Annotated in this window: 16 protein-coding genes and 4 pseudogenes; 8 read left to right on the top strand and 12 right to left on the bottom strand. The window is 64.0% G+C overall.

What is annotated here, in order from left to right; translation table 11 throughout:
• Positions 1 to 299: 299 nt before the first annotated feature.
• The 6 genes and pseudogenes from RJ03_RS30790 to RJ03_RS30765 form a co-directional block, all read right to left on the bottom strand.
• The gene (locus RJ03_RS30790) at positions 300 to 1,385 is read right to left on the bottom strand and encodes a hypothetical protein (RefSeq protein ID WP_036509335.1); all 1,086 of its coding nucleotides are present in this window, start codon (positions 1,383 to 1,385) and stop codon (positions 300 to 302) included.
• A 254-nt stretch (positions 1,386 to 1,639) separates the two neighbouring features.
• Positions 1,640 to 2,202, bottom strand: a pseudogene (gene yczE, locus RJ03_RS30785) (membrane protein YczE); the annotation flags it as partial.
• A gap of 1,349 nt (positions 2,203 to 3,551) precedes the next feature.
• Positions 3,552 to 4,862 (bottom strand): ATP-grasp domain-containing protein, encoded by a 1,311-nt coding sequence (locus RJ03_RS30780; protein ID WP_218001034.1) that lies wholly within the window; start codon positions 4,860 to 4,862, stop codon positions 3,552 to 3,554.
• Between the two features lie 25 nt (positions 4,863 to 4,887).
• Positions 4,888 to 6,348: an MFS transporter gene (locus RJ03_RS30775; RefSeq protein WP_157163549.1), complete on the bottom strand. Its 1,461-nt coding sequence runs from the start codon at positions 6,346 to 6,348 to the stop codon at positions 4,888 to 4,890.
• Between the two features lie 44 nt (positions 6,349 to 6,392).
• Positions 6,393 to 8,165, bottom strand: a complete 1,773-nt coding sequence (locus RJ03_RS38195) for a HalD/BesD family halogenase (RefSeq protein ID WP_218001033.1) — start codon at positions 8,163 to 8,165, stop codon at positions 6,393 to 6,395.
• Between the two features lie 501 nt (positions 8,166 to 8,666).
• Complete coding sequence (locus RJ03_RS30765) at positions 8,667 to 8,888, bottom strand: hypothetical protein (RefSeq protein WP_036509332.1); 222 nt, start codon at positions 8,886 to 8,888, stop codon at positions 8,667 to 8,669.
• 842 nt (positions 8,889 to 9,730) lie between these two features.
• On the opposite strand from RJ03_RS30765, the gene RJ03_RS30755 reads away from it, so the two are divergent.
• Positions 9,731 to 10,228: an SDR family NAD(P)-dependent oxidoreductase gene (locus RJ03_RS30755; RefSeq protein ID WP_245552438.1), complete on the top strand. Its 498-nt coding sequence runs from the start codon at positions 9,731 to 9,733 to the stop codon at positions 10,226 to 10,228.
• A 464-nt stretch (positions 10,229 to 10,692) separates the two neighbouring features.
• On the opposite strand, the gene RJ03_RS30750 is transcribed toward RJ03_RS30755, so the two are convergent.
• A complete protein-coding gene (locus RJ03_RS30750; RefSeq protein WP_036509327.1) occupies positions 10,693 to 11,610 on the bottom strand; it encodes an IS3 family transposase in 918 nt (305 codons plus the stop codon).
• Positions 11,610 to 11,933 carry a transposase gene (locus RJ03_RS30745; RefSeq protein ID WP_036509337.1) on the bottom strand — a complete coding sequence of 108 codons (324 nt, stop codon included), beginning with the start codon at positions 11,931 to 11,933 and terminating at the stop codon, positions 11,610 to 11,612. The genes RJ03_RS30750 and RJ03_RS30745 overlap by 1 nt, the downstream gene beginning before the upstream one ends.
• A gap of 1,246 nt (positions 11,934 to 13,179) precedes the next feature.
• On the opposite strand from RJ03_RS30745, the pseudogene RJ03_RS30735 reads away from it, so the two are divergent.
• Positions 13,180 to 14,147: pseudogene (locus RJ03_RS30735) on the top strand (IS481 family transposase).
• A gap of 117 nt (positions 14,148 to 14,264) precedes the next feature.
• Here the strand turns inward: RJ03_RS30735 and RJ03_RS37545 are convergent.
• Together RJ03_RS37545 and RJ03_RS39225 are read right to left on the bottom strand one after the other, a co-directional pair.
• On the bottom strand, positions 14,265 to 14,861 hold the full coding sequence (locus RJ03_RS37545) for a hypothetical protein (RefSeq protein WP_157163545.1): 597 nt from the start codon (positions 14,859 to 14,861) through the stop codon (positions 14,265 to 14,267).
• 1,152 nt (positions 14,862 to 16,013) lie between these two features.
• Positions 16,014 to 16,097 (bottom strand): annotated as a pseudogene (locus tag RJ03_RS39225) (hypothetical protein); the annotation flags it as partial.
• A gap of 858 nt (positions 16,098 to 16,955) precedes the next feature.
• Here RJ03_RS39225 and RJ03_RS30720 point away from each other — a divergent pair.
• Complete coding sequence (locus RJ03_RS30720) at positions 16,956 to 22,511, top strand: nucleotidyl transferase AbiEii/AbiGii toxin family protein (protein WP_036509317.1); 5,556 nt, start codon at positions 16,956 to 16,958, stop codon at positions 22,509 to 22,511.
• 15 nt (positions 22,512 to 22,526) lie between these two features.
• Here the strand turns inward: RJ03_RS30720 and RJ03_RS30715 are convergent, their stop codons facing one another.
• On the bottom strand, positions 22,527 to 23,402 hold the full coding sequence (locus RJ03_RS30715; protein ID WP_157163544.1) for a hypothetical protein: 876 nt from the start codon (positions 23,400 to 23,402) through the stop codon (positions 22,527 to 22,529).
• Positions 23,403 to 23,888: 486 nt separating this feature from the next.
• Here RJ03_RS30715 and RJ03_RS30705 point away from each other — a divergent pair, with 486 nt between their 5' ends.
• Complete coding sequence (locus RJ03_RS30705; RefSeq protein WP_036509311.1) at positions 23,889 to 24,455, top strand: TetR/AcrR family transcriptional regulator; 567 nt, start codon at positions 23,889 to 23,891, stop codon at positions 24,453 to 24,455.
• A 40-nt stretch (positions 24,456 to 24,495) separates the two neighbouring features.
• Positions 24,496 to 25,248 carry a cupin domain-containing protein gene (locus RJ03_RS30700; protein ID WP_036509309.1) on the top strand — a complete coding sequence of 251 codons (753 nt, stop codon included), beginning with the start codon at positions 24,496 to 24,498 and terminating at the stop codon, positions 25,246 to 25,248.
• Between the two features lie 137 nt (positions 25,249 to 25,385).
• Here RJ03_RS30700 and RJ03_RS39130 read toward each other — a convergent pair.
• Positions 25,386 to 25,871, bottom strand: a pseudogene (locus RJ03_RS39130) (DUF4158 domain-containing protein); the annotation flags it as partial.
• 1,695 nt (positions 25,872 to 27,566) lie between these two features.
• Between RJ03_RS39130 and RJ03_RS35370 the strand changes: the two are divergent.
• The 3 genes from RJ03_RS35370 (at position 27,567) to RJ03_RS30680 (ending at position 44,328) form a co-directional block, all read left to right on the top strand.
• Positions 27,567 to 28,061, top strand: coding sequence for a hypothetical protein (locus RJ03_RS35370; protein WP_157163543.1), 495 nt, complete (start codon positions 27,567 to 27,569; stop codon positions 28,059 to 28,061).
• A 605-nt stretch (positions 28,062 to 28,666) separates the two neighbouring features.
• Positions 28,667 to 29,035 (top strand): hypothetical protein, encoded by a 369-nt coding sequence (locus RJ03_RS37535; RefSeq protein WP_157163542.1) that lies wholly within the window; start codon positions 28,667 to 28,669, stop codon positions 29,033 to 29,035.
• Positions 29,032 to 44,328: a WXG100-like domain-containing protein gene (locus RJ03_RS30680; RefSeq protein WP_157163541.1), complete on the top strand. Its 15,297-nt coding sequence runs from the start codon at positions 29,032 to 29,034 to the stop codon at positions 44,326 to 44,328. Before RJ03_RS37535 ends, RJ03_RS30680 begins: the two co-directional genes overlap by 4 nt.
• Positions 44,329 to 46,806: the final 2,478 nt, after the last annotated feature.

The raw sequence follows: 46,806 nt of genomic DNA, 5'->3' as shown, positions 1-46,806 counted from the left end.
AAACTCGCTGTCCGCTACCTGGCCACGGTCCAGTCGCGGCGATCAACCAGTGGCTGCGGCACGAATGAGGGCGGGCCACACGCCCGCCCTCACCACTTCGATACAAGCCCTAGGCGCACCGGTCCGTACCCGTACGGGTGGCCGCTGCGGCTGCTCATCGCCGCGGAGGGCATCGCCCCGGTGCAGTGAGTTCCTGGGATCGCTGCGCGCAGCCTGTTTCGGCGTGCGAGCTGTGCTCGTCCGTGGGTGCAGGCCGGCAGGTTGCTTTCACGCTGAAATTGCGGACAGTGGCGGTTCGATCAGGCGAGCTTGTGAGGTAGGAATTCGGTGCGGAGTCGACTGATCAATTCGGGGTAGTCGCGGCCGTATGTGGCGATGCCGGAGCGCACGGCTTCGAGCGCGGCCTTGATCGCGGGGAGGTCGTCGCTGACGGCGAACATGTAGGTTCTGGCGGCCTCGTACTGCGGTACGAAATCTGTTGCCCCGGCGATGCCGGGAGCGATCGTGAGTGGAATCGCCGGGTCGGTTTCCAGCCTGCGGTTGGTCAGCGAGAGGTTGGCGAACTCCGCCGGTGGCGTGGTGGCGCGATCCATGGCGTCGAGTGCGGCGCGGAAGTCGGCGATGTTGCTGAGACCGGCTTTGTCGAAGGCTCGCCGGGCGCACCAGCGCGCGAGTGCGCGCAGGTGTTCGTCGGGAAGTACGTCGATGCCGTCGATGAGGTCGCGGTCCAGGTCGGCGATGATTGATGCTGGTGAGGACAGCAGGAGGTCGTCGGCGATGCGCCCGCTCGGTGGGCGCCCGCCCCAGTGCCCCCGTGACGCGAAGACCGCCTGCGCTGCGGGGCTGTCGATGGAGACCTTGGTCAGCGTGCCGTCGGGGCCGGGGGCGTAGAAGTGTTCGTAGTCGACCTCGGGAAGAGTCTTGGCAGCGGGAGTGTAAGCGTTGTCGGTCTTGCGGATTCCCACGACCGAGCCCGGTGTCTCGGTCGTAGTAGTGAGCTGCACGAGATACTGCTCGACCGGCTCGGTGCTGGTGCCGTCGAAGTCGGTGTCGCGGCCGCGAGCGTGCACGCGGATGCGGTAGCGACCGGGCGAGATCGGCGTGAACTCGCCTGCGACACGACCGTCGATGCCGGCGACCAGCAGTTCGGTGGCGGTGTCGATCACCGCTTCCTCCACGGTCTCCCACTCGGCCGAGTCCGGCTCCCCTGTGGTGGTTTCGATGGTGAGGGTGGCGGGTCCGTGGGCGATGCCGGTCAGCACGGTGAGGAAGCCGGGACCGGTCCAGTCCAGAGTGCCCTCGGCGGTGACATCGCTGGTGTCGGTGTCGCTGCCGGTGAGCAGGAATTGGTGGTCGCTGACGTCGACGGTCCCGGTCTCGCTCATTCAGTCACTCCCTTGCTGGTCAGGATCCCTTGACGTAGAAGGTATCGCCGTTGAGTACGCGGTTTTTCACATAGAACCACCACGTTCTCCAGGCGCAGTGGCTGTCGTATCAGACGGCAGGGAGTCGTCACCATGACAGCGAGGGGCGGACCGAATGCGAAGGGATCTCGGGCTGCCCGGCACGCAGCCGGAACCTCTGCCGCCTCATCGACGACAGGCGTCGGCTTCGCGAACCCCGGCAGGAATCGGTTCACCACAGGGATCATCACATGGATCAGCGGACCGATCCCGAAGGCGTACACCAAGGTTCCTATGCCGGCGCTGCCGCCGAGAATGAAACCCCGTCAGCAACACTGTCATCTCGATCGCCGTACGCACCACCCCCCACCGGTCGACCGGTGCGTCGAACCAGTCCAGTCATCAGGCCATCCCGCGGGCCCGGACCCATCCCTGCGCCGATGTACAACACACTCGCCACCGCATTCAGCACGACCGCCGCAGCCATGGCGCCGATCCGCACCGCGGGCGCGTCCCACGACGGCAGCCATGCCAGCCCGGCATCGACGGACACGGCTATCACCACGACATTGCTTACCGTGCCGAGGCCGGGCAGTTGCCGCAGGGGAACCCAGGCCATCAGCACCACGATGCCCCTCAACGCGGTAACGGCGCCGAAACTGATCGGCACGTGCCGCGCCACACCCTGATGGAACACATCCCAGGGATCCAGCCCGAGGTCGGCCCGCACCATCACCGCCATCGAGAATCCGTACAACCACAATCCGGCATACAACGCGATCAACCGACGAACCAGCACTGCCCCAGCGTGCCCGCGACCGGACACCGCAGCTAGGGCCAATGGCCAATCACTGGACCGCATTACGGCGTCCACCCCACAGGCCGCTACAGCACCGACACGTCTTCTGGATTAGGTAGCTGTCTAGGTAGTTCTACCGTTCCGCGCAAGCGACGAGAGTGTGAGTCTGTGAACGCGAAGGATTCGCACGGATCGGGCCAGCGGGCCGAGCACGCCGGGTGGTCTACCGCCCCCAACCGACAAAGGCGTCGGCGGTCGCCAATGATGTCGACCAGCAAGGGGACGTCGGAATCATAACTGGGGTCTCGCCCAACTAAGTTACGCAGCCTTCCTCCGCGGCAAGGCATGGAAGGCGCTGTACGGCTAAGCGATTCCCTCATCAGCAACTCGACGAGCAAGGCGGTAGATAGGATGCCGACTGCGACATGGCACTCGGGCGAAGACGATGTCTACCTGAGGATCTGGCTCGGCGGGGCGCTGTTCGACTGCAAGGCGACGGCGACTGCTGCGCGGAATCCTATAGGTGAGTGGACCCGTCGGCGGTGGTACTCGATCGAGTTGGTGCGCACCCCGGTTCGAGATGCGCAATCCGCGACGAGCAGGCCCGCGGTCGTAGCGGGCCTCGGGACACGTCGGCGTCGAGGCTTCGGGGTCGAACCGCGCGTGCGCAGCCGGGTCGTGTCACGTTTGGCCGGCTATTTCTTCGGATTCGATGATCTCCGGGTCCTCGAGGTGCCATTGCTTGTTCATCACCGCGGGCCCGACACCGTAGAAGCGGAACATCAATTCGATTGGTGTCTGACCGGAGCACGAGATAGCCGTCGGGCACTGTTTCGCCGTAGCCGGAGGCAGGAACAGATGACGCGCCCCCGGCCCTGGTCGGCGCCGAACTTTCCTCTCGCGGATGGAGATTCACCTGCGCCTGCGGCCGCCCAGCGGCCCTGCAAGTCAGAATAAGCGTCCATGAATCCGGGATTCGATTCGCGGGCCCCGGTCAGAATCTGCGGAAGGTTGCGTCGCACCCCGCCGGGTGAGTATCAGCTATAGACACCACGCGCCGGGATGCGTTTGCACTGGATCCGGTTACGTTGCGATGTACGCAAGCTCGTCTGCGCGGGCGCAAGTTTCATACAACTTCCGCCACAGTGTTTCTCGCGGAGGTAGATGTCTCGGCGGGTGATGAGCCGGCCGATCGCCGTGCGGGACCGGAGCGGGTGTCGGAGTCCGGCGGAGTGGACCGTCCGGCCGATAGGGGACTTGTAAGTATGTGACCGCGCCCAGCACTTCGTCCCCAAACCAGCAACATCGATTGCGCCGGTGACCTCCCCCTTTGCAGGTCAGGGGGCAAGTTACACCGGCGCGATCGTGTCCGACGTCGTTATCGAGGCGTCGGTCACTGTCACCGTGAGCTGGTCGGTGACCACACCGATGCGCTCGTGAACCTGTGCCTGATCGTCGGCGGTGACGATGAAGAACCCGATGCGTGCGGTGTCGAGATCACCGTTCGGAGGCAGGAACACTCGGTCGCCGACCTCCCGCAACCAGCCCACCTGCTGGAGCCATGGATACCGCGGACCAGGCACCATGTCGAGATCCCGTGCGGTGAGTACCCCGTCGGCGGTGGCATAGATGTTCTTGACCGCGGCCGTGCCAAGTGACCTCGGGGTGAGATCAGGGGTGTGGCCACACGCGACATCTGCCGCGATGCGTGGTAGGTCGAGTCCGGTGGCGAGGCGGACCAGCATAGCGGTCATGTCGCCGCCCAGCCGGGGATTGACCTCCACGATCCGCGGGCCCCGTGTAGTGCACCGGATCTCCACGTGTGCCACACCATCGGTGAGACCGAGCGCGCGAATTGCGGCCTCGGCAACCGGGGCGAGTTTCGGCAGGAGCGGATCGTCGGCCGAGACGGTGTGCCCCAACTCCTCGAAAAAGGGAGCTATCCCGACTTCCTTGTGGGTGACTGCGAGGGCCGTCGGACAACCCGAGATCGTGACGCATTCGACTGAGAATTCCGGTCCATCCAGATATTCCTCGACCAGCGCGCCGCTGCCTTCCGGTCCCTGGTGTCGCACATGGCCGGAGGTGAATTTCCATGCGGCTGTGAGATTTTCGGGGGCGTCGACTCGGATGACGCCGATGCTGGCGGCGTACGAAGTTGGCTTGAGAACTACAGGATACCCGAGGATGGATGCTGCTGCGACTGCCTCGTCCAGAGTGCTGACCGGTATCGACTCGGCGGATCCGACCCTCTGTTCTGCCAGCAGTCGACGAGCGGTCGCTTTGTCCCGGCACGAAGTCGCAGCGACGACCGTGTTCGTACGCAAGCCGAGTTCTGCACCGAGGGCGGCGACCGCGACCACCGAATATTCGTCCCACGTCAGTACACCGGCGATCGAATGGCGGCCGGCGAGCGCCGCTCCGGCAGCCACTACCGCCGCCGGGGCGATCTGATCGGCCACCTCGTAGTCGACGATCAGATCGCATTGCCACGTGGGGGGCTGGGCGACGATCAAAGCGACCCGATAGTGGGCCGCCAACCACTCCAGACAGAAGCCGCGCGTGAGTTGGTCGCGACCCCCGACGAGGATGATTACGGGACGGGCATTTTCGGACATTACGAGCCTATCGAGACGAGGGTGGGGGAACTGGTCAGGCATTGGGGGAGTCGCGCCGCTGAACTGCTCAGCTCAAGGTGGTGTGTGCTGCTTCCGGCGTCGCCGGATCAATGGCGGGCGGTAATGCTCCAGTGCCGATACGACGCCGACAGCCGCCTGTCGCGGGACGGAAACAGTAGTACAGAAAAATGCCCTGCAGAACGGCGCAGGCGGGGAACAGTGCGGTGAGGCTGTGCGCAGGAACGACACTTACCAGTATCCCGGCCGCCGGCATCGGCAGAAGCACGATGAGGACCGAGGCGGACAGTGCCGAACTGAAGCCCTTTATCGGCAGCAACCGGCTGCGCAGCGTCCGTAGCACAACGGTCAGCGCGCCGTCTGCCGCCATGAACGCTACTGCGGCCAGGGTGTAGCCTAGGATTCCCGGCAGTACCGGAATCAGCAGGCACGCAAGAGTAGAGGACGCGGCTGCCGCCGCGCCGACACCGCGTACGCTCCAGCGACCGATCGCAGGCCGGGCTATCCCGACCGCCAGCAGCGAAGCGATGGCGGCGGCGGTCCACAGCGCTCCGACTGCCGCCGGCGAGCTGTGACGTTGGACGAGAAGCAGGGCCGGAGTCGCTGCTTGCAGCACGGCGGTACTCAAGTTCGAAGCCATGAAACCGACCAGGAGCCACAGCAGCGCAGGGGTACGCAGCACCGCGCCGAACCCTGCGTGTATGTCAGAAACGCCGGATTCGGCAGGCGCCGCCGGTGCGCGCATGCGCGACGTCGCGACGCTTGCGGCAAGCGCGAAACCGGCAACCGCATACAGTAGCGTCGGGGCGCTCTGGGGCAGAATCACGCCGACGAACAACGGGCCAATAATCAGTGCTACCTGATCTATGCCGGTATTCACAGCCTGAATACGATGCGTCCGCACACTGTACTCGCGGCCTGCTTGCACGCCGAGGGTTTCCATCGCGACGTAGGTGAACTCGGCCAGCACGCCGGAGATGGTTCCGAACACAAGAGTTACCGAAACGGGCGCCGCGCCCGTCGTCGGTAGAAACGTAAAGGCCACACCACTGACCATCAGACAGACAGTACGACAAAGATTGACAATGCGGATCACCCGCACCGCACCCCAGCGCTCCACCAGGGTACCGGCGATGGTGAAGGCTCCGAGGCGGGGCGCCCATTCCAGCAAAAAGGCCAGCCCTGTCATCCTGGCAGAACCGGTCGAAATCAACACCAACAGTGGCACTGCGAAGCTTATGGTCGCACTTGCCATTGCGTCGAACGCCCGCACAGCATAGATGCGGACCACGGGTGGCGTGGAAGACGGCAACAGATCTGCGGATAGATCATGCATTTCTGGACTTGCTTTCCCTGTAAAAGCAATCGAAACTTCAAGCGATACCGACCGGTCATTTTTGTTGACGGCAAGTAGCTCCCAGCGGGCTGGTGCATTCGGCGCGAATCCGGTGCGATCTCGAGTCTCATCGGCGACGATGAGACTCGAGCCGCATACCTGCGGGCCGGGCAATGCCCGAGCCCCTAATGGTGAACCGGTGCGGGAGAATTTGTGAATTACATTGGCTGCAAATACGATCGAAGTTGACCGCGACGTCGTACATCGAGTGTCGCGCAGTGGAATGAACCTCCGAGGCTCTGGACGTGCCGGAAAGGGCACCTGATCGGCCTGAATCCGAGTTCGGAGAGCAGCGCCACCATCTTCTCGTCCTGCTCCTCGACCACGACGCGCCCTTCGTCGAGAACGAGCAAATTCATGTTGACCCAGCCACTCGTCATGAACAGCGGCGGATGTTCGCGTGCCTCGGGGCGCGGCGTCGGGACGAGCTCCCATTCCCTGAATCCTGCATTGCGCAGCGTCGAGACATCGATCCGTTCGGGGTTGAAGAGCATCAATCCTGAACGCAGCGGCATGATAGTGGCATCGATGTGCATCGCGTGTTCATCGTTCGTATCGAGCACATGCATGCGGTAGCCTTCTCCCAAGTGGTGGCTCAGCCAGTCGATGCCGGCCTGATTGGTCACGTGGCTCAGTTGGGCGACGATATCTCGGCCGAACTTGAGGAAGTCAGCCGCATCGAAGGCCGGCTGACTGTTGTTGATGGCCCATTTTGCGTAGGGATCGTTGTTCAGCAGACTCGAATGTTCGAGCACTCGCGGCGCAGAATGCCAGTGCGACCCTTCCGCCTGATATCGGCTCAGCAAGGGGCGATATGCGAGCGTTTCCGATCGGCGCGACACCCACGACATAGGCGCCTCGATTATCTCCGAACCTGCCACCATCAGACAGTCGCGTGGCATCGCACAGGTGTGGCCACCGATTGCGGCCAGGTCGAGGCGATCGGGGCGCCGGACCACGATTCCTTCATCAACGAGTACAGACGCAAAGTTGTCCAATTCATCCTGGGCAGCGGCAACGATATCCTCCGGGAATGGGCGCCCCGGGGTGAAGAGATCCCAATACTCCGCAGGCATGGTGGCTTCGATCATGCGCCGCGTCTCCGCCGGGAACATCGCGCCGTCAGCGACGCCGACAATGACTTCCTCCAAAAGGTCCCATTCGTTATGAGATTCGACCACTGGGCGGCGGGCGGCCGTGAAACCGCCGACCACCGGCTCCCGGGAATAGAGCAAGCTTGCCGACTCGGTGGGTTTTGCGACGAAATCGGGAGTGGTGTACGCGAGGTTGATCGCTATGCGCTCACGGTCGGAACGTAGCGGTGCTACCCTGTGGGCCGTTGTGTCGGCTTTGAGTACGTAGACATCACCAGCGGCGAGCCGGACCGGAACGGTAGGTTCGGTCTCCAGCTCCGATACGGACTTCGCCCGTGGAACCAACTCGGGATATCCACCCTCTTCCGGATGGGGAGCCTCGATAATCAGAACGACCGATAGCGGATAGTCGTCAAAATGAGCTCCGAAGGTGTCGTCCTTGCGGTCGAGAATATTGATAACGTATCGGTCCACGTCATCTTCTAGGGGAATTACACGTTCCCCACACGTGGCCTCGATAACGTCCAGCAGCAAGGGGTCACGGTAGATTCCGGGAATGAGTGAAGACAGCTTATCCACGACATCACCGCCGAGGGTGGTCATACGCCTCGGCGAGCCTTCCATGCAGTCCATGAGGAACTCTTTTCGGACCCCTTCACTTCGCAGCCTCCTTATCTCATCCTGAAGAATGCGCAGACCCGGAAAAGATATCAATCCGGGAAAAACTGCATGATGTTCGGCCGCATAGTGCTCTGCGCAGGATTTCAGCGTCGGTGAACCTGATTCGAATTCTCTGAGATCGAGAAGAAGTTCGCCGTACATCTTGTTGTTTGACAAGTTCGTAACCTTCTGATGGATCGGGGAGTGCGCTCAGCGCATCCGGATGAGTTAGCAATCGGATGTACGATGCTCGGAATGTGCCTCATCGACGGGTCACCTGCTGTGACAGTGAGCAGTCCCGTCTGCGGATTTCGAATATCTGGTAATACGATGTCGGTCACCTTTTGCGGTCGTCTTGTGGGACGGGCGAGCCTATATGCGAGCGCCGAATGTGGCATCGAAGCGATGTCGAATTTGCTCGGAATCCCTAAGAAGGCGCGCAAATGCGCTCGCTCCAGGCGGATGGGAATGGTCGGATAGTGACCAGGTGACGAAAGCCGCGGTTGTGGTTGTCCTCCTGCAGCTTGCTGCGTGCGGCGGGTTGTTGACTCAACTAGCGTACCGCTATCCGACGGCACGTTCAATAGTGTTTCTCTGTTTGACGGTTCGCTATGCCTGGCAGACTCTGATCGCGCGATGAAGTCCATGGGGCCAGGAAACGGAAGCTGGCGAAATGTGCTAGCCCAGAACGTGTGGCACTTCTGAGTGCGCCTGGAGCCCTTGGAGATCGGCGAACACAGGCGCCTTCTCGTCGCAGACCTTCGGGATTGCCGAGTCCCACAGATCGTCGATGTAGATCCGGGCGAAGAAGGTTTCGTTCAGTTTCCTGCGCACCTCAGGACCGGCGTCATGGTAGAGGGCTTCAGGGTCCGCGATCAGGTCAAGGGCGTGCTTGAGCACGGTGGTGCCGATCGTAAGGTCCTTGGAAGTGTTCGCTAGCCCTGCTTCGATGCGCGGTGACGGGCGGCCGTGCGCCGCGATGGCCTGGGCTGCTGGTGGTTCCGGCGATGTGTTGGTGCTCGTCCGTGTCGCTGCCCCAGCAGGGCCACGCTAGGGGGAGATGCCCCGGCGTCGCTGCCAGGGAGGGGATGCAGGCGAATTTGTGGCGCATCAGGATCGATCGGTCTCTCGGAGTCGTTGGGGGCGAAGAGGATTCTGTGGTCGTCGCAGCGCATCCCGAGCTGGTGAACACGCGGGCTATGGCCGGAATATCCAGAGCCGGTTTTGAGCACGCTTGCCAGCCGCGGGGGCCGAGGGGCAACTTGCTCAGCGACGATTGGATAATCTTGTAGGTGCGTGGCGCAGAGTCGGTTTGGTGGCACGTGGATTGGGTGAGCCCGGTGTCGTCCGCAGACCGGTGCCGGGTTTCGCCTTACTACTTGGGCTTGGATGACGACGTCCCAGGAACATTGTGATCGGGCGGGGCGCCGCGGCGGTATGGGTGCCACGCGATGCGAAGCCGTTCGATAGGAGTGGTGAAGGCAATGGAGGGACGGCTGGCATTCACGTATCGGCGCTGAGCGTTTGCGGGGGACGGGTTTCCGGATATGCAACTGCGGCGCGATCAGGTCACAGGGCCGCCTATCCGTGTAGCAGTCCCACCCGCCAGAGGCGACCGAGACGCCGCCACGACGCATACGCGGGCTTGCCAGCAGCCAGTCGGAGGATCGTCGGCGTGTGTGTTCTGTGTTCGGGTGGCCGCGCGCAGTGGGTCCGCAGCCTACCCGAGGAGTGGCGTCGATGTGCTGGTCCACAACGCGCTCACCCCTTACGCGATCAAACCGTTCCAGGAGATGACCTGGGCGGAACTCGGCGGCAAGCTCGACGACGAGATGCGCGCGGCGTTCATCGTCACCAAAGCCGTGCTGCCGGCGATGACCGAACAGCGCTGGGGACGGCTGATCTATCTCGGCACCGGTCTGAGCCGCCGGCCCCGCGAGGGCATGATCGCGCTGGGCACGGCCAAGGCCGCGCTTGCGCAGTTCGCCCGCTACCTCGCCCAGGAACTCGGCCCGGCGGGAATCACCGTCAACGTGGTCGAGCCCGGCCCCGTCGCCGAGACCAGGATTTCGCGGGTACTCGACGAGGAGCTGACGCAGCGGCAGATCGCCGCTACGCCCCTGGGCCGCCTGGCACGACCGCTTGACGTCGCTCGCGCGGTCGCGTTCTACGCCGGTGAGGACAGCGCGTTCATGACCGGCACCACCACCGCGGTCAACGGCGGAATGGCCATGTACTAACCGAAAACTGGCGAGCCGAAGAACTGAGGAACGGCTATGCACACCATCGATCTCGCCTACGTCGGGCGCGCTCCACCGCACCGCCGGTGATCTCCCCCAGCAGCCCGGGCGGCGCCGACAACAGGCCACGCCGATATCCGTCCCGAAAGAGTTCCTCGAGCCGCTGGTAGACGACCGCGTCGATACTCGCCGTACCTGCTCAGCGAACGATGCGCTGCGGTCCATTCCGCTGAACGACGCCGTCGGCACCTGTCTGGATCTTCTTGCGTACCTCGCCGACCTCGCAAACGAAGGGCACAGCGCCAAGGCGCGCGCCGCCACCATCCAACGCATCATCAGAGGACCCATCCATGCCGGGGATGGCGTCGGTCGTGGCATTCGCGTGCGGCAGGACTGTCGATCGAGCGGCTTGGGGATACTCGAGTGAGGTTCACCCCGAATGGTGGACAGGGGGCTTAAAGATTTCAGGCGGCAGCGGTTCGAAGTGAACGCTCGTAGTCGTCGGGGCTTTGGTTCCCGATCGCGGAATGCCGCCGGGTAGTGTTGTAGAAGTTCATCCACTTGTCAACCGACACAACGAGTTCGGTCTTCGTGGCGTAGGTGTGACGGTAATAGTGTTCGTGTTTGAAACTCGACCACAGCGATTCGGAAGGGCTGTTGTCCCAACATATTCCGGTCGCTCCCATCGACCGGAGCAGCCCGTGGCGCCAGCAGGCCCGCGCGGTCAGATGTGCGGTGAACTCCCCGCCGCGATCCGAGTGCAGGATCGTGCCGGAGACCCGGCCGCCTCGCACCGCGACCGCGGCATCGATGGCGTCGGTGACCATGTCGGCGCCGATATGGTCGGCCAGAGTGTAGGCGAGGACTTTGCGGGTGTGGCCGTCGCGGATCGCGCAGAGGAACATGTCGCCTTCACCGCAGGTCAGATAGGTGATATCGGTCGTCCAGACAGCGTCGGGCCGGCCCCGGTCGAAGCGGCGTTCCACCAGGTCCGTCGGGAACGATGCCGCGGGATCTGCCACGGTGGTGCGCACTTTGAACGTGCGAGGACTGATCCCTTCGAGCCCGGCCGACGCCATAATCTTGGCGACGGTCTTGGCCGAGACTCGCTCGCCCCGATCACGTAACTCGCCGGTTATCCGCGGTGATCCGTAGGTGCCGTGCGATTCGCGATGAACGGTGACGATCTTCGTTTCCAGGTCCGCCCGCCGCTGCTGGCGGTCGGTGAGAACCGTTGCCGCCCTGCGCTTCACATATGCGTAGTAGCCCGATTTCGACACCTGCAGCAGTCGTGCCATGCGGCGGATCGAAAACCGGTGCCCTGCAGGCTGTTCAGTACCGGCAACGCCGGTGACAGTGTCGGGGCCGGCGTACTCGGCCATCAGATCGAACCGGGCCGGTTCGTCTGCATCGCGGCAAAGTACGCCGACGCTTTTTTCAGGAACGCGATGTCCTTGTCCTGCTCAGCGACCTGCCTACGCAGTCGCTGCAACTCGGCTCGCTCAGCGGCATCCAGGGGCTTTTCGCCGTGGATCTCGGCGGCGGCGATCCTGCGCCGCTCGTCTTTGACCCACGTCCCCAACAGGCTCTCGTGGATGCCCAGTTCCCGGGCAACTTCAGCGACCGTGCGACCGGAATCGATCACACGATGCGCAGCCTCGACCTTGTACTCGGCCGTGAACGACCGACGTTTACGAGGAGGCATGAAAGACATCCTAACCAGCGAGATCAACCATCCCGCCAACTCGGTGTCCACTCCCCGGGGTGAACCTCAGAGGGGCCTCGGGCGCACCAGCGGGCGGCCACGCCAACGACGCGGTGGAATCAGCAGGTCACACCTGAGTTCTTTACCTGCCGAACCCCTACCGGCCTGATCCGAATCTCTGGGCCATCGACCCTCAGGGTGTTCGGGTTGTGGAGCGTTAGGCCCGCCCACCGAAGCAGCCGCGGGTCATCGACCTGCGGCTGCTTCGCTGTGTGGCATTGCGAACACGTTGCGTGGTTGCCATTGGTGGCCGTGTCGTGCAGGTCTCCAAGGTCGGCGGTGACCTGGCTCCCGTGATCCCGATGACGCACAACGGGCTCAAGATCATTGCGGAGTTGGTTCTAGATCTGCTGCGTGACCACCACCCCGAATGTCCGACTGTCCGGTGCGCCTCGGTGCACGTGGCTGGGACAGCCAGCTGTGGCGACTCGGAGACGACCTCGCTGTCCGATTGCCGTGGGCGACCGATTCTGCGGAGGCGCTGTTACGCAAGGAATACACCCGGCTTCCCCCGCCCTCGCTCCGTGCCTTTCGATACCGCACTGCGCTTCGGTGAGCCCTCCAACCGGTTTCACAGCCGTGGATCCGCCACGGCATGGGGCGATCCTGTCGACCGCGCTCCGGTCACGCGCGGGGACGAGGCGGACGCCGCCTTGGTCCGGGCCGGCTGGTCTTCGTGTTTCTCACAGATGGGTTGGACGGCCGGCCATTCCGCGGGCTCACCAGCCGCGATGGACTCTGTCATCGCGGCTTCGGCCTCTTCGCGGCTGTAGTGCTGGGCGGACAGGCATCCGGAGTCGGTGAATACGCCCGTATTCGGTCGTAGCGCGTCGGTCCCGCGAGTCGGTTGTAGGGCCGGTCGGAGGGGTCGGGTGTGTGCGTCGGCTTCGGCATCGGCGTGAGTGGGGAAGTCGTATTGGTGGTGCTCGAGCACGAAGTCGTTGTCGTCGCCGCGATTGTCGCGGTAGATCAGTGTGTGAGTGCTGAAGGTGCGGGGGACCACGCTCACGGCAGTCCGGCGTAAACGACATCCCCAATCGGCGACACTAACTGGAGCCGTGGACACACGATCCCGGCTAGCTGTACTGACCATGGACGTTGGTGACGGCGTGGTGAGGTGACATGGCGAAGACCTCCGAGTGAAGTGCGAGCTGTCGAGGAACGCATTCAACTATCGGAGGTCTTCGTGTCCCACCGTAATGCCCCGCTGTCGGAGTTGGGCCGGTTGCGTCTTGCTCGTTGTGTCGTCGATGAGGGCTGGTCGCTACGACGAGCTGCTGAACGGTTCCAGGTCTCACCGACCACAGCGTGGCGGTGGGCCCAGCGCTACCGCGACCAAGGTGCGACCGGTCCAGCCGCCCGCACCACAGCCCGAACCGGACCCCGACTCGCACCGAACGCCGCATCATCAAACTGCGGGTACTGCGCCGCTGGGGACCGGCTCGCATCGCTTATCTGCTGGGACTGCACCCCTCCACGGTCCATCGTGTGCTGACCCGATACCGGCTCGCCCGGCTTCGCTGGCTGGATCGCTGCACCGGACGTGTCGTGCGCCGTTACGAACACCACCACCCCGGCGACCTGGTCCACATCGATGTCAAGAAACTCGGCAAGATCCCCGACGGCGGTGGATGGCGGGTGACCGGTCGCAGCGCCGGCAGCCGGAACTCCCGCACGCACACCCCGATCCGCCGTGGCAGCCACCCCGTGATCGGCTACCACTACCTGCACACCGCGTTGGATGACCACTCCCGGCTGGCCTACAGCGAGCTACTGCCTGACGAACGCAAAGACACCGCGGCCGCGTTCTGGATCCGCGCAGAAGCCTGGTTCGCCGGTCACGGCATCACGGTGCGAAAAGTATTGACCGACAACGGTTCCTGCTACAGATCACGCTCGTTCGCCGACGCCCTCGGCGCGGTGGTACACAAACGCACCCGCCCGTATCGGCCACAGACCAACGGCAAGGTCGAACGTTTCCACCGCACCCTGGCCGACGAATGGGCCTACTCCCGCGCCTACCACAGCGACGGTGAACGCTGCGCCGCCTTCACCGACTGGCTACACACCTACAATCACCACCGCGGCCACACCGCACTCGGCGGACACCCACCGGCCCACCGCGTCCCCAACCTCTCAGGTCAGTACAGCTAGCCGGTATGCCATCACAACAGGTCACACCTGGTTTCCGTAGTCGCCGTCTGTCCACAGACTGCGAAAAATCGGGTGCGTCTCACTGGCGCTCGGCCCCAGCGTGCCCGCTGCGCTCGCTCATCCCGGGGTCGCGCGGCCGTCCCGCGTCGGTGATGCGGCCGCGTCCACCAGTAGCTGATGCAGCTGTCGTGCGGGCGGATCGACCCGCCCGGCGTTCAACACCACGTCGGTGAACGCCTCGGCGAGCGCGGCGGCCGGTTCGAGCCGCCCGGCGGTGCGGTCGGGGCACGGGCCCGGTGGCACGGACCCGGCGATCAGCGCATGTCGTGCGAGGGCGCGGGCAGTGAACCCGCCCGCCATGTCCAGGGCGCCGCCCAGTTCGCGCACGATCGAGGAGAACACCGGCCGTCGTGCACATCCCGGCGCAAGCAGCCCCGCGCGCTCCGATGCGGCGGTGTCGGCGGCCAGCGCATCCGGATCGGTCGCGGCCCCGGCGGCCAGCACGATGCGCGCACCGGCGTGTACGGCGAATCCGTCCGTGTCCATAGGGATTTCCCGGGGCAACTCTCGTTCAGGGGTCGAATCCCGTTCCAGTCGAGTCGATTCACCCGCGGGCAGCTCGGCGATGCCTATGGCGCTCAGCACGATACTCGGATACCACGGCAGCACCTTGTCCACCGCCGCGACGATCTCGGTCAGCACCTGGTCCGGCACATCGGGTGTGTCGAACCCGAACGCCCGTACACCGTGCCGCTCGGCAAGGTGCCGGGTGAGGCGAGCCGCGAGGGATTCGCGCGAACCCTTCGGGCTCGATCGCTCGGATTCGCGATCCTGCTTCCCGGCCGACGCCGGGGGTCGCGTCCCGGCCCCGACCGGCGGGCGCGGTTGCGCGCCGAAGCCGGGAGGGGTGACCTTCGGCGGCTTCGACGAGGCGCGAGTTGACCACGGGGTGCTCGTAGCGGGCGCGGCCACCGGAGCCCCGGTAGCGGATGCACCCGGCCAAGGCATGGAGGACCGGGCCCGGACGGCGTCGTTCCCAGCGGCGTAGGAACCAGGCGCGCCACCGGCCTGTACTCCCGGGGCGTCGGTGGCGTGCGGACCGGACCTGGCGCCGGACCCGTTCCGCCCGGGTGTATCACCGCCCGGACGGCCCGACGGCTGCTGCCCGGTCGGGGGTGCGCCGCTCCGCGAGGGCGCGCCAGCAGTGGCAGGCGTTCTGGGTGCGGCCGTCGCCGCCGTGACCGGCGGGCCGGTGATGGACCCGGCGAACGGCTTCGTCGCGGCGGATACGTCCGTTGCGTTCGGCCCGGGGCGGTATGGTCCGCCCAGCAGATCTACCGTCGACTGTGGCTGGAATCCGGCGCTTTCGTTTCGAATGGACTGCGCCATGACGATATCCTGGGTCTCGACGTTATTCACCAGCTGACGCAGGTCGGGACCCGCCTGTCGCAACAATTTGACCAGGCTGTCAAGGTCGGAGACGGTCTGCTTCTCCTCCGGCGCGAAGGCATCACCGAAGGAGCGACCAGCGGCGTCGTCACCCCATGGCGCGGAGTCGCCGCCCAGGATGCTGCTCAGGTACTGTACCGCCGCGGCCACCTGCGCACCGACCTGATCGAATCCCGCCGAATCAGTGCGCAGCTGGCCAGGATCCATCGAAAACTGTCCGGCCATACCATCTTTCAAGCCCGTAGCGTTCCAATTTCATCCCGCATCATCAGCGAACCTTCCCCTGCGATAGCTCAGTGATCCGAACAACGTCGTCGGCTCGCCGGTAGTACCGGAATCCGCGATTCACCGGTTGGTCCCCTTGGCTCTGACCTTCGGCGTCAAATTGCCGGGATTTTGCGGTGGTGCATGGCCGTTCTATGCGACGTCGGCGCGTAGGTAGTTGTAGACGGTTCCGCGGCTGATGCCGAGTGCGGTCGCCAGCGCCGATTTCGGTCCGCCGGCGGCGGCGCGGGCACGGAGCTGTTCGGCCTGTTCGGGGGTAAGGGCGGGTTTGCGGCCGGTGTAGGCGCCGCGGCCTTTCGGCGGCGATCCCTTCGCGTTGGCGTTCGAGGATCAGTGCGCGTTCGAACTGTCGAGCTGGTCGTCGTGGTGCAGGCCTCCACTGCACGCTCACCTGCTCCGGGTGCCCGCGCACGTGGTCGCGGGCGTCGGCAAGGACGTACTCGACCAGGGCGCTCAGATCGCTGGTGGTGATCTCCTCGATCTTCGGCTCGTCGAGCAGTCTCCACTCCGCGGCCCGGTCGTCGCCCCCGGCGCGGCCGCGGTACAGATTGACATTGACCACCGTGCCGGTGGCCCGCTCGCCCCGCCGGCGGCGGGGTGGCCGGTCGCGGGATCAGATTCTTGAGCAGGCTCGCAACATACATCAATCCTCCACCGAAGCGGTTCGAGTATCCCCTGATCGCACTATCCGGTCATCGCCGGCGCCGGTTCTGATACGGCAGGAAGGCAACATCCAAGTAAGCGCAGTTTGTATCCAAATTTATACAAATAGGAGTTACACTACAGTAGAACGTATCCAAAAGCTTCCAAATTGCGTACGATGGCAGGTGTATCGGAGGAGCGGTTCGACCGGGAAGACCCGGGACGTAGGCCGACTGACTCCCAGCGGTCCCGCAGCGGGCAACGGCGCCGGCAGGGCCACCAACGAGAGTCGCCCGTCAGCGGGAATGGTGATCCCACGGCACACGATGGCGTGTGGCCGACTCGGGCCGAGAGCGTGGATGCTGCTGGGCCGTGTGGGGATCGCAGCAGGGGGCTTCGGTGCGGTAGCCGTTTCGCAGGGACGTGAAGCGCATGGATGCGAGCCATTTGCTGGCCGAGGTACCGGTCTTCGTGCGCGAACTGGTCCTTGGGCATTGGCCCGCTACGAATGTCGAAAGTATGTCCCGGCGGCGGGATGCGTATCTGGAGGCATCCAAGGTCCTCACCGACGCGAGTGACCAGTACGACGTGCATGCCCGCAGCGCCGAGGCTGCGCTCGGCGGCGATTCCGGCGCGGGTTTGGCGCGGCGGCATCGGTCGGTCAGCGTGGCGATTCGCAATCAGGCGGCGGTATGCCAGGACATGGGCGAGCAGTGCGGCAAACTAGCCGATTCCACCCTGCAGACCCAGCATCTGCTGATCGCGATGGGTATCGCGCTCGGGGCGCAGCTCGTCTACGACTCCCTGCTGTTCTGGCAGGGCGGTGGCTTCAAGGCGCTGGCGGACCGGGTGGCTGCCGAGGAGGCGATGCGCGTGGCGGCGGAAAAGTTCGCCGTCGGAGTGGCTGAGGACGTCGCGGCGGGTGTGGCGCGGCGAGCCGCGCTGCATGGTGCCATCCACGCCGCCGGAATCGGGGCATTGATCAGCGCGGTCGCCGGTGTTGGAGCGCAGGTGTGGGACATCCTGGATGGGGCGCGCCACGGATTTGATTCGAGCTTGCTGCTGGAACAGATCGCCGGCGGCGCGGTGGGCGGAGCGGCAGGTGCGGAGGTAGGCCGGCGGTTGGCCCCGGGCGTGCTGAGGAAGCTGAGCGGCAGGGCCGAATCGGATCGGGGTCGACTGCTCACCCACGTCGGCGGGACGATGCTGATCGGCGGTGCGGGCGGTGCGGCGGGCGGCGTCGCGGGCGCCATACCCTCGCTGATCATCCACCACGGCGATATTCACGCGTTCGGCGATATCTTCTCCGCATTACACGACGGCGCGATCACCGGCTTCGGCGGCGGATTCATCGGCGCTGCGGCCAGAGCCTTGCGCGCGCACGAGGCGGGCGCCGAGGTGACGAGCGGTGGCGGAGGCCGGGAGGTTTCCACGCTGGGCGTACGGCAGCGTGATTTCGCCGGCCACATCAAGGACCTCTTGGGCTCCGGCGAGCAGCCCCGTGTCGAAACGATCGAGCCCGCCGCTGGTTCCGGAGATCCGCTGCAGCGACTGACCTTTCCGGACGGCACCCAGGTCCTGCACACGGTGGCCGCTGATCCGCGGCAGGCGCATGCGCAATTTCTTACCTCGCTGGCGGGTGAGGCGGTCGGTGCCAAGGTGCCTGCGGTGCACGTCGTCGGCGAGCATGTTTTCACGGAGGTGGTGCCTGGAAGTACCGGGCGGGAGGCGTATCCGCTCGACCGGGATGCGGCGGAGAGGTTCCACGGCACTTCCGCCGGGCTGCGTCTCGGGGCGCTCGACGCCCTCGTCGGCGTGCCGAACCGCGATTCGGACAGCTGGGTCGTTGATCGCTCTGGGGACGTGTGGGGCATCGGCAACACCCGCGGATTCGCGGACACCGCAGCGATTGGCCCCTTCGCGAAGCAATTCCTGGAGCACGGTCCCGACGGCGAGATCCGTTGGAAGGAACACGGTCTCACACGATCGGAGGTGCAGGAGATCCGGCAGCGGGTCGAGCAGTTGGGTCCCGTGTTCTCCGCGGCGAGGCACTCGGACTGGCACGACACGATGCTTCGCCGGGTGGACATGTTGGAGCAGCATGCCTCGCCGACCGGACGGCAAGTCCGTACGCAGTCGGTTGGTGAATCATTCGCCGACGTCGGGGAATGCGGTACCCGGAGCGCCGACGACCCGAGGAAGGGGGTCTCCGCCACACTGCGGAACGATCGACCGTCGATCTTGGACCACTTTGAGCGGACGGTCCAGGATCGGCGGTCGTGGAACGTGGCGAGCGACAACGGTTCAGCCGACAGACCGGCCGCCCACACTGCCAGCGCAAAGACCCGTGCCGGTGCGGACGGGTTCGTCTCGGGCACCGCCAACGAGGCCAAGCAGGGCCTAGAGCCCGACCATACCCGGGCCAACGAGCAGGAGGCCCCTGCGGGAGATCACCTGGGTATGGACCAAATCATCGAGCCGAGCCATGGGCAGGGGCCCGCACCGGACCTTATCGACCCGGGTGCGGTCGACGGGTTCTATCACCAGCTCATCGATGCTGCGAAGGCCGCGAGCGAGGGCAGCGGGCGGGATGTGAGTGAGCACATCCAGCAATTCACGTTGCAGCGTGCGGTGTTCCGCATCTTCACAGCCGATCCGGATTCCTGGGTGCTCAAGGGCGGCCAATCGATGCTCGTCCGCATTCCCGGCGCCCGACCGACGACCGACATCGACCTCGTCGCGACCTCTCCGCTCGAGGGCGCCGAGATGGCCGCCCACTATCGCGCCGCCCTCGGCTGCGACCACGGGGATTTCCTGCGATTCGAGTACGAGGACGAAATGCCACTGGACAACGGCGGCGTGCGCATGTTTCACCGGGCCTACATCGGCGATATGGAGGTGATGCGGGTCGGCGCCGACCTCAATCCGCCGCGTGAGATCCCGATGTGGCACGAACCGTCGGCAGTTCAGTTCCCGGAACAGATTGTGCATACCGACGACGTGAAGCCAGATCTGCGCGTGATATCCCCACAGGACACGCTGGCGCACAAGGTCGCCGGGATGTACACCGAGGGATACCGCACCGAGGAAACCAAATGCGACGACTGCATCTTGCTGCAGGACACGGGTCTGTATACCTGCCAGAAGGCTGGCAGCCAGTTGCCGTACCGCCCGCAGGATATGGCCGATGTTCTGTTGCTCGCACTGCACACGTCCTTCGACGGTCAGACCACGCAGAACATGCTGCGCCAGGAGCTGGCGTGGCGGATGGATCAGGGCGTCACGCTGAACGTGCCCAGCGAATTCAAGCTGCCCAATCCGGATTGGGCCAACTGGTTCAGCCAGCACCTCGGGCGAACGGACGCGCTGCCTTTCCGGACGCTGAACGAGACATTGCCGCTGGCACGCGATTTTCTCAGCCCGCTGCTGAGCCCCGAGGATCTACACGGGCAGTGGGATCCGCAGCACCGGCGATGGGTGGGTGATGAAACACCTGCCACCGATTCTCCCGCGTCGGCAGGCAGTCCGGCGCACGAGGCAACTCCTGCCGCTGTCCCACCCGAAGGTGTGCGGCGGATCGAGGGAACCGGCGCCGGCGAACCATCCACAATCGCCATCGATCCAGAAAACAAGATGCCGCAGTGGGATCAGCTGGCCAGTGATGAACGCGATGGGTCGAATCTCGACGACTTCCTCGACAGGTTGGCCGCCCACGAGGGTTTGTCACCTACCGACAAGGTGTATGCGCTGCATCGCACACTGGATACCGTCGGCTACAAGCCTGAGCCCATATCGGGGATGGACAGCAGACATCTGCGGTTCTATTCGCATCAGAGCGGCGAGGAATACATCCACGCTGCGGCATTGATGCTCAATCCGGACACCACCGTCGAGATCGCCTTCCAGCCGAACGGCGTCTTCAAGGCGTATTCGGAGGACGCGTACGGTGCTCACATCGTGTACATGGGTGAACTCCCCGAGGGGATGACCGCCGATCAGGCCAATGCCGTGGCGTTTTCGCGCTGGGTGCGAAGCGAATCCACCCACGACCTCTCCCACGCCGAGCTGACGCGCGAACTGCTCGACCTGCACGCGCAGCCGCTCAGATCCGCCCTGCGGATCAGGCAGCGCCTCATCGAAGACTACGGGATAGCCTCAGACCGGATTCGCTTGGCAGAAGCCAAGGACGAACGCGACTTCGTGTATACCGAAACCCGTTGGCTGCGTGCGCATCTGCTCACACTGAGCCATATTCGGGAGCATCCAGTCGAGGCACGCCAGACCATGGTCGACGCCATGCTCGGCGACGGCGAGACTGCCGTGAACCGTGCCGCGCGCGTGGACTCCGTCGTTAACCGCGTGCTGTCCGCGCACGAGGACAGCGATTCGAGCCCGAAGAAGTACACACTGCTGTGGGTTAGGGACTCGCGGCCCTTCGGCACCCACGGCGCCGAATTGGACACCCGGCCCCAACAGATCCGCCAGATCATCGAAACACTGCGCCAGCGGCAACCCGATCGGCAGATCATGCTGGTCGGCGACGATCTGTTCGCCGAGCGGCCCGAGCTACGCGAGCTGTGGCACCGCGAGGGAGTCCTGCACGATGTGGACACCAGCTCGCTGGTCAAGTTCTGGCAGCGGGACGGCCTGACCCGCCCGGAGCAATCACTGGTCTTCCACCGACTGGCCACCCAACGCGATGTCGTGCAGATCGGTATGGAAAGTGGCGCGCTGGAGATGCAGACGGTGCTCGGCATCCCCACGGCGTACCTGTCGGCGCGAGAATACTTGGGCAACAAGGGCAACCGGTGGGCACACTATTTCGAACCCTGGGAGTACGGCCGTACCGTGCAGTTGCTCGATGAACACGGCAACCGGATCTACGACCCAGCCTCGGGACTGCCGCGGTCGGAGTTCAAGCCCGAGGGCGAACCGCTGCCCGCCCCGCTGAAGACGATCGAACGCGTTCCGGTGGGCCCGGACCTGCCCGATCCGGCGAATCGGCGCGGTCAGCCCATGGCGGTCCATCGTCCGGCCAAGGTCTCGCTGACCGCATCCCGGATCATCGGGTTGATCGACAGCGGCGAACTGGATCGCTGGGGCGATAGGCTCGGCCGGTCGGTCGAGATGAAGAGTGAGGACTGGGCGCCGTGGCAGGCCCGGGACTGGCAGAACAGCGAACGGTATGCCGATCAGCTGAACCGATGGCTGCACACCGAAGCGACCACGCCCGAGGCGATTGCCACGAAATGGGACGCTATCCGGCTGGCGCTGAAGGGAGTCGTCGAGCCAGGCTACACCCAGGACGAGACTTATCACGGAACCTCGGTGGTGCATCCGTATTTCACCCTGGCGACCGACCATCCGGTGCCTGCCGGCATCGCAGATCGGATCGCGCAGGCGTACGCCGCCGAACCGGACACCCGCCCGGCGGCGGTCGTCATAGCACTGCGGGACCTGTTCGACACCACCCGGATTCGCGATCAGGCCCTGCGCGACCACGGCGCCTTCGGACTGGACGAGTCCGAGCTGCAGACTCTGCACGAGGCGCTCGACCGCGTCATCTCACACAACACTCTGCACTCGCCCGTGCCCTACGACGCGCCGCCCGGCGGCTCGGCCTGGGATGCGGCAGGCGCAGCAACGCATTCCAGGCGGCCACCGCTGGATCGCCTGTGGGTGCCCGACCACTACCTCACGCACATCCTCGACGGCGGCGAAAGTGGCGGCGGACATCGCTACGGCACCGGGATACCGGGCAAGACGGAGTTCCCGGAACGCTGGGACGATCCCACGGTGGTCCGCACCATCCTGGACATTGCAGCCGCGCCGACTCGGGCGCTTTTCCAGTCCAATGGGTATTGGAACGTGATCGGCGAACGCGACGACGTGACGGTGACCGCGATCGTTCGGCCCGACGGCCGGATACGCGCGGCCTGGCCCGAGTTCGGCAGGGGCGTATTCAGGAATCCGCCGACCGGCTCATAGGCGGAGCGGGCGAAATCAGGCGGTTCGACCGGCGATTTCCGCGGCGATCTCCGCAGCGAGCCGCCCGTCGGCGCTGTTCGATTCGCCGCGCAACTCCCGCAGTAGCCGATCGACCCTGGGCCGGACCTCGGCGACTTTCTGCGGGAGCGCGAGTTCGGCATAGGCACGCAGATTCCGAGGCGAGAGCGACTGTGGGCGTACTTCCGGCATGAAATAGTCGATGAAGTGCACACCCCCGGTGGGGAGCCGGTATTCATTTGCCATATCGGTCAAATCCTCGTACAGAAGGCGCAAGCTAACCAGATTCTTTCGGATCGCATCGGTGACGACCCTGGCGATGTCGTCCCGGGCGGCCGATTCCGCCACGAGATCGAGAATTGTCCGATGCGGTGTGGTCACCGGAACGCCCTCGTGCACCATGACATCGTCCTGAGTCAGGGTGGCGACCTCGACCCGTACCGCGCGCGGTACCGGACGTTCGGTTGCCGAGGTGAATCGCACGACCGGCGTGCCGAGTGAACCGAAACCTACCAGGGCACAGGCGGATTCGTGCGACAGCACCACATCCTCTGCGAGATTGCCCGGTCTTTCCCAGCGGAAGGACTCCGGCGCCATCGCGAGCCAGGCGGCATAGGGAAAGGAATAACGTGGACCGTAGGTACTTCCCGAAATCTGATAGACGGACCAGTCGAGCCTGTGTATCAGGCCTGACTCCTGGAAATGTGCGAGCATCACATCATCGACGCCGACTCGATTCGCCTGGGCCTGCGTGATCAGTCCATGTTGACGCGCCGCATTGACCGACAATCGGTAATAAGGCTGCTCCCACATCGATGAACCCTCCCTGTCCGCGCACTCGACAGCGCTGCCAACATTACTGCAAGACCACATGTACAGGGACGGCCAGCCAGAGTTCGACCAGCGCTGCCCGTGTCATATCCCTGATCCATCTTCACCGACCACGCCAGAGACGTGATCGGTGACGGTCAGGTTCGCGCCCCGCAGATTCACCTCATCCAGGTGCGCATTTCGAACGAATTGCTCTTGTACATCCTCCGAGCCCACAGGCCTGTGGCCTTGACCTCGACACCGACACGGGGGAGGTCGTGGAAGACACGGAAGTCGATGCGGGAGCCCCGCGCAGCCGATGTCTCGACCGACAGCTCGTCCTCGTGCTCGATGGTGACGTCGTTATCGGCCTGTCAGAAATGCGCGTCCCACGCGTAATGTGTCGGCGACGAACGTACTCGGCTCCCACGGCATAACGCTGAGCACTTCGATGTCGAGGTCGGGCGCGTCGATTACCCTGCGCATAACATCGGGCCCGAGCTTGGCAAACCGCCGACGTCTGTACCTACTAGTATGTATAGTCCCTGTATGAGCACGAGGGATGACCTAATTGAGAGCACGCAGGCATTGCTGTGGGAGCGCGGGTATGTGGGGACCAGCCCGAAAGCGATTCAGCAGCGGGCCGGGGCCGGTCAGGGCAGCATGTACCACCACTTCGCCGGCAAGGAGGAGCTGGCGCGTGCCGCGATCGATCGGACGGCCGCGGAGCTGCGTGCCAGCGTGGACGCGCAGCTTTCCGGTCCGGGCACTGCGCTTCAACGTATTTCGTCCTATCTGTGGCGCGAGCGCGACGTCCTCAAGGGCTGCCCGATCGGTGGGCTGACTCAAGATCCGGACGTGATGGGCGCACCCGCCCTCCGCAGGCCGGTCGAGGAGACCTTGACCTGGCTGTGCACGCGCATGGCAGTCGTGCTGACCTCGGGTCTCGACGCCGGCGAGCTGAGTCCGGCCCTGGATCCGGCCGCCACGGCGGCGGCGATCGTCGCCACGCTGCAGGGCGGGTACGTCCTGGCCCGGGCTGCGGACAACGCAGCACCCTTCGAGCAGGCGGTCGAGGGAATCCTCGCGTTGCTCACTGCCCACACCGTCCACTGAGTTTCGGAAACCGCACGAGATCAAGGAAATACGAGAAGCAATGCGCATATCCCACGCTCCTCACACCGCCGTACCTGCTGCGTCCGCGTTCATCACCGGTGTCGCGCACGTCGAAGAACTCGCCGTCCCCGACGGCCCGTCGCGGACGCAGGTCGACAGCGTCCGGTTCGCCCCTGGTGCCCGCACGCGCTGGCACCGTCACCCGGTCGGGCAGGTGCTCGTGGTTACCGACGGCGCGGGGCTCGTGCAACGCCGCGGAGGCCCGGTCGAGGCCATCCGTACCGGCGACACCGTGCGGATCGAGGCTGGCGAATGGCATTGGCACGGAGCGACTCCCGGCAAATCGGTGACGCATGTTGCCATCGAGGAGCTTCCGGTGGACGGGAGTACGGCGGAGTTCGCGCAGGCTGTTACGGACGCCGAATACCACGCGGCGGACGGAGACCAGGCCGACCTGACTCCGCCACTGAGCCGTGTGATCGTGATGGACCAGCAACTGCCGCATCCGCTGGCCACCCAGCGTGTCGAGATCCGGCGGATCACCATCGCACCTGGGCACGCTGCAGGGCTGCACATCCACAATGGGCCGGTCTTCGGCAACATCGAGACCGGGTCGGTCATCTATCAGATCGAGGGCGAACCGGAGACCGTGCTCGAACCCGGCGCCGTGTTCTACGAACCCGGGGGCATACGCATCGCACGCTTCGACGCGCAGGAGGACGGCGTCACGTTCCTTGGTTACTTCCTGCTCGGTGACGGCGTAAACGCCGAGCTCGTCTTACCCGACGCCTGATTCCCGCCTCTAGCGGCTGCTCGTCACTCTCAGCCGCCTATCGACCTAAAGGGACTCAAAAGAGATGAGCGGGCGCCCCGTCGGAATGACCACGGACAGCAGTTTCGGGTCGTCTGCTGGCGCCGTCTCGAACGCGGTCATACGCTGCCTCGAGGTCGAGGTCTGAAGAGGATGTCACGGACGCGGAGTGGTCGGTATCCGGTGGGTCCGAGCTGGGCGAGTTCGGCATCGATGTCGACCTCGATCGCGCCGCAGAAGTTGATCTTCTCGCTGTGCGCTGGTGCGCGTACACCAGGTCGCGGAGCGGAGCGTGGAGGGATGCGCCCTAGTTGAGCTGGCAGGATATCTCGCGTCGGTAGTCGGGGTCCGACAAATTAGCGGCGGCGTAGACGGTGCGGCGGGGGCTCCGTCCTCCTCGAGCGTGCGTCTCGATGCGCTTGCCGTACGAGCCGATCTGTACTGGATCCACTGGAAGCTGCTCGGCGAGCCGGGCCGCCGCGACCGGCGGTGCCGTGGTCAACCCGGTCCGGAGCGCACCTCAGCCACGGCAATGTGCACAAAGCGATCGATAGGCCCAACCGATCCGCCGGACCTCGACCACGGTCCGGATACACGAAGGCAAGGCGCAGGTGAATCCGAGCGGTGTTCCCGAGCTGGCCGATCAGATCGCCAACTAAAGCGCCGAGGCGTGCCAGAGACCGACCGAGACGTCATTGTATCCAATGGTCCGACCTGGCATACGGCGCATGCGCCTCCGCTGATGGAGGTGTGAGGGTGTCCGCGCTGCTTGGTTGCAAAGTGTCTTTCATGGGGCAGTGGCCCGATGCTGTAACGGGCCGGCTCGCGTAGCCGGCGCTCGCCACGACTTCGAGGCGGCGAGTCGACCCGAAGTCTCACCTTGCTGATGTGTGCTGTCTCGAACTTTCCGTCTCCGCCTGTTAGTTAGATGTATCCATGTGTTAATAATTGGTTGACGAAACCTGTCCTTGTGGATACATTGAACCAACCGATAGCGGAGACCTGGAAGGTACTGGGCTGCATGCATGCGTCGACCCGAAGCGTCTTCGGACTTGCATCGGAACCTGTCGAACCGGAATGGGAGCGTTCGGACTTCGTCTTCCGCTGTGGTGTTCCCTTTCGGGATCGGGCGCTGGCGATGACACGGTTAATCGCCGGATTGGCTGCGCAGACTCACGTAGGTAGCGCGGACTATGAGTGAATTATCTGTCGACCTAGAGGATTTGGCTTCTGTGGGGCAGAAGGTGCTGGCGCTGGCCGAGCGCGCTTCGCAGCTGCACCAGAGGTTGCAGTCGATTTTGGATGCTGCCGGGCCATGCTGGGGTAGCGATGAGCCGGGCGAGCGGTTCGCTGCTACTTTCACGCCTGACGCGGGTGCGATCAGCGGGAATGCTCAGCAGTTCATCGAGGTGTTGCGGACATACGGCAACAACATCCTTGCCACCGCTGACAATTTGGCGTCGCAGGATCGTGTTGCGGGAACATCGGTGAATTCCCGCGGTGCTGTTCAGTCGTCGATCGCTCTGCCTGGCAGTGGTACCGTGGCCACGGTCGCTGGTTCCCCTGGTGTAGACACTCGATCGGGCGCAGCGGTCGGCGCGCTACCCGCAGCGGACCAGTTGGCAGCGACTTCGCCAGCTTCACCGAATCGGAACCCAGCCACCGATCCGTCGGCCATCCCCAACCACTTCACCCGAAACCCGTCGTCGGTGCCGATACCCGCTGCTCCGAGCCGGCCATCGTCGGTGCCGATACCAGCTGCTCCGAGCCACCCGACATCAGCTGCTCCGAGACAGCCGTCGGAGGACTCGTTCGGCGGAAGAGCGCGGGTCGGCCGACCGGGCACCACGATGCCGCCATCACCAAATCGTCCCGAGGCTACGGTCGGCCCTGTTCGTGACGCCCCGAGTCGCCACGGAAGGCGAACCACCTCGGACCGCCGTCCGCCGGCTTCCGGGGCGCCTGCCGCATCGCCGACTACTCCAAGGCCACAGGCCGTCGGCGCGCAGCCGGACGCCGACTCGAACACCTCGAACCCCAGGCCTGGGTCGCAACGGCCGGGTAAGCAAAGTCAGCCGAAACAGCATCGGAATACGCGCGCCGAGAAGCCGAAACGCCATACTCTCGAGGAGCTTTCGAGACGATACCGCTTCGAGCCGACGGGGTTCGATCTGCCTGGCGCGGACGGATCCGTGCTGGCTGAACTCATAGCAGCCCTCTCAGCGACCTTGAATCGGTACCCTTTCGTCGCACCGCGGGCGGTGGCGATACTGCCTCTGCCCGTAGGTGAATGGTCGCGGGTGTCGTGGACGCGCGACCACAAGGGCGTGCCGCTGGTGGATGAGATCAGGTTGGCATCGGCCATCGTGCTCGAGCCCGGACGATACGCCGAACAGGTAGCCGATGCGGTGGAGCAGGGGTTCGTCACACCGGTATCACTGCAGTGCCCGGCGTTTTCGGCAATGATTCGCGCACTTGGCAGTGCCGTGGATGTCGCGGGAGATTTCGCTGCCCGCTCGGTGGCTCAGCGGGCTCTGGTAGCGGCCTATATGAGCCCTGCCGGGTCCGATTCGGCGCGCCGGGAATCACTGGGCACGGTGGTGGGGGGATTTCGGGAGTGGCGCGGACGCTTGAGCGGATGCTCTTTCCACCAGGGAGCCTTCGATCCCGCCCCGGCATTGGCAGAGGCGTTCACCGAGGTCGAATTGCTGGGCGCGCGAGCGGCTGCCCCCGCCCGGGTCCTCCACGAAACCTTGGTCTCCGCGGCTGCGCGGTTCCCGAGAGCTTCCAGATGAGATGGGGAGGTATCGCCCCGGTTCCGCGGGAGCTGTTCGAAGTGGAATTGGCCGCAGCACTGACCGGTGGGCCGTTGCGGGCCGACGTAGAGCTGGATCCACGGACGCGAATAGCGTTGTCTCGGGTCGAAGCGGCACCGGCCGAGCAACGGTGGGCGGCGGCCGAGCGTGCTCGCGAAGTGTTCGAAAAGGCAAACGCTGGAACAGAGTTCGGTGCTGTACCTGAGTGGATCGCGGCACGCTGCTGCGATGTTGCAACCACGCTGGCTACCGGTGCGATGAGCTGGTGCAGCGCGCAACTGCGGCGCACCGGAGCGGAGGTGTACAGCCGGTATCGCGCCCAGTGTGTGGCTGAACTAGCGACGCTGGACCCGCGGCGGTTCGACTTGATACCGGCTTGGATCACCGACTTCGGCGCTCGGTGGGCTCGTTGGCGCGCTGAAGCCGAGGCCGGGCGAGGCGAACCAGGGGCGCACCGGCCGTCGAACTATCGGGCCGCGACGCCCGAGACCGAGATCGTATCCATCGTGCTCGGACAGCTTGCCGCATCCGATGCCCCGGCCGCGGTAGTGGTGTCCGGTAGTCCTGGTTCAGGTGTTGCGGCGATGGTGCGTTGGCACGCCGCGGCCATGCCGGGCGCCGCAATAGTAGAGGCGGGTGTGTTCGCAGGTTTCCATCCCAACGGTGCGGAGGCCGGCCTTTGCGATGCCCGGGTTTCGGCAGAGGTCGGTGACTGGCTCCTCCAGGCGGCGCGCCACGCGGTCCGCACGCGAGCGAATGTAGTGATCGGCGTCGCGGACATGGACGGGATGACCGGGCAGTGCGTAGGGATACTCGAACCTGCCGGTTACAGGGTCCGCTGTGTGGAGGCGGCGATTCCGGAGCCGCTGCGAAGGCTCTCCGAGCTGGTGAGTGCGCAGACCGTCGCCGGGCAGTGGGTGGCGGTGAGTGCGGTCGCGGGCGGTGCGTGGTGACCTGGAGTCAGTACTCGAATATCGAACTGCCGCAATGGTTGCCGCATTGGGTGATGGAGATCGCGGGCGGGGACTTCCCGCAGGCGCTCGATGGGACGATGCTTCGGACGGGGGATTTGATTCGTCCGTTGGCGCAGGAGTGGGAAGAGCTGGCGTCGGACTTGTCATCCGTAGTCGACCAGCTCGAATCTTGGTCCGGTGCGGCGGTCGACCAGATGGTGATCGGGGGCCGACAACTGTACCAAGTCACCGGCGAGCTCGGGAAGGCGTATGAAAGCCTGGCGCGTCAGCTGAGTGACGGTGGTACCGATATCCGGGAAACCAAAATCGTCATTGCCGTCACGGCGGTGGAGATAGCGGCGCAGGCCGGGGCAGCAGTGGTCGCGGCTGTTGTGAATCCGGCGGCCGGGGCTCTGGAATTGGCCGCAAAAGAGGCCAGCCTCCGAAAGTCCGTACGTGTCGCACGAGACAAACTGCTGGATATCCTCCTGGCCAAGGGGGCACGGGCGGCTGCCCAACGCCGCGGCCTGCTGTTGCCCTTCGAGGCCGCGATGGGAGCGACGCAGGCGCTACTGCCGCAGGTGGTCGGCATGGGCGTGACCGGCCATTGGAGCGGAGATCGGCTGCGTGACGCGGCGATCGCGGGAGCGGCCGGCGGTGTAGTCGGTGGAACAGCCGGCATCAGGGTGGGTGAGGGTGCGGGTCGAATGATCGCGAGATCACAAGCGGCCGGTCTGAGCAGAAAAGCCTTGATCGCGGGCAGCGGCGTGGCGAGCGCTGTGCTGGGTGGGGCCGCTGGTGGCGCCGCAGGCATCGCGGCCTCATCGGTGGCGCGGCTCGAGACGCCGAAGCTGGGAGACCTGCTGTCGGGCGCTGGTGCCGGCGCCGCCGCGGGCGTGGTCTTCGGTGCCGGTGGAGTGGTGACCGGACTCCGCACACCATCCGGACCGGTTCCGAACGGTCCACGGGCGGCACTGGCCGGCAAATCGAGGGCGGAGATCGCTAAACTTCTCGCTCCCCGTTTCAGCGACACAACACCGATGACTTCGACGAAACTCGCTGAGTATCAGGGCGATCCAGAATTTTCGTCCCACGCGCGGCCGGAATCCGATCCCCGGCTGGCATCCGATTCGCCTAGGGTTCCCGCACGGGCCTCGGGTCCCGGAAAACCTCCCGGCCCTCCGGAACCGGAACATACGAGTGCGCGGGGCGATGCTTCCGGACGGCGAGGCAACCTTGGCTCGACCGGCGAGGATGCGAAACCGGCTGTGCCGCCGGACCGAAAGCGGCCGAGCGCTGAAGACGGCGACAGCACTGGACGTGTCCTGCGGCGGGGATCCGAAGGCGAGGCAAAAAAGGGGGCTGTGCCCGCCGTCGGCGGGAAGAACGGGAAAGGGGCGACCCCAACAGTCGACGAGGGCTCGGGTGGAGCAAGTAGTTCGGAACGAAAGAGAGGCCACGGCGGGCCATTGAGCCCGCCCGCGCGGCACGATTCCCCACCGACAGGGTCGAAATCACCCATTTTTGCGGCCAAATCGTCGCCCGAAGCACCGGAGAAGGGCGCGGTGACGGCGAAAGCGGTGATGGGACAACGTGAGAGATCCGTCGACGCCGACCCGAAGCCTGCCGAGTCTTCGCCGGCGGGGATCGCGCATTCACCCGGCGAATCTCGTTTACCGGCTCCGGAAGCAGGCGGCGAGGGGCCCATACCAGGCGATCAGCGCGGCGCAGGGGCCGAACCACCCATCCGCGCCGACGGGGTCGGAGACAGCCCGCTCCCCGGGACCGCGGAACTCTCGGATGCCGAACCGCCGCAACTACCGGAAGCGGCAGAACGGGCTCAGGAATGGGCCGAGACTGAGCAGTGGTGCCGGGCGTACCGTGCCTTCGACGAGAACTTCGGCGCCATGCCCAAGGAGGCGCTGCTCGAGTGGTTGCAGAGCGCACGCAGCACCGACGAGGAGCGGCATCTGGCGGCCGTCGAGATTACTCGCCGGATAACCAGGGACACAGGCAATCCCGAAGGTATCGTCTTGCGCCCGGACCAGCTGTACGGGGCGCGGCGGATGACGAGGAATGTGGTGGAGTTGCGTCCCGGCGGGGGGAAGACCGCGATGTTCCTCGTGCACAACCTGGTCCGGCTCGGGCGCGGGCAGACGGTGCATTTCATGACCAACGCCCCGGATCTGGCCGATCGAGAATTCGAGATGTACGACAACATCGCGGGCTCGCTGGGTTACGACACGCACCGGGTGCAGTCGGACGCAGCGATGGCGAATGCGCGGCCCGGACGCGGTGCGATATTCGTTGGTACCCCCGACGATTACGCGCACGCGTTCAACAAGGGAAATTGGCATCGTGCCGACGCGGTTGTCATCGACGAATTCGACGCCGTAGTGAAGTGGATGAACGGCCTATTCGTCCTTTCCGAAGGTACGTCGGCAGCAGCACCACCCGAGGTACAGACATACATTCGCTCCATTCAGGAGTGTTTTTCCGACGCGATCGCTCAGGGCAAGTTATCCGAAGCGGATTTCACCCATCCGCTGGATCAGCCGGCGCGGGGCAGGCCGCCAGAATTCACCGCCGATGGCTTGGAGAAGGCTCGCACATTGCTCGCTGAGTGGTTCGAACCCGAGCACCGGAACAGCCTGCGCACCGCTGCGGACGCGATGCTGAGGAAGCGCGCCGAATGGATGCGGGAGGCGAGCCGGGAGGGCAAGGACGAGGACCTCGCTCGGCTACGGATGGCGATGCAGGCGCACTGGTACCACGAGACCAGGCGCAACGACGCCTATGTCGTTGAAGAGTTGCACCCCTACGGTGTCGATGAGTTGCACGGCTACGGTGTAGAAGAAATCGGCCTCGACGGTACGAGTGCGAAACCCGCATACGAGAAAAAGGTTCTGCTGATCAACGAGTCCACCGGCCACGTCAACTATGACGTCGAGACCGGCATGGAATCGAGATGGAGCAGGGGCCTCGCCGAGGCGGTGGAGGCCAAAGAGGGCCTGACCATCCGAGATTCGGCACGCACTCTGTCCGAGACCACGATCGTAGATCTTCTCAAGAAATACGACGAGGTCACCGGGGCATCCGGCACGGCGTTCGGGGCATCCGATGTGATGCGCGCCGAGCTGAATATGGCGGCGCCCGAAGAAGTGAAACCACCGTGGGAATCACGCCTGGAGCGCGAGGATCCGATTGCGGCCGGTGCGCGGCACGCCCAGAAAATGGAAAAAATGTCCGACGACATCGTCGACGAGTTCCTCGGTAAGAAAACGCTACCGCAGCTGGTGGTCTGTGATCGCAACAGCGAGGTCGCCGAACTCAGTCGGCTCGTCCGCGCCAAACTCACGAAACGGGGCGTGCTCAATATCGATGACGCCCTCAGCTCGGTTGACGCCCACACCCAGATTCATCAAGATCAGCTCGCGGCGAAAGCTGCAGGAGCGAATTTCAAGGAGCATTGGGCCGCCATCACCAAAACGGCCGGTGAGCCGGTAGAGGTGCGCAGACGCGGCAGCATGGTCGGCGAGTTGGGACTGACCTTTACCGAGAAGCGCGGCAAGATCGTGATCGCCAACCGGATCGCCTCACGCGGAACCGATGTCAAGATCAGCGCCGAGGTCGAGGCCAAGGGCGGGCTGCTGGTACGGGCCAGCGCGATGTCGATTCTGTCCCCCGATCTGGACAAACAGGTGTATCAGCGGGCCGGACGGATCGGAGAGGTGTTTGCTGCCGACGGCAAGACCGTCGAGTACAAGAGTCAGCGGGGCCGGGCAGTGTTCTATCTCTCCAGCGACGATGCGCTCTTCGATTCCTCCGATCCGTACGCGGCCCCGATCGTCGAGCACTACAGCACGGCCTGCAAAGCGAACGCGGAGAAGTCGACCCCCGCTTCGCGAGCGAGGCTGGCAGTGACGGGCCAGTGGCTCGGCGCTCTGGCCCACCACCTGCAGCAGGCAGCTCACCCGGCCGGCGGTGTCACCTACCCGGGCACCGGCTCCCAGCTGCTGGAAGGCGGCACCGCCACGCCGCTGACCGGGGCCGCGTCGCAGGTAGGGGCAATCGCCGGGCAACCGGCCGGGACGATCGCCGAACCATCGGCAGCGGTCGGTGCCGATCGCCAGGCGCAACGGCACGACGACACGACTGAATCGGCCGGGGTGAACGTTCACGCAACGCAGCTGGCCGATGCCCTTTCAGGAGAGCTCACCGCACCACCGGACTCCGGTAACGCTGCCGCAACGACGATAGCGGCGAGCCGGTCGGCCCCGATTTCGACCGTGCCGGAAACCTTATCCGCCGTACATACCGCAGATGGGCGGGTGCCCGTGCACTGGATTACAACCGTCGAGGGCGGTCGGACACAGCCTGTGCATGGCTACGCGGTGAACGACCACGGCGTGCTGACGCTCACCCTGACCACTTCCCCTGCCCCGACGGATCTGATCTCCGAAACCGCTGACGCGGCGATCGCGGCGGACCGTCTGCACGATCAGCTGACTCGGCACTGGGCCGGTCTCGGCGGGGCCGGAGTTCGTGTGCATTCCGCCGATAAAGCGCAGTTGATGGTCGCGGGTTGGGATATCCCGCTCTCGGACGCCGTGACCGCCGGGGTGTCTCAGCTCGACAAGGCCGAGGAGACAGTGGCTTCCGCCCAGGCGGCAATCGACCTTCTGGAGGTGGGTGATGATGTTCCGGCGGAATTGGTTCAGTTGCTGACCGACGCGATGGCCGTAGGTCGCGGCCTATTCGCGGGAAATCACCCGCGCGGCAAGGCAATCGATGATCTGAAAGCGAATTTGGGGACCCTGCCGGCGAGCGCGCTGAAACATGAAGCCGCCGTCGCATTGTCGGCGATCGGCAACCAGTCGCAGGTATGCCGCCGCCGTCTTGGTGAACAGGCAGCCAGACAGGTGACCGAACTCGCGGGCATACTCACCGCGGACGGAGCCATTGAATCGGCCTGTGTCCCGGCCACGGTGACATTGAAGCCATCGCAAGCACAGGATATTTTCAGTTACTCCAGGATGCTGGAAGCCAGACTGCCGAAAGACGACCCTCGCTATAGCGGATGGCTGGCAAAAACAAAGGTCCGCTTGTCCGATCGGGAAACGCTGAGCCGCACCGAAATGCGAGAGATCGCCATCGGAATCTCGGATCTGGTCGGCGAATTGGCCGATGGCGCCCGCACATCGACCATAGTTACTCTGAACGACGGCCGGCCCGAATGGCATTTACCGGCCCAGCGCACCACGGAAAGCGATGGTATTCACGGGCAGGGCCGGCTGATGCGAGAGCTCACGACTGTGCTGCGGCTGCAGCCGGTGGCTGGGATTCCGGCAGACCCCGAAGACAGGCTGATCTCCGATGTCGTCGATATCGCGGAACTCGTTCACATCTCGGGAGTCGCGAACGGCCGCTGGATCCTAAAAGACACACAGGAAGAAAACGATCTACGCGAGTGGGCGGTTCACGCAAATACCGGCAACGATGGTGTGCTGCACGTGAGCATGACGGCCCACCGGCCCTCCGAAGAAACCATCACCTGCGCGAGCGACGGTGTCACAGCCATTCCCATCGACGAACTGTTCGGTCGCCTGACCCGAGCCTGGGCGGGGCAGGGCGGAACCCGCGTCGAATTGTCGAGCGTGGGCCGGGACCTCATGTCATGGGATATCGCCCCCCTCGCCGGCCGTGCTCACGCAGCGCGTGTGCTGCGGACTGTCGAATCCACGGTCCGCACTGCCACCGAGGGTCTACAGTCGTCGCGGGCCCAGCTGGAAGCCGAAATTCGCGCGTCCATGTCGCTTCCCGCTGAACAGCGCCCGGCGCCGCCCAGTTTGCGCGAGCGGCAGATGCTGGACATCACGGCCCTGCACGGGGCCGCAGCGCACGTCGAGGAAGCTTTGCAGACCGGACGCGACCTGTTCGCGGCCGACAGCGCGCTGTCCGGACGTATCGATGCACTACTCGCCGCGGCGCGGGCTCCGAATATGACCGTTGCGCAGGCGAAGGAGATCGAAGTCGCACTCGCGACCATCGGCGCCCGGGTGGTGGGGTTGCGTTATCTGCTGGGTGTGGAGGCCGAGAACGCCACTGGCCGCATCGCTCAGCTGGCGGGCGTCGCGACCGCCGGACCTGTTGATCTCACCGGAGCCGGACGCACGGAGCTGCTCCAGCGCGCAGAAGCGGCGCGCGGATTCCTGGATGAGAACGACTCACGAGGTCGAGAGCTCGATCAAATCCTCTCGGCGCTGCGGCAATTGGACCGCGACAAAGAAAAGGGCGGCCTGGAGCTGCCGAGCCTCGCCGGCAATCTCACCGCGATCGTGAACCAGATCCTCGAGGACTTGCGTCGTCGTCCGAGCACTGTCTTCCACGTCGACGAGAATGGCGTCGTCTGGACCGCTGCCGCCGATACCGCTGATTCCGCGGCCGAGGACAACGTCACCACACTTCTCGCCGCGCACGAAGCGGTATGGCTGGATGTGGCGTGGCAATCGGTCCGCGACGACGTCGCCGAGACAGTCCTGGCAGGTCTGAATGCCAGTGCCACAACACAGCCCAACTCTGCGAGGTTCTACTACGACGGGGTGAATTTCCGGCAGCGGGGCGCCGTGGCGGAAGACGGTCCCGGACCCGTATCACTGGCGGATCTGCTCGCTGACCCGGCAAAGCATCCAGGGACGCAGCAGGCCGCATTCGAGACCCTCCGCAACATATACGGTCTCGATGTATCCGAGCGATCGAAGCTTGTCACGACCATCCGACGGTTCCGCACGTTGGACAGACAGCGCCGGCGCACTGACACCGTAGGCGCACTACGGCTGCAAGCCCAGCTCGCAGCGGTCGCCGATCCCGGTCGCGCGCGGGAGATCCACGCCCGGCTCATGGAGGATATCGACACCGGCCGCGCGGCGGAGCTGTTGGAAACGTTGGCGGCCGGCCGGGTGAAATCCGGGCGAGCCACGCTCTACCAAGCCCTCGGACGGATCGCCGATAAGGCCGCCGATCCGACAAGTGCCCGGCAACAGTACTACCTGCTCGCCGACCTCGATCGGACCGACCGCGGGCGCACTCTTCTGGAAGAACTGGCGGGGGCCGTTCCGGTCTCACACAGGAAGGCGCGGGAACTCGCCGTGGAACTGGCGTTCGCGGCCGCGGTCCTGGCGGGACGACAACACTACGGCGTAGATCAGGAAACCATTGTGCGGCTGCCACAGTGGTGTGTGGTCATGTCGTTGCTGACACTCAATCAGTCGGCATACCTCGTCACCGGCAATCGGATGGTCGGAAGCCCGCAGGAGGCGATCGGGCGTGCGGGCACCGAGGCACCAGTTTCCTCGTTCCTGGCCGGTGCACACCACGAATTCATCGGCGAGGACAGCGCAGCGGCATTCGAGCAGATCGCGGCGCAACTCGGCTGTGGTCGCGACGCGTCACTGGCGGAGCGGATCGGCGCTTCCGGGCGAAAGGTCGTCGTACACGTCGAGTATCCGCGAACCGCCACACCGGACACGCCCGGACAGTCCGCGACGGGATCGCGCCAGTATCGGCCGGCCGGAGACGATTTCACCATTCTCAATCACAACGGCGTGATGGTCGCTGTCGCTCTTGTGGACGGCCGTATCGTCGAATTCACCGAAGCCGAACTCGCAGACGGCCTGAAATTCTGGATGACCTCTTTCGACGAGCAGGGCACCGCCGCCAAACCGTTCCTGTCGGGCCCGGTCGACGAGGAATTTGACGAACTCGCCGAAGACCAAGCCGCACAGGACAGCTACATTCGGTCGTTGCGCGAGCTAGCCGATCGAATCGGACTCACCTCGCCGGAGCAGGAAGCACTCACCGATCCGGATCGCTATCGTGACCAATTGGACGGGTACGTAGCACAATTCGGACCTGAAGAATCACGGCAATCGCAGATAGCCTTGGTCCCGTCCGGGGGGAACAACCGGACGATGTCGTGGGAACAGTTCGAGCAGCTGGCACAACGAGTCCGGGACTACCAGCAACTTACCTCCCGAATCCGCGCCGCCAGCGGCACCGTTCGCCCTTACTCTGCGACCACCACAGGAGAGCAGGGCACTACTCGCGCCGAAGATGACAACCCATCGACAGGTGATAGCTCAGGTACCGGGGTAGTCCGGGATGCCGCTCCCGGCCCTGACAACCCGACGACCGAAGGGGTCGGTCCAGGGTATCCGGGGGCAGTCGGCGCGGTGCGGCGTCCGAGTGATTCGCAGTTCCGTCCGCCAACGACGGCCCCACCTCCGGTCTCAGAAAACACCGACCTCGCTCGGCACGGAACGGTTTTACGCGCAGCGTATGAGAGTGAGCCTCATTTCGTGACACTTCTCGTCACGGCACACCTTTCGGGAGAGTGTGCGGTGGCGATGATGGAATACCTGGATTCAGATTCACCGCAGCCCCCCGCCGCGATGCCCGCGATGGTAGCCCGCGCGATAGTCGCCCTCGGCGTTCCCTTTTCCGAGAAGCGGCCGCAGTGGGAAGAAAAAGACAGCCGTGATTCCACAGCCACCGCACTGATTTCGGCGGCTGCGCGGCTCTGGTGGACGACCTTCGCGGACCTCGCCGGACGGATAGGCGCGGATGCGAGCATCGAGCCGTCCGACCTCCTCGCCCGGGCCCGAAATCGCGCAGGGGATCGCACCGTCGCCGCGCAGTTCGCCGCCCGGGATGTGGAACACCTGTTCAAGATGTGGCCGCGCATCCTGACGGCCGCAATGTCCGAAGGGAAGGCCGATCTACTCGGAAAGCATCCGCCGGTGAGCGCCGATCATGCGCGGAGGGGAACCGGTACCGTCATCCCGGACGCCAGTGGCCGGATCGACGCCGGCGGAGCAGCCAGACGCGGTGACCGGGAAGTTGCACTGAGCCGGCTTGACGACCTGCCGCCCATCCCCGAGAACTTCACCGAATGGAATGTGCCGGTTCGAGGCGACCTTGCCACAGCGGTCGAGACCGTGACCAAACTCGCTCAGCACCAGGCCACGGTGCTCGCGGCCGTGCGCGACCTGCTGGTAAGCAGCAGCGATTTAATCGAGGAATTGGGTCTGGCGGAGTGGGTCGAAGCCGGCGCACAGCCCGCCATGCTGGATCGCACCGAACTCGAGGGGCGTATCGCCGCCGCCACACGAACACAGCGGCCGCGAGCGACTCGGCGCGCTGTGAAAGCTCTTGAGGAAGCGCTTGCCCATTGGGCGGAAATCGATCGCCGCTCGAAGGCTGCCCAGTCCCGTGCTGACGCGTCGGCGGCCGAAGCGGCGGCTGAGGCTATCGGTGGAGTAGAACTGGGGTCGAGTGCCCGCCTGGTCGACGGCATCCGGGTGGAGGTGTTCCACCGGCCCGGCCACGTCGGCGTACTTCCCCACCTTCTCACCACCGCGATGGACCTGCACGCGGGCAGCGTGATCACCCGCGAGGTGAGGGTCGACGCTGCCGGCCGCGTACTGGTTCAGAATCAACCGGAACCGGTCCGGGAGGCCCTGCGGAGGTACCACAAACTCTTGTTGGACGCCCGTAAGGAGGCGGGCGAGCAGTTGACGGCGTCGCAAGCGACCGGGGCCTCGCCCGGCCGCGACGACATTAGCAGCCGACCGATGCTGAAAAAGTGGGGTCAGCTAATAGCGGTTACCGAGCACATCTATGCCAAGGCTTGCGAAGATGTGGACAGCGCATTTCCCGCGGAACCCGATTTCGCCTTGCTGCCCAGTGACAGGCAGCAGATCGAGGCGAAAATGCTCGCAGTCCTGCAGACATATGCGGTAGCGCTGAGAACCGTACGGATGCAGGCTGCCGCCCTTGCCGCCCACGAGTGGCGCAATCTCCTCGCCCCGGACGAATCGAAGCCACCGACCGTGGCGAAGCGAGAGGAGCAAGATGGGCGCACGGCATTGGGCAATAATCAGACCTCGACGCGTTCAGAAGGGCATACTGAACAAGCCAAACGGATCGGCAATTGGGCCGCTCTGCGAAGCTCGCAGAACGAGCACGGCGAACGAAACTACCGGCTGACAATATTTTCCCCACGTGCCGAGGATGAGACGGTGCCGCGCCAATGGCTGAAGGCGTTGACGCTGCACGGTATCGAAGTGAAATTCCATCATGTTCAGGTTGATAGGGAAGGCCGGACAGTCTGGACGGAGTCGTTTCACGAGCCGACCGAGGAAACATCTGTCGACCCGTCCGAAGGACTGTTCGAAGATCCCGAAATACTGATCACATCGATCTGTGCGCGCCTCGACGTGTCACTCCGTCAATATGGGGTCGATTTCACGAGAGGAGGTTCGGCGGACGAGTTTACAGAACCCTGGCAACAACAGTCTCTCGGGACCACGATTGAAGATTTGGCGCGACACATAGAAAATTGCGCCAGCGACCGATTTGTCCGAGATCGCATGCGCCATGCCTGGTTCCGGCTGCGGGCTCAATCAGATAGCGAGGTTGAACAGGAAAATCCAGACGTCGAAACCGCGCGAATCCATGCACTTTCGCACGCCGAAAAGCTCAGCATCGGACTGGGGAAACACCACACCGCTATCGGCCGCCTGACCTGGCAACTATTTGCGCTGACTGACTCACCTCGAGACCTGAAGTCGGCACAACGGGAAAATTTGCACCTAGCAGCAAGATCTATCGAGGCCGAACAGGACCGGCAGACCGAAAAAGTGCTGGACACCATAGCGGAAAGCCTGCAATCAGAAGCATGGATGCAGCGAGGCCGTCCTTCGGGCCTGGAAGAAGCGCGCAACGCACTCGCCAAAATCGAGCAGTGGCGGCACCAGCCGCACCCGAGTGCGATGAACGCATGCGTCTCGTGGATTACGGGCATCCTCCACGCCCTTGGCAACAGCAAGGGCATCGCACGGCCCAATCCCACCGATCGGCTGCTCGGCGACATCGAACGCAACATCCAGGCCGGCCTCCAGCGAGACCACGAGATCCACAAGGGCGACCCCGTCCGCCGAGCAGCCGCCCGACTCGCCGCCAGCGACGATGACGACACAGTCGCCGTGGTGGTCAGCAAAGGCGAACGAGCCCATGCATACGTACTGACCAAGTTCGACAGCACCATCTGGATCTACGACAATCTCATCGAGGGAAAGAAACATCGCGTCCGCGAGTTCGAAGCCGACAAATGGCAACCGAAATACCGAAAACCCGACTACGCGTACTATGCCACTTTCGAAAGTACCACCGAGGGGCTGGTAGCGAAACGGACGCCCGCTGAATCCGAGGTCGAGAGCGGCCACCGACACCAAGAAGTCACCGGACCGCCGGATAGGGACGCCATCGGCAAGCTTCGCAAATTATTTCGCCGGGGCAGCCACGCAGCCCAGCCAGATACGACACAAGTTGCAGATCGACTTGCCCGAGAGCACGGCTTCCTGGTATCCGGCCAAGCCACCGCCAGCACGGGCGATAACACCCCTGATTCCTCCACTGCCGACGTAGAAGCCAGACTCGCCTGGCAACATGGCTTCACTGTCGACCGGGCCTCAGCATTAGACGATCTCAGCTCGTCACAGGAAAGCCGCACTCTGAATTCCCGTATCATGGCCAGGGTCGATTCGATCAGAGACTGGATCGCGGCGGACCTCGGTTACTTATCGGCAAAGGCCGGATTAATCGTCAACTCCATGGGTACCCAGCTGGCTACCGCAGCCGCCACAGAGATATATGCCAAAATGGGATCCGGTTTGGCGGGCCTGAGATCTCTGGACGAAGTTGCGATGGTGCTGTTTTTGCTCTTCGCCGGCAATGCAGCCGATCGACACGAAAGTACGAAACTAGCTCGGCGTGCAGACATGTGGGGTGCGATAACCGCAGTTATGGCTGGTACCGCAGTTCTGTTCGGCGGCCCATTTCTGGGCCTCACACTCGCCGGTACTCTTCTCCTGCAGGGCATTAGTGCCGCTTACTCCGAGGCGGCGAACGGCAGTACCTTGAAAGCGCTCGCGGGGAAGGCCAGACGCGACGCGCTCGTACGTTTCCAGAGCGTTCTGCAAAATGTAATTCGATCGTCCGCGCTGGCGCTGACGCCCTTCCTTTTGCTTGTGTTCGGTCCCGTGGCGCTTTTCTACGCGAACGCCGCATCGTTTGCCGTCAATGCGTTGTTGACGCGCCTCCAGCCCAAGATCGAACCTCCGGACACGTCTTCGGACAGCACGCGGGTGGGGATTGCCCGAGCAGCCTCCGACGTAGTTCACGACCTGCATCTACGTTCCTCTGCCCTAGCCAATGCCGCTGGCAACTGGTTCACGGGAGTCGGGCAGATCACTGCGGGAGTTGCTACCTGGAACGCTGGCCTGCCCTGGTGGGAGATCAGTCTCGCGCTCCTGCTCGGCCCGTTCGCGGGAATGCTCGGGTCGACGATCTCGGGAAGGTACTTCAAGGATAAAGTCTACACATCCGCATTAATCCGGAGAATTGTATCGATCAAATATGTCGGAATCGCAGCCGCTGCTGCCATTCAGGCGCTTGTCGGCGACCCCATTTTATCTTCCCTCGCCCTCGCCATCGGCTGGGGAGTTCACAGCTTTACCCTGCTGCCACTGAATACCTTGCGCCGCCGAGTCGCCCCGCCTGCCGTAAGCCAGCGCATTGATGCGATTACAGGCGCCCTGAACAGATCCGCGTCTATCCTGGGGGGAATAATCGGCGGCGCACTGCTGGTCGTGGACTTCCGGCTTGCGGTCGGCGCAACCGCCGCAGCGGCAGTTGGATTCTTGGGCGCTGGTGCTCTCGTGCAACGCTTTCCGCAATTGTCGCAACTCCGTTCCATTATGCCAGGCTTTCTCGGGCTGCGGGGTCCGAGGCGGCTGCCGCACCATCCGCTCGCACCGTACCTAAATGACAGGCAGATAGCGGACTTTCAACGACTTCCTCAAGTTCCAATATCGAAATCTGACGAGGTTGCGGAATGGCAAGCCAATTTGGGTGTCGTCCCCGTTCGGGATCGGTCTGCACACTACGGGCCTTCGAAGGTGCCATCCAAGGCGCAAGTGAAACTGGCAAAACGTGCATTCAAGAAATTGCAGCGGGGAGAAATTGCGTCAATGCTGCAGCTCGGCGGCCAGGAGCGTGAAGCACTAATTATTTGTTTTCCTTGGCTGTTAGCGGATCGACCTTTCGGGTTCCATGAAACCGCAGCCTTTTCGAATGCGGCATGTGAGCAGCTGCTCCGACTCGAAGCTGAGAGAATATCGACTATACCCAAGGGTGACCGTACAGCGGTTGACAGGCAGAAGCTGAATTACCTGGAGAAACTCTGGGAAGGCGTCGTCAAAGCGGAAGAAGACGCCCGCGTCCGAGACCCCGACTCCAAGGTCCTGTTTCTGAGACTTTCGCCGGACCGACTTTACGCATGGATCGGTATACATAAACGAGTGCCGAATGGCGAAGTAGATTTGACTTTTTTGCGCGTCGGCCCGGACGATGTGTCCGACGATGCGTGGACACGCCTGCTTTTCGAGCCCGAAGTGGCTGCGGAAGAACCTTTTGCAAAGCCGGGCAGGCGCGATATAACTATCACGGAGGAAATCCCCGAGACAGGGTTCTATCAGATATCGGTCGGACCACTCGGCAGGGACGGTGAACGATTAACCGCGGAAGAGTGGCAGCGCCAAGCTGCCGAGGCCGGACAGAGGGTAGCGCAGCGGATTCGCACCTACGGCCTCACCGAAGGGTTCGAATCCGAACAAATTGAAGAATCTATCGCGGCCACTCTGCTCAAATGCGGATCCATCAGCGACGGAGAAGTCATTTTGACAACGCGGGTCGCGAACCGAACCATCCACTTCGATGTGCAACATACCGGCTCGGAACCTCCTGATTCATTACCCCTGCCTTGGGCTACCGGCATAAATTCCGGTAGCACCCAGGGCAGGAGTTACACATGCTTCGAACTCGACAAGTCGTTGATAAGACATCTGCTACCACCGGACCTGAGAGACTTCTGCCGGGAGTTCGAAGCAGATCATCCGATAACTGCTGCAGACCTCGCAGCAGAAACTGCCCGCATGCTCGAGAATAAGAAATTCTCCTCCTTCGAGGTACGCCGGATTTGCAGCGGCATCGAAACATCGCCTGATCTCAAGCCGTTACCCTGGCTGGGCGACGTCGTCGTGGGATGCTCCGGCGTGCTGCCCGGTGGACGGAAAGCCTTCGCAGTAGCCGCACCCGGATATCGCGGACTCGTAGTCAGCGTCGAGGAGTTACCATGGGCCAGGGACAGTTCGAGCATCGAAGATCCGACGTACAGAGACGAAACGCGTTACAGCAGGAGTCCACTGCCCGGCCAGAAGAACCGAGAAGGGATCGTCGAGGGCACTGCGAAAGCGGAGCTGCATGACCGAATCGTCGGCACCGTTTCCGAACTTGCGCAGCATATCGACCGAGAGAACAAACTACGCGTACAAATACTGAGTGGATTGACGATCGATCTGCACACCAACAGTTTCGTCATAACCGCGCCCAGAATAAACACGCCGATCGAAGGCTCCTTCCGCCGACTCGGTGACATACTCCTGGTTGCGGCTTGGAATAGGGTGGAATCGCCGACTGTCACCGAGCCCAGAAAAATCCGAGACGACAACCCGAAGGCCAGCACGGGCGTCGGGACTACCGAAGCGGGCGCCTCGAGTTCGCCGCGCCCCTCGATCGGCTGGGCCGGCGCTACGGCTGTTCCCCCGGCGGTGGATCCAGGAGCCCTCCAGGCAGCGATCGATAGGATCGTCCGAGGACACCGCGAATCCAAGCGCGGCCAGAGGGCCGACGGTCGCGCAGTCGCGCAGGTCGAACCTGCACATCGCATCGTTCCACAGGTGACCGATGCCACCTACCCCGTGCGGCCTTGGGGTGTGACCCCGCGAATCCTCGAACAATTCGCACTGCAGGTCCCGGTGCCTCGCCCGGGAATGGGCACCGGCGGCGAATCGGCATCCCATGCCCGCGATCGAATACTGGCGTCGACCCGCAGCCGGGTGCTGAACTCACTCGCAAGGGTACCGGGGGTTACGGGCAGAGACAGCCGACACCGCGCAACGACTGATCTCGGAAGTGGTGACGAACTCGTTCGAGCACACCCGGGAGGTCGGTGTCACCGTCACCGGAAGAGTGCAGGAGGACGGCCTGCTGTCGATCCGTTGCGAGGTGCTCGCGAAGAGCGGGCTCAAAAATTTGCCAGATGGAATGCCAGCGACGGATGCCGACGGCTGCCCGGGTATCGAATTGTCGCAGGCCCATGGGACGATCGTTGACAACGACGGCACGACCACCTGGTTCGAGTTGCATCAGGTGCCCGAGAGCGAAACAGGTCGCAACCCGAAAGCCGATGATCCACGCGAACGCTGGCTGAACGGCCTGCGAGAGCAGGGTATCGATACGGAGACGCTCCTCAAACTGGCCGAACTGGTCTGGCGATGGCTGAGCTTTAGCCCCGAATGGACTCTGACCCCGGAAGGCGTTTCCGAATTGGAACGCCGTTATGAAAAGGTCGTCCTCCTGATGCTCGGCAGCCCGGAAGACGGAACGGGCACTTTCGTGAAGCAGGTTCTCGACATGTTCGAAAACAACAAACCTGTGGTGGTGTCGTCGGGCTGGAATCGAATTACGAAGTCCGGCTTGGACGAGCCATACAACACCGAGGCGGAGCGTTTCAAGCTGTTGGCAAGACAAGCCGGAGTATCGACGACTGTTCCGATCGTTGCCGACCGATTCGCGGCAAACACGGAGGGTAATGCGAGGAACTTCATCGAACTGGTGAAGGAAAACCTGGATGTCGACGCCGAGGCTGTCGTCGTGCTGAGCTGGCCCGCTCATCTGCGACGCAGTGTCAAAACCATGCAGTTCGTGAATCCACATCTGTCGAGGGTGTTCGCTATCGGCCCAGAGATCGACTTCGATACCTATCAAGCTTTCGGTCATCGCTCGCGAATCGAATCGGTTCGGTCGCCGGCGGAGATCCTCAAAATAGTTGTGGACGAACTGAAAGGCATTCTGGAATATCCGCTGAACGAGAAGATGTTACCCGAGCTTATTCCTGCGAAGGTTCTCTACGCCTACTGCTATATAGCCGGAGCGCTCAACATCGAGGTCGCCGAGAACCTCGCCCAGCGGATCCGCTGGGGATCCGGGCCGCCGGCGGCTTCCCGGTTAATGAGCTCATATCAGGCATCTTTCGCTTCCGAGCACACTGCCTCGATGATGACCGAGGCCCGCGCTCGTTTCGGCCACCAGATCCTGCGCCGGGCGCAGATTGCGATCGACAACGAGATCAAGCACGGTGATCCGACACTCATCGAACTGAAGTACCGCAAACTGCGGCTCAATCCCGCGCGGCGGCTACGGCTCGCCCACGAGATCACCGAGGAGACCTTCGCAGCGCTCGAAGTGGTACTGAAAGTACAGCCGGATTGGCACCCCGCGAACGTGATCTCGGCACTCACCAGAAGCACGATCCGCGAATATCTCCGATTCGCTCACCTCCGGCAGGGGATCGGGTCACTGCTGCCCGAAGCGGTTCGTTCCGGGCCCGCCGGACGGGAACTGTCTGTAACCGAATGGGCCGAACTGCGGCGACGGCTCGACCGACTCGAACGGACCGAACCCGAGCAGGTCCGCTGTCTCACGCTGCGACATCATCGAGGTCTGTCGATCGACGAGACCGCGCGGACCATGAGGATCGGGGCCGACGAGGTCTGTGCACTGGAACTTTCCGGAGCGCTGGCGATTGCGGAGCATGCCGAATCGGTGGTGCCCGATTCGGCCTCCGCGATCAGGCAGTCGCCGAGTGGCGAGCAAGCGGCGTCGCAGGATGACCGGGAGCAGCGAAGGATTGGCTCCGGAGGGGCGGCGCGGCGTAGGGCTCCGGGGCGCGGTCTAGGCGAGCCTCCTGACCAGGATAACGGCGCGGCGGCGCCACCTGGCCATGCGGGGCGCACTTCCCGAACACCGTGGGGACACGTCGTGCGCAGCCGGACGGAAGGGGCTCCTCTTCCTCCGACGGGTGAGATGTTGCGCGGGAATCCTCCGGTACCGGCTGTCAACGGCACCCGCCGAGTCAGACCGGACCGCAATCGAAACACGCCGTGGACGCGTTCCGCAGCCAACACCGGTGGTGGGAGGTCGGGCGGGCCGGGGCAGGGAGGTGCCCCGGGCGGTCAGCGGGGCTACGAGCCCAGGTCCGGTGATATGGATATGGGCGGTGAAGCGGGGTTGCCGCATCATCCGACGGATCAGTTGAAGCAAGGTGTGCCGCAGCATCCAGCAGATCCGATCACCCCGGATCCGAAGGGCGTCGAGGATCGTCCGGCCGATCCGGGGCCCCAGAATGTTCCAGAGCAGGCGGTGACCCAGGGGCCTGGAAACGTCGCGGAATTCCGTCTAGGGGATGCTTCCCGACAGACCGGCGAGGACATCACTTCCGCACCTTGGGAACAGATCATGGGCAGCCGGACGGAAGGGGCTCCTCTTCCTCCGACGGGTGAGATGTTGCGCGGGAATCCTCCGGTACCGGCTGTCAACGGCACCCGCCGAGTCAGACCGGACCGCAATCGCAGCACGCGGTGGACGCCTTTCGCAGCCGACACCGGTCGCGACGACTTCGATCGCGGCCCCGAAACTGGCTAGATCGGAGGAGGGTCGTCCGAAGCCTCGGCACCGTCAATATGTACGGGGCCGGCTCCGATTTGGATCCGGAAAACCCAGGGGGATCCGAAGAAACGACACCGTGGAAC

Source organism: Nocardia aobensis NBRC 100429, from assembly GCF_000308375.1.
GTDB lineage: Bacteria > Actinomycetota > Actinomycetes > Mycobacteriales > Mycobacteriaceae > Nocardia > Nocardia aobensis.
The sequence above is the reverse complement of the archived record's forward strand: the minus strand, read 5'-3'. Positions and strand labels throughout refer to the sequence as shown.

Coding starts and splice junctions, on each gene's coding strand:
- RJ03_RS30790 (WP_036509335.1), bottom strand. CDS start 1,385: ATGAGCGAGACCGGGACCGTCGACGTCAGCGACCACCAATTCCTGCTC.
- RJ03_RS30780 (WP_218001034.1), bottom strand. CDS start 4,862: ATGCCTGACCAGTTCCCCCACCCTCGTCTCGATAGGCTCGTAATGTCC.
- RJ03_RS30750 (WP_036509327.1), bottom strand. CDS start 11,610: ATGGCCGAGTACGCCGGCCCCGACACTGTCACCGGCGTTGCCGGTACT.
- RJ03_RS30745 (WP_036509337.1), bottom strand. CDS start 11,933: ATGCCTCCTCGTAAACGTCGGTCGTTCACGGCCGAGTACAAGGTCGAG.
- RJ03_RS30720 (WP_036509317.1), top strand. CDS start 16,956: ATGGATGCGAGCCATTTGCTGGCCGAGGTACCGGTCTTCGTGCGCGAA.
- RJ03_RS30715 (WP_157163544.1), bottom strand. CDS start 23,402: ATGTGGTCTTGCAGTAATGTTGGCAGCGCTGTCGAGTGCGCGGACAGG.
- RJ03_RS30705 (WP_036509311.1), top strand. CDS start 23,889: ATGAGCACGAGGGATGACCTAATTGAGAGCACGCAGGCATTGCTGTGG.
- RJ03_RS30700 (WP_036509309.1), top strand. CDS start 24,496: ATGCGCATATCCCACGCTCCTCACACCGCCGTACCTGCTGCGTCCGCG.
- RJ03_RS37535 (WP_157163542.1), top strand. CDS start 28,667: ATGGTGCGTTGGCACGCCGCGGCCATGCCGGGCGCCGCAATAGTAGAG.